Genomic DNA, 57146 nt, shown 5'->3' on the forward strand with positions numbered 1-57146 from the left:
GGCCCGCGCCGATGACCACCCCTTCACCACCGCCGAAGTACGCAACGCGATCGAGGTGCTGGCTTCGCGATCCTTGATCCGCCTGGTCACCGAGATCGACGACAACGGGGCGATACCCCCCAGGCGGCTGACCGGTACCCTCCCCGACCTCTCCTCGCACCAACTACGCCGCGCTACTGAGACAGCCCGCGCCCACGGTCTCGTCCGCGTTGCGCCCGGCACCGGCCTGGAACTCACCGAGCAGGGAACGGAGTTGGCCGACCTGTACGACGCCACTGCGCGCTGGGCCCGACGCCACGCCTACCCGGCACCGGCCTGCGAGTTCAGCAGTCGCATCCGCCACGTCCTCGACCTCCTGGCGCCCTCGCTCGCGACCGAACGCGCAGACGGCCACCCGCGGCCGTCCGCCGCGCGGCCGACCAGCGACGAGACCGAAGCTGACCTGGCCCGTCCCCGCACCCTCCTGATCCACTGGCTGGCCGGCAACCCCCAGATCACCCGGGTGTCCGAGCCCGAGCCGGCCGCGTGAGCCAAGCGGCTGCACCCCGGCACGCACGCCACAGCGCCGCTCTGATGCGCAGCATCTACCTGCCGCGCACGGCGGACGCCCTCGCGTTCGCGATGTGCACCTACGGCATCCCGCTGCTGGTCCTGGCCACCACGCGCTCCGCCGCGCTGACGGGCGCCGCGTTCGCCCTGGAGTGGATCCCGCGGCTGGCGGCGTTCGGGTGGGCCGGATCCCTCGTCGACCGGCGCGGGGCGGCAGTCGTCTTCCACCTCGCCTCCCTGGGACGCGCACTGGCCCTCGCCGCAGGCGCGGTCCTGCTCCACCTCGACCCGTCCGGCACCGTGGCAACCGCAACGGTGATGGTGCTTGCGGCGACGACCGGCGTGCTCACCGAGTTCAGCTACATCGCGGCCGAGACCGCGGGCGCTACCGCAGGCCGGCAGGCAGGAAAGCGGGCCCACCGCGTCCAGGCCGTCCTGCTCGGCATCGACCAGACCGCGACCCTGGCCGGTCCCGCCCTCGCCGGAGTGCTCCTGCTCGCCGGGCCGCCGCTCATGCTCGCGGTGATCACGGTGCTCTCGCTTCTCGCCGCGATGCTCGCCCTGCGCACACCCCCCTCGCCCGTTGCCCTGGCCGGCGCGCAGAGGGGACAGTCCGGCGCCGGACTCCTCACCGGGTGGCGCACCATCCGCACTCTTCCGGCTCTCGGCTGGCTTGTGACCGGGCTGGCCCTGTCCAACCTGGCCACCGGACTCCTCCAGGCGGCCGGCCCGGTGATCGTCGTCCAGCACTTCGGGCAGTCCACCACGGCCGTCGGCCTGGTCTGGTCCGCAGCCGCCGCAGCGACGCTCCTCAGCGTTACGCTCTGCCGGTTCGCGCTCGACCGCCTGGGCCTGTGGCCGGTCGGCGCCGCCTGCGCCGCCCTCGCCTCGCTCGCCTGCCTCGCCGCCGCTCAGGCCCCCGACTACTGGTCCTACCTGGTCCTGGTCGCGGTCCTCATGGCGGCCGACGGCGGCATGACGGTGGTCCTGCGCACCCTGCGCTCCCGCCTGATCCCCGCGGAGAAGTTCGGCAGCACCCTGTCGGCGACCATCCTCGTCCTCCTGCTGCCCTTCCCCGTCGCCGGCGTGCTCACCGCGCTCACCCCGCCCGACGCGCTGGGCCACGTCATCACCGTCTGCGCCGGTCTGCAGGCCCTCGGCCTGGTGTACGCGTTCGCCCGCCTGCGCACCGATCCCGCCCTGCGCGCCTGACCCTGCCGCGCCTTTCCCCAGCCTGTGGAGAACTTCATGCCCACCACGATCCTCGGGACGAACCGCGCGAGCGGTCGCACCATCACCGAACAGTTCCACGCCTTCGACGCACACAATCCGCACGTCTACCGCGCTCTGGAACGTATGGCCGCCCGCCGCCTGGCCGCCGGCGCCACACGGGTCAGTTTGAAGGACCTCTTCGAAGACCTGCGCCGCCAACTTCCGTACGGCGTCGCCGGGCTGAACAACAACTTCACCGCCCTCTACGCCCGCCGCCTGATCGACGACCACCCCCACTGGGCCGGCGTGTTCGAGCTGCGCCGACGCCGGGCCGCCTGAGACCGGCCTATCTCTTCCCTCGTCCTGCCGCCTACCGACTCGGAGAACCCCTTCTTGTCCGCTCGCCCCCTCGTACTCGTCGTCTCTCCGGGTGATGAGGCGGATCGCGGCTACTGCTTCGAGCAGGTAGCCGCCGCGTACGACATCGTCCTGCTGACCGGCACCGAGCCCTCGTGGGAGAAGCAGCACATCGTCGACCACGCCGTCGCCGATCTCAACGACACCACCGCGCTGCTCGCCGCCGGCCGAGCTCTGGCGGAACGACACGACCTTGACGGCGTCATCACCTGGGACGAATGGAACCTCGTCCCCACCGCCCGCCTCGCCCGCGCGCTCGGTCTGGCCGCGAACTCCGTCGAGGTGATGCGGGCCTGCCGCAACAAGGCCACCGCCCGCACGTTGTTCGCCCGCCACGGAGTGCCGTCGGCCGCCTCGGTGACCGCCCGGACCCTGCGGGAGGCTGAACGGGCGACGAGGACCTTCGGCTTCCCCGCCGTCATCAATCCCGCCGCAGCGGCCGGCAGCATCGGCGTGATCCGCATCGACCGGCCCGAAGAGCTGCACGCGGCCTTCGAGTTCGCCTCGGCCGGCGCAGACCGCAGCCGCGCCGACAGCGGCGTCCTGGTCGAGGAGTACCTCGACGGACCGGAGGTCTCCGTCGAATGCGTCACCCACCGAGGCACCACCACCGCCGTCGCCGTGACCCGCAAGCGTTTGGGTCCCGCACCCTACTTCGACGAGACCGGCCACACTGTCGACGCCGCCGACCCGCTCCTCGCGACGGTGGCGCCGACCGCCGCTGCTGCCATCGCGGCCCTGGGAATCACCGACGGCGTGCAGCACGTCGAGATGCGGCTGGTCGGCGGCCGGCCACGGCTGATCGAGGTCAACGCACGCCTGGGCGGCGACATGATCGGCCACCTCGTCCACCTGGCCACCGGCGTCGACCTCGCCCGTGCCGCCGCCGACATCGCCTGCGGACATACCCCCGACCTGACGTCCACCCGCCACCGGGGGGCGGCGATCCGTTTCGTCTACCCCGCCTACTCCGGCACCCTCACCGCCCGCCGCCTGAAGGCACACGTCGGGGGAGTGGAGCGCGTGCGGTTTCAGCGACAGGCCGGCGACCCGCTCGTACTGCCCCAGGACGGCGGCGATCTGTACACCGCCCGCATCGGACACCTGATCACCACCGGGCCGACCGCCGCTGTCGCCGAAGCCCGCGCCCAGGAGGCGTACCGCAACCTCGACGTCCAGGTCGCCCCGGTCCCGCAGTCGGCCCCGACTACCGGACAGGGCGCCGCGTGAGACAGACCGCAGTATCCGAGCTGGTACGCAGCCGACGCTTGCTGACCGGGTACTTCGCCGGACTGGGTGTGGTGATGGCCGTCTGGGGTGCGCGCATGCCGGCCATTCAGAACGCCGCTGAGGTGACTACCGGCGGGCTTGCCCTGGTCCTGCTGGCCGCCGCCCTCGGCATGGTCGCCGGACTCCAGGCAGGCGGACGCCTCGCCCGCCCGGCCCGACTGCCCGCGCTGCTGACCGGCGGTGGTATAGCTCTCGCCGCTTGTCTTGCCGTCCTCGGGCTCTGCTCCAGTCTGGCGAGCCTCCTGGCGGCGGCGTTCGTGTTCGGCGTCGCGCACGGAATTCTCGACGTGGCCGCCAATGCCGCGGCGGTCCGCTGCCAGGATGTCCACGGCCGCCCCATCATGGGCCGGCTGCACGCGAGTTACAGCCTCGGCGCCCTCCTCGGCGCCGCGCTGGCCGCAGCCACCGCTCACACCTCACACACCGTTCTGTTCACCACGGTGGCAGCTTGCGCCGCAGCGGCGACAGGCGCGACCGCGCGGCTCACCCGCACCGTCGCCAGCCCCGCACACGAGCCTGTCCACCACGGCGCTGCACCGGACTCGGACGAGCGGGAGGGGTTGTCCCGGCGCCGACTGTGGCTGCTGGGCGCCCTTGCCGCCGCCACGCTGCTGGGCGAAGGAACCGCTGCCGACTGGGCCGCGGTCCACCTGCACGGCCTCGGCGCGACAGCCGCAGTCGGCGCCGCGGCCTACGCCCTCTACAGCGCCGCCATGGCAACCGGTCGCCTCACCGCAGACCAGCTCATCGCCCGCTTCGGTGCTCCCACCGTCGTCCGCACCGGCGCCGTCCTGGCCGCGCTCGGCCTCACCCTCGGCATGGCCGGTTCGACCATCACTTTCGCCCTGCTGGGCTGGACGGCCTTCGGCCTGGGCCTGTCCGTCACCATCCCCAGTCTGATCACCGCCGCTGGTGCCGGAGGCCCCCGAGCGGTCGCCACCGTCGCGGTCACCGGATACGTCGGCCTCCTCGCCGGCCCCGCCCTCATCGGCGCCCTCGCCGCCGTCACCACCCTGTCCACCGCACTGCTGCTGCCAGCCCTGCTCGCAGCCGCCGTTGCCGTCCTCGCCCACCGAGCCCTGGAGAAACCCACCCCTTGAGCACCAGCCACACGACCACCGGTCCCGACGCCGTGATCCTCGACTACAACGGCGTCCTCGGCCGACAGCCCTCCTCAGACCAGTGGCACCGCCTCGCCCGGCTGGCCGGCTGGCCCGAGGACGACATCGCCTCGTTCCAGACCGCGTTCTGGAACGCCCGCGAACCGTACGACGCCGGCCGGCTCAGCGACCTTGCGTACTGGGCCAGGGTCCTCGGCTATCACCCCGGCTCGCGCCTGCTGCGCGAACTGCGTGACGTCGACACCGCGATGTGGACCACCACCGACGACCGCGTCCTCGCCGTCCTGGAGCGCGCCCACCACAACGGGCTGCCCCTGTTCCTGCTGTCGAACGCGCCCGCCCACCTCAGCGACATCCTCGACGCCACCGACTGGTGTCACCGACTCATGACCAGTGCCTTCTACTCGGCCCGCCTGCAGACGGTCAAGCCCGACCCGGCCGCGTACCGGCACGCCCTGGCCGCGACAGGAACTACCGACCCGCACCGGGTGCTGTTCGTCGACGATCGAGCCGACAACTGCCGGGCCGCCGAGAACCTGGGCCTGCGCACCCTGCACTACACCGGCCGGATCACCGACCTCGAAGCGGCCCTTGCCGTCACCACCGGCTGATCTCAGCCCCTCGAACTCCCTTACCTTTCAGGACTCTTGTGCGCTCGAACGACGACCTCTGGGTCAGCGGGGACGTCCACGTCTCGCCCCGCTACCTTGCCGGTCTACCCGGACACGCCGACCCCAGCTTCGCCCCCGTGGCCCACTGGCCCCATCACCACCTCGATGTCGGGCCGTGTCAGCTGGTCATCACTTCGCCGGATCACCGCATCCGTATCGGCTGGTTCGGTGACGACTACGACACGTGGCTGATCAGCGCTGCCGAGGACTCCGTCTCCGCTCCCCGCTGGACGGCGCGCATCAACCAGAACACCCCACCCGAGATCGTCGAAGGACTCACCCGCGCCCTCGCCGCCGAATGGGACGAGGACAGCGACTCCTTCCTCACCTCCCGGTCGGTGTACTGGACGGACGCGGTGCAGCCGTTGCTCGACGCGGGCTGGGAGCGGAAGCCTCTGTCGCGCGGCCTGGTGGAGATCGTGTCCCCGGACGGGCGGGCCGGAGCGAGCATCGACGTCGTCAGCGCCGGCTCGGACGCCGAGACGGTGACGTTGTGGGCCGGGCCGCCTGGTTGGGGGACCCGAGCCGAGGCGACCTTCACCGCACGCACTCCCAAGCACCTGATCGCCGCCACCGCCGCAGCCCTCGCCGACCCCACCCCCGTCCTGCGCTACAAGGGTGTTCTCGATGAGGATCTCGCGCGGTTGGCCCGGCTCACCCCGTCGTGCCGCCCCGGCCCGCCACGCCGACCCGCTGGATCTCCTGCGCGCCGCTGAGGCACGACGGCCCGCTGCTCTGCAGGCGAGCAGCGTGCGCCGATGGACCACCAGCACACGCCCACCCGCCCCGGCTGCCGGCTCGTGCTCCGCGCTGCGCCGCTGACCTCCACGACCGCCCACGCGACAGAAGTGTGACATGCCCCTGCACGCCGAGCAGTTCTTCACCCGGCAACTCGCCCTGACCGACGGCACCGTCGTCGCTGACACCTACTACGCCACCCCGCAGCCGGGCTCCCCCCTGCGCCTGCGGATCGGCTTCTCCCGCACCATCCGCCTCGACGAGTACGACGGTCTGCGGCTGCAGATCCTCCACACCGGCCAGGGCGGCGTCCTGGACACCGCGGTCCTCACCTTTGCCGACCACGACACCTTCCACAGCCGTGATACGGCCATCGGCCGCGCCCCCGGACACGACGGTTACGCCAGGATGCGCGACTGGCACCAGCGCGACGAGCCACCGTGGCAGGGAGCCGCGACCACGAAGCTACGCCGCGCCATCGACCAGTACACCCGCCTGTGGTTCCCCCAGCCGACGACGAGAGCCCGAACAAGCACGCCACCGGTGCAACGAACCCTGTCGGGCCGTCCACCGGCACCGGAACCGAATGGATTCTGGCTGACCGATCCCGACTTCCGCACCCGACTGCAGTCCGCCACACACCTGCTGCTCGACCTCCTCGCCGACTGCCTCGGCGATGGCATCAGCCTCCTCCCAGCCCTCGACGGCGCCCGCTACCACGGCAGTGAACTCCTCGGGATCCCAACTGAGTTCGGCGTACTGGTCGAAGCCGAGACCGCGGCCGAGATCGTCGGAATCGGGTCCGGATCTCCCCACGACCCGGCCGTCGCCCGGGGCCTGGTCCTGCTGGACCAGCGCCCGATCGAGGAACAGCAACGCGCCGTCCAGGCCGCCCTGCGCCGCAGCGCCGGCACCACAACCTCCCACCAACGGCACGCCCCCGCACCGGTGCCGCAGTCCCCAGCCCACCGCACCCGCTGACCCCAGCTCACGCCCTGCCCGTCGATCCCGACGCCCCTCGATGTCCGGCGCATTGCCTCTCGCCGCCCGGCCGCGCTCCCCGCCGCCCGGGTCCCGCGCTGGAGCACCACGAGCCGGCAAGTGCTGCCCGCCCCTCGCCGTCAACATCAGTTCGATCTCGACCGGAGCTCCTTCTTGTCGCTGCAGGCCCCCGAATTCTTCGCCGAACTGTGCCTCCCCTTCCACGACCACGCCGTCGTGGGCAACGCCTACTTCGCCGCCCCCGTCCCGGGCGCACCGCTACGGCTGCGGATCGACTTCACCGAAACCATCCACGCGGACACCTACGACGGCCTGCGTGTCGCCGTCGTCCACCCGGACCACGGCGAGATCGACGCGGTGGCGCTCAGCTTCGTGGACCACGGGACCTTCCACCGCCGCGACGAAGCCCACAACACCCGGGTGAACACCAAGCAGTACGGCACGTTCAGCACACACCACCGACCGGGCCGGCCGCCGTGGGAGGGCGCCGTCACCACCGCACTGCGTGACGCGGTCGAGCAGTACACCGCCGTGTGGTTCCCCGGTTCGTGGGCCGCGTCCACACCGAGCCGCCCTGCGGGCCGTACCGCTCACCCGGCGCCGGCCCGACCGAGCGCACGTGCCGGTGGTCGCGCCCGCTGAAGCTCAGTCACCTCGCCACACCGACGGTCAAACAGACTCCCGGACCTCCACCAGCTCGCCCGCCCCCTGCGAGCCGCGGCCGAAGCCGCGGACCTCGCCCATACACTGCCTGATCAAGGAGCCCACGTTTCTCGTGCACGCCCGTACCGTCCGCAGACTCCTCCTGCCGGCCGCCCTCGTCGGCGCCGTGACCGGCATCTTCGCCGGTGCCCCGGCCGCCTCCGCCCAGTCGGCCGAGCTGACCCCTGCCACGAAGACCACCTCGACCCCCGACGCTGTTGGCAGCGTCGCGATCACCAAGAAGGACTCGGCGGGCGACGTCATGCGCGGCGCCTCGTTCCTCCTGCTCGACGCCACCGGTCAGGAGGCCGGGCGCGGGAAGACCGACGCACAGGGGAAGGTGACCTTCCCCGACCTTGCTCCCGGCGTCTACCGACTTAAGGAGACAGCCTCCGGTAGCCCCCTGCACGACATCGCGGCCGACCAGGACGTCATCGTCACCCCCGGCGCCATCGCCCGGGTGATAGTCGTTGACCCATTCAAGCCCGCCCACGTCACCCTCAGGGCCAGGGACAACAAGACCGGCGAGCTGTTGCCCGGCGCCACGGTGAACATCGGCAGCGGCGACACGACCCTGCTCACCCTCACCACCGGCTCCAAGGGCACCGCGACCGGCGACCTCCCCGTGCCCAGCCGCCGGGCCGAATTCTGGGTCAAGCAGGTCACGGCTCCCGCGGGCTACGACCTCTACACACCGGCCAAGACCTTCACCGCCGAGCCCGGGTCTCCGGTCACCGTCACGGTCACCAACGCCAAAACCGCCATCAAGCCGCAGCCCACCGAGACCGAGCAGCCCACCGGCGACGACCCGACGGACACCTCCTCCACGCCCACGGACTCGCCGGCCCAGGACACCTCCGGCGAGCCGAAGCCCAAGACGACCGCCACCGGCACGTCGGACGGCGCGTCCTCGCCCACCCCGTCCAGGGACGGGGCGCAGTCAGCGTCGCCGTCGGCCCCGGACGGCTCCCTCGCCCGGACGGGAGCCGACGCCACACCGTGGCTGATCGGTGGCGCTGGCCTCCTGCTCATTGCCGGCATCGCCGCAGTCGTCGCCTCACGCCGCCGCACAGACTCTCAGCCTCAGCAGGACGAGAGCACCGACATCAACTGACCGGCGCTTCCCCTAACGCCAGGCCCCCGAGAAACGCCAGTCTCGGGGGCCTGGCGCTTATCCGGGCACCGGATCCTGCTCACAACGGGGACTGGTGAACGTCGCCTTCGCGGCATGGGGATGTGCAGGTGAAGCCTCGCAAGGCGGGGGTGGAGCTGCAGTGTTCAGCCGGCCCATCCCAGGTCGTACACGTCGATTCCGTCGCTGTACGCGGTGAACGCCACCCACGAACGGGCTGCGAACCGCACATCCCATCCGCCGACCGCGGGCCAGGACTCCCTCCTGACCAGGATTGCGGCGATCATGTCCAACACCTCGCGCCGTCCTTCCTCGGGAAGCTCGGCCAGCGCGTCCTCCACCCGGACCGCCAGATCCACCCTGTACATCATCGGCTGCCCCGTCCTCATGATCGGCTGGAGCAACACGGTAGAGATCCCCGCCTGCCTCCGCTGACGCCTGTGGATAACTCCTGACCGGGCCGGCTCAAGTCGCGCCTCCGGCGGCCGGTCCGTGGACCGGAGGTATGGCGCTGCGACCACCTCTAGAACGCAAGCTCCCAAGTGGGGCCGCTTCACGTTCCTGCGGTCAATCGCGTGGTCGCGATCGAGCAGGGACACAGCCATCCACTCGTACGCGTTGAGGAAATGCGGCGTGCCGCCTGGAGTCGTCCTGTATGACCTTCGCGTACGGGATCACGCATCACGCAGGGGGTGGAATGGTGTTGAGTCTGGGGCCGGTGGGGCCAGCGCAGAGCGAGTATTTGATCCACTTCACTGGAAGAAACGGGAGTCGACCCAACTGGGTGCCCGAGAACATACGGTGCATGACCCCGCAAGACCGTCTGGACCAGATCCTGAGAGAGGAGAGGTTCCGGGCCTTCGCGCCATTCGGAGCGGCAGACCCCGGTAGCTCCGGAACGCCATGCCTTTGCTTCTCCGAGTGCCCTCCTGGGCACCTAGACCACCTCATCACGATGCGTGGCTTCACGCCGTGGGGTCTGGTGACCATCCGAGAAGTGGTCAACAGCATCGGTGGAGGGGCCGTGGCTTATGTGCCACCGGACGTGCACAAGGCATTCCGGAAGGCCAGGCTGGGGCACTGGGCGGTACGCACCGCTGCGGGCTCAACGTGGCTGCATGAGCGCGAGTGGAGGGTCCCTCTTCCCGATGGGGAGATCGGCATCAAAGGTATGAAAGCTATCCTCATTGCCGACGCCCAATGGCGACCGACGACAGTACCCACAGGCCGGTGGGTTGAGGGAGACACAGGCATCGAAGTACCTGGCCCTGGAGCCCCGAACGCGGTCGAGTTTCACGACTACCCCCGCCTGTGGCGCGAGTCGAAGGTGTGGGTTTGGGATTGGAAGAAGCACGACTTTGCGAAGTACGAGGCGGGCGAACTCCGCTGAGGGCTGTCCCGGTTCTGTGTCTGCGCGGCCGGGTCACGGGTACGGCCGCGTGCCGCGCTGTACGAGCCAGAACTCTCTGCGTCGAGTTCGGGCGCCGCCGCGGTGTGGGAGTCACCAGCTGTCGTCCGTGCCCGCCCCCTTGGCTCCTCGGTCGAAATTGGCTTCGCCTGCTTGGCAGTCAGTCTGCGGTGTTCTTATGGCGCTTGGGGGTCTCATGCTTCGCTGTCTGGCTCGCGAGTATGCGACGGCCAAGGCCCGACAGGTCGTCCAAGGCAGGGTCGAGGGCCGTGACGTCCTCCGGGAACGTGCTCAGCCGTCGTGGCGCAGTGCACACGTTGAGGAGAAGGCCGGTGAAGCCTTTCCAGGCCCGTTCCCCGGGATGGCGGCTGATGGCCTCCGCTCGCCTCAGGTATTCGTCCGTGCGCTGATTTGAGGCCCGAGTTGCCTCAATGTGCAGTACGGCCGGATCTTCGACCCCCGTTCTCCTGGCCAAAGCCAGCGCAGGGGAGGCTTCTACGAGAAGCGCCAGCACGTCGCGGACCGCGCAGATCTCGCGATAGTCGACATGTTCCATCCTTTGGACCCGGTCCTGGAGCGAGGGCCAGCGAGAGCGGCGAGAAAATGGGTTCTCGCGGTGGCGTTCTGCCTCTTGGGCGGCCTTGCTCAATTGGGTGAAGACCTGTTCGCCGTACTCGTCAGGGAGTTCCGGCAGCGACTGACTGACTGCCTCCACGACGGCGTCGGTGCCGAAGTTCTCGAAGCCGAGCACCATGGCCACGGCGAAAGTCGCGAGACCGTCGGCGTCGGCGAGGCTGTCGGGCAAGGTCGTACCTGGAGGGTGTCTTCCTTGTTTCCCCTGGCGGTACAGCTTGGAGAAATAGCGGTGAGCCGACTCCAGGGCGGCGTCCATCGCCTTGTCGGGGCAGCCGTCTGCGGACTGGACGGCCTTCTCGATGGCGGCAAGCGGATGGGAGTCGTCCCGGGCCATGTACCAGACCAGGGCCCGTCGAACCGCACGTTCGGGTAGCGGGACCGACCGGGCCGCACGGACCTGATCGAACCGAGGGTGCGTGGTGAATACGTGGAGTACAGCCTGCTCCAGGGGCTTCTTCTTGGTGGTGGCCAAAGCCAGGGCCTCGGCGACCGCGAACGTCTCCGGGAGGAGATCCGAGGCGGACCCAGACCCACGTCCCAGGCCATGCCGTTTCTTCCAGGGGAGCGCACCGAACTCTCGCCATCGGCGGATCTTCGCCCAGCTCACTGACAGTCCGTGCGCTGCAAGCTGCTCACGCAGTCGTCGTTCGGCGTCACTGGGCTCTTTCCACACCACGGGATCAGTCTAGTTAGAACCCCGCGATTAGCAGGGGCCCTCACCGTGGGGCGGGTTGGCCTACTGAGTCATACGGCATACGCCTGACGCGCGGCGTGTGTACGGCAACCAGGTCAGAGGGGAAGATCAGATGACAAGCCGTTTCCGCAAGGGGCCTCGACACATGCTTCGGGCTGCGGGGTTCGCCATGATCCGAGGTGCTGCGTACGCAGCGGGCAGCGCCGTCGTGACGGGGGCGATCTGGTGGTTCCAGTCCCGGTAGCTCGCGTCAGCTCGTGCGCTCTCCGCAGCGAGGCGCCAGGTGTGGCCAGCTATGATGCTCAGACTGGCCATCATGCCGTCAACGACCGCGGCCCTTCCCACAGCAGCGGTGGCCGCAGCGAGGCGGCTGAGGCCCCGGCCCGAACGCTTGGTCCTAGGATCTGCAGAACGACGGTCGGTGACGTTGAGAGGGCGCTCATGGCAGAGCTTGTCCGGCAGCAGCACGTGGATGCCTATGTGGGGTTCCACGCGTTCGGACTGCAGGAGTCCGATGATGCTGACCTGCCGGTTCCCTTCCCCGACGACTTCGACTTCGGGGCCTTCCTCGGTACCCATCCCGGGCGGCTGGACATCACCAGCGGCGGTCACACCCATACCGCCACGGTCACCGTGGAAGTCTGGGACGCGGCTCCTGCCCGGCAGGATCCGGCCGACTGGGATGCACAGGCCGAGGCCGACTTCACATCCAGCAGCGGCGAGGTCGCCGTGTGGTCCATGCACACGGGCCGCGCCGACGACGTCATCATGCTGTCTGATTCCGGTGGATCGTGGCGCGTGAGGGTCCACTGCGCGGGCCGGGCCGCGGCTGCGGCTCTGGCGGAGGGCGAGGGCACCGGGCACGGTGTCGAGCGCTACCTGGTGCAGTTCTGGCCCGCACCGTCCTGAACGCCGGTGGCGGCGGGCCGGTGTGAGCGTCCCGCCGCCGTAGGACCGGTCCGGGTCAGCCGGTGATCTTCACGATGAAGCCGTCGTCCAGTCCGTCGATGATTCGGTTCTTGGCGTAGAAGCTCTTCAGGATCAGGCCGCCGGCCTGGTTGTCCTCCTTCGGGATCGGCTTCGCGGAGAAGTTGAACTTCGTCACCTCGGGGTCGTAGTAGTTCTCCGCGGCCCCCTCGTAGGTGCTTGCGAAGGGGTACTCGTCGCACTCCTTCGTCCCGCCGTTGGTGTAGTTGGCGCCCCAGTACCGCTTGCACTGCTTGACCGCCGCGCCGCGATTCTTGTCGATACGGGCGGCGCTCACCGTCCGGTGCAGCGGGTCCTTGACCGTCTGCCCGGGCACGTTCTTCGCCGACATGTACGGCTTGGTGTCTCCCGGTACGAGGAACGCCTGTCTGATGTGCTGGGCCTCGGCACGCTCATCAGCCCCGGCCTTGGCGCTCAGGGTGAGGGTCGGCACGTAGCTGAAGGTGGCTGCGCCCTTCTTGGCCGGGTTGCCGCCGCCGGTGGAGTTGGCCAGGTACGAGGCGGCCTCCCAGCGTGGGGCGAGCATGAACAGCTTGCCGCCCCGGCTGCCGCTCAGTGTCCACCCCGCGGGCGGGGTGTAGCTGATGGCCGGCTCGTACACGGCGAACAGCAGGTCGGCGCTCTTCTTGCCCTGCCCGGGCTTGGCGTTCACCGTCTCGTGGAACGTCCGCAGCGCCTTCAGCTGGGTGAACGTCTGCGTGCCCGGCTTGTCGCCGCCGCGCGTGTAGCGCGCTCCGGCCGGCCAGCTCTGCGGGAGATTGCCCTTCGTGGTGATCGGCATCGCGGCAGCCCCGGTTGTGCCGGTCGTGACGAAGTCGGTGAAGTAGTACCGGAAGTCGATCGTGCGGCTGTTTTTGGCGATCGTGCCGACCACGCGGACGTTGAACATGCTCTCGCCGACCGGCTGGTTGTTGCGCACCCAGGTCTGCAGGAACGACGCCCCGTTGCACACAGCGAACCGCGACTTCACATAGAACGCCTTGCTGCTGCCCAGGCCCTTCTTGCACTCCTCGAACGTCATCGTCCGCGCAGGCTCCGGAGCCGTCGTTGCCATCGGCCCCACCGACGGCCTCTCCTGCTCCAACCGCGGCTGCGCGGGCACTCCGGAGGCCCGGTTCGACAGCGGGACGAGCGAGGCCGCCGGCCCCACCGTCTCCGCGGCCAGCCCTGTCCCCGGCTCCGCCTGCCGGACCAACTCCCGCAGCCGCTCCATCCCCCGGCCGCTGCGCAGTTCCTCCAACGACGGCTTCGCGGCCCCGACCGGAAGCACGTACGAATCCACCCGCAGATCATCCGGGCTGTTGTCCGCCGCCCGCGCGGTGGTCAGACTGCTGCCGAGCACCGACACAGCGACGGCGCCCGCACACAGCACTTCTCGCATTCTCATGTCATATCCCCGTGTTTGCCGCATGGCCAGAAACAGCGCGGGACACCACGAGCTGGCGTGTCCACGCCGAACTGATCCGATCAAAACACGAGGCACTGACAACGAGCCCCTCAATAACGCAGCGATGGGATGTGCCTGTCCTCCGCTTGTCCGCGTGTGCACGGTCGAGGACGCCACCGTGGGCTCGATGACGTTCTACCTCCTCGGTGGACCAACCGGCGATCAGTCAACTGAGTGTGGGCTCGGGGAGTTTCCAGAAGCCGTCCGGTTCCTTCAGCCAGGTCGGGCGGCTGAGCAAGGCCGGTTCGAGAGCGTCGATCTCCTCGTGAGCCACAGCGGGGACGAGGGGACACCCTCTGCGCGCATCGGACGCCAACCCGTGTGGATGTCAGGGGAGTTGGCTATACTCGCCGAGGTTGAAGACCCGTGAAGGTGAGAGGCGTCGGTGCAGATGACCGAGCACTACAGCGCGGCGGCAGAACGCCTATAGGGGCGCCTGGCCGGCGCTCTCCTATGGCGACGCCCTTTGGGCGGCGACGTCGTATTACTGACCAGTGGTGGGTGAACCCTGCCCTGGCTCAGAACGCGACGCTCTGGCAAAGCATGGGAGGGCCTTCCTTGTCCGTAACCACTTCAACCTGCGACCACCGCATGTACCACGTAGTCGTAGTTGCCCTGACTTCTGTGGTCATCGGTCTCGCTGTCGGGATCGGCTTCGTCGCTCTCGGGCAGACGCCGTTCACCGCTGTTGCCTCCGGTGCCGCTGTGGTGGGCTTCATCTTCACGGCTGGCATGGCTGCGGTCGCCTACGTGAAGCGGCAGGCGTAGTCGGCAATCGCGGGGCGGTCCTGACGGCCGCCCCGCGCCGCTCATTTCGGCAAGCCCGAGATCCTTCTTGTAGTCGGCGACGGCGAGGACTGTCGCGGACTGCTCCTCGGCTTGGGCTCGGGCTCGTGCAGCTCGATGCTCACACGGTGCCGGTCGCCCTCGGCGACTCGGTCTACCGGGTGAGCAGGTCCCAGCTTCCTGGTGATCTCTCCGCCCTGCGTCTGCGCATCTCCTGTGACGACGAGCTCTTCGTACAGGCCCGGCAGCGTCAGGTCGGTCACGCCACGTCAACGCCTAGCTCGGTGTCGGGCCGGCAGAACTGGCACGGTTCGATACTGGGATCAGTCAGTGCCGCGCGTGCCTCGTCCGCTCTGATCCGATGCGGAGTGCCTTCGACCATGGTGCAGTCATTCAAGTGGATCACGGCGGGCTCGGGCCCTGTCGGAGTGCGATTCTGCTGTACGACGAAGCCCACTTCCCTCGCCGACGGCGGGGCGAGGGCGGGGAGGCGGCCCCCGCCCTTCGGTCGGCGCGCCGGCCGCTGCGGAGGACGGACCTCGGAGTCTGCGAGCGCGGCCAGCACAGCGTCCCGCTGGAGCCGCAGATAGACGGCCACAGTCTGGTTCTCCGCTATCTGGCGGTCGACATGGGCAAGGATTGCCCGGAGCCGGAGCGGATCAGGTGGCAGCTGGGACATGACGTGCACCGGTTCTGTGCGGGACGGTCCGCATAGTCAGTTTCCTGTGCCCCTCCCCGCGTACATCGCCGACCGTGCGGCGGTCGTCTGGCGGCCCTGCCAGTAGGGGTGGAACAGCCCCGTCGTCGAGAGCCGGATGAGCTGTCGTCGCAGCGAAGTGCACGGCCGGGCGGCGAGCCGGCGGTAGGCGGTCTGCCGCGCTTCAAGGCAATGGGTGAGATCGGCTAGCATGGATCGCATTCTCAAATTCAATCACGTGTTCGAATTCGGTCGCCAGTTGTCCCGTGCCGTCGAACCTTGATCGTGTGTCAGTGAAGGCTGAGCGGCGCACCCCCGGTCTGGTCGGCGCGGCCCAGTACTGGGGCTGTGCCCGCTTCGGCCCGTGCGCCGGGCCGGGAGGACCGCGCTGCCCGTGAGAAGCGCAGAGTGCGTCCCGGCCGGAGCGAGTGGTCGGGCGGTCTGCGGTTGCCCGGTTTGTCGACCGTGGGTGGCCACCCCGCTCTGTCCTGCCGGAGTGGCCACCCCTCACCCGTGCGGCGTTCACGGGGCTGTCCCCTGATGTCCGGCCCCGGCGTGTGTCACCTGTCTTTCTGGGGCCGGGGGTGTGTGTTGGGTGTCAGAGTTCGAGCAGGGCGATGCGGATGCTGCGCTCGACGAGGTTTGCGGTGTTGGTGTGGCCTGCGTTGTTGGGGTGGAAGAACGTCTGTCGTTGTCCGGGGCTGAGCTGGGCGCAGTCTCCGGCCGGCCAGGTGCTGTCGGGGTCGACGGTGCCGCAGAGGCCTTCGATCCACTTCTCGCCGTCGGGCTGGCAGACGTCGTGGTCCTCGCTGGAGGCGTAGGTGTCGATGTAGCGGTCGCCGAAGAAGTCGGTGACCGTCTTGATGGTCTGGTTCAGGCGCTCCTCCGCCTTGCGCAGCCAGGGGAGGTCCCCGCGAGCGATGGTGAAGGTTTCAGTGGGGTCGCCGTAGCCGCAGGTGTCGGTGTCCTCGGGCAGGAGGGCCGGGTAGCCGACGGTGATCACCTTGGCGTTCGGGGCCTTGCCGTGGACGTTGACGAGCATGGTGATGTACTCGTCCTGGATCCTGGCGAGGCGTTCGTCGAGGCTTTCCACGCCGTCGGGCGGGCTCTCGAAGTAGTCCTGGCAGGGATTGCCACCCGGGGTCTCGGCCCCGAGGGCGAGACAGCGCAGGAGGACCTCGCCCAGCGGCAGGCTGTTGCCGCCGATACCGATCGTGATGACGTCGGTCTCCTCGCCGACCCCGGCCCGTTCGGTCTGAGCGGGCACGGCCGCCCACCCGTCGGGCGGCTGCGCCGGGTCGGCCACTCCGGGTCCCCAGCCGATGGGCTTCTGCGATTCGCCTTGCGATGTGCGGGATCGCGGCATTGCCGCAGCTCACGTTGGCCAGTCGGACGGGCAGGCCCGGGGGGAACTCCGCGAGCTCCCGGTCGACCAGGTCCGGATACGCGTTCGGGGTCCGTTCGCACCCGTCCGGGCTGTCGGACCGGCTCCCGGTGAACATTCCGGCCGTGTAGGAGTCGCCCAGCGCGGCCCACTCGTAGTGGTCGGCTGCCGGTGCCGCCACTGAGGTGGGTGCGGCCAGGGCCAGTGCGGCGACGGGCGCCACGACAGCCAGCCAGAATCTCTTGAGACGCATGAAGGTGCCCTTCCAGTCAGGCGTAGCAGGGGCTGGCACGCGGACCCGCCCCATGCTGAGGATCAGCTTCCGAATCGATTACCCTAAGTGAATATTCAGATTCGATGCGTAACTATCCGTGTGTGAGGGGCGCGCAAACGGCTCGCTTGACGGCTTGGGAAGCACAGGGCGCATCTTGCGCGCCGCACTGGCCGGACAGTGGGGACCACCATTTCCCGCGTCAACGCTGAAAAGCCTTCCGTGCTCCCCCGTCCTAGGGTGGAAGGGCAACGATCTCTCCTGGGAGCACACCGAGTGACAGCGTCGATGGAGCGGCTCTGCGACTGGGTCGTCAACAAGGACAGGGTCTGGGTCCATGGTGACCGGCTCACCGACGGCCACGTCGCTCTCGACATGCGCCTCACTCCAGGGCTCGACCCTGCCGAGGTCGGCCGGGACGGGCAGTGGGTCCTCCGCAAGGCGCAGCCCTCACGCTGGGTGGCTGAGCACCACCCCGACCTCTCGGACGTCATTCCGGACGCGGCCGACGGCGCGGACTGGACCGAGGTCGTCTGGTCGGCCTGGGTGACCGGCGGCTTGCGTATCGGAGCGCTTCAGGGCGTGGCGGTGGCGGTGGACCACGGGTGGCTCTCCCGTCTCCAGCCCGGCTACCGGATCGAGGGGGCGCCCGGACACGGGATCCTGCGGATCGTGACCAGGAAACCCGAGCCCTCGCTGCTGTCCGGCGGCGCGGTGCACCGAACGGTGGTCGGTGTCGTGATGCCCGCCTCGATCGACGCTTCGCCTGCGGTCCTGGAGGCCATCGTGCAGGACCTGGACGTCTAGGCTCCCCCGGTGAGCAAGCGGCCCCAGCTTCCAGGTGACCCCTCCGACCTGTACCTGCGGATCTCCTACGACGACGCACTCCGGGACACCCCGCAGGCCGACACGCTGGAGCGATGGAATGTGTCCGTCCTCCACCGACGGCGTGTGCACGACGCAGGCCAGGGGCCGGCGGCAACGAGCAGTTGCGTCGCCCTGGGGTGCCCCTCGTGTACGGTCGATGACGCCACCGTGGGGTCGATGACGTCCTACCGGGTGCACCTCGACCGCGGCCGGAACGCTTTCTTTATCCCGCCATCTCGTGCGAGGGAGATGCTCGCTCTGGCGGCGTAAATGTGCTGCTCAAGCCGTACTTACTGAGTAGTGAAGCAGTAACAGGTGTGTTGAGTCGGGCCTCCGTTGTCGGCGTTGCAGGCCAACCGCATGCCGTCGTTGTTGGTGCATCGGAGTTGGGCGCCGGGGTGCGGGCACTGCTTGCAAACGATCAGCCGTATCCCCCTGGGCCCAGCTCTTCAGACGGTCTCCGTCGAGATCGGCCACACGGGCGTCGCGGATCCTGCCGCCGGGTTCGAACGATTGGCGTCCAGACCAGGGCAGGAATCTTCAAGAGGGTGGGAGGCGTGCGGGGACGCTGGATGGGCTGGGCGCTGAGGAGGAGTACCGGGACGTGTAGGCCCCTGAAGCCCCCTGCGTCCTCGACTCGTCCGCCCAAACCTTCCTCGGTTCGGGCTCTTTGGCCGCGTCAATGTCAGGGGTTCGACTCCCCTAGGCTCCACCTGTGATAGCCCCTCTGACGTGCGGAAACGCGGGTCAGAGGGGCTATTTTCGTGCTGACGTGTCAGCACGGCAGTGCTGGCGGGAGCTTTTAGAGGGCGGTTCGTGAGTTGATGTCTGTTTCCGCGTGAAGCTGGGGCAGGGCTGACCCGATGCGGATAGCTGCCGCCGCGCACCTCGCCCAGCGGCTCAGGGGGGAGCCACCGCGCGAGGCCGTCACATGGCTGAGCCGAACCGATCCCTACGAGGCATTTTTCCCGGTGGACCTGCGGTTACAGCGGATCACCGGTCGCCGTATGAGTGTCAAGCACATGGCCTTCGGCGCCTGGAACCATGCCACTGCCCACCTACACGCCGCATTCACCGCCGAGCTGCTGATCCCGCCGTTCGGCCCGCTCCCCGACCGGACTCGCAGCCTGATCCCCGGCTACCCCCTCAACGATCCCGCGGCTCTGCAGGCGTGGCTCCGCGGCTATGGCTCTGCCTGATCGCGGCAGTCCGACCCGTGCCGGGGCGATACCGGGATCCGTGTACGGATTGCTCGCGGCAGACGTCTTGTATCGCGCAACGGTCGGGACCGGAGGCCGGGAGCTCCATTGCGGGGTCGCGAAAAAGCACGTAAAAGAAGCCGGACAGACCAGTGGCCGCCCGTGCCCGAATCCGCAGCCCAACCTCGGACCGCCAACGAACCAACTGAAGCGATCACTCCGAAATCAAGCTGGCGGATCCGGGCTCACCATCCCGGTGAGGCCGAGCGGGATAGAACTGTTTGGCCCAGCGCCGATATGCCATGATCGGGCCGTCACCATCAGCTATCCGGGGGGCTGGCTGATGTTGCTTTGTATGCCAGATGGGACTGTCAGCACCAAGCGTGAGGCCGGTGATTGTGCTGCGAAGCCCGAAGCTGCACAGCACTCCGGACACAGTTCGGGCGATATGTCGGCCTAGCCGAGAAGGCAGCCAACGTGGGGGGGATATGCGGATGCATGCAGCGAAGCGCAATTGGATCCGCCAGGGCCCGACCACGGTGGGCATGAGCCAGGCATGCATCATGAGTCCGAGACCCTGCACGGTTACGGTCCCGGTCGCGCAACCCAGGCCGCGAAGTTCGCCATCGTAGCTGGTGGTCATGTGCCACCACGGCAGGTAAGGGATTGGCATGCGAGTCTTGAGGTGAATAGCAGCCACAGGACTCCCGGGATTCAACGGAAGGGTGAATTCTCGCACTTGGCTGTTGTGCATGACAGGAAAATGCCCTAGGTCCACAGCATTTTCGGTGATCTCCTGCGGATGGGAGGGCAGTTCCACTGTGATATGAATTAGGCGAGAGTACCCTTTGAGGTCTGCGCTCTCGATCTCCCATTCAGGACCGTTGCCCGCTTCGCAATTGTGCCAAGCGAAGATGATGCCGTTCGTCTCCCGGATCTCCAGATGGCGAACGCGCGCTTTTGGTGGCTGCTTTCCGTATCCGGATCGCACGCATGCACCGTCGGGCCCGAAACCGAATCCATGGAACGGGCAGACCAGATCCTCTCCCTCTACCTTTCCCCCGACGCCGAGATGAGCGCCCAGGTGTGGGCAGTATGGCTCGACCGCGCGCAGCAGTCCGGCCCGGGTGCGATATAGGACGACATCCTGATCCACCAACCTGCTGGTGACCACTTTCCCTGGACGGACTTCGTCTGAGAACCCGATGCAGAACCAGCCCTTCGGGCTGGGTAGCGCCGGAGGGAATGCCTCGTCGGCCGGTGTTGGGCCATGAGAGGGCACCTTGTACCATTTCGTGTCCCTGCTGCCAAACATTTCAACTCCTCTCCGAAGTCATGCCTGCGCTAGATTAGGGATAGAAATTCTCCGGCCGTGGCCGGCGCCTGCCTCCGCATACCGAGAGGTTTCTTGCTTCCATTCGCGATAGCCCGTCAGCACGGGAGTGTGTTCTACCTGCAGAGGAAGCGCTCGTCTGCGGGATCGCAGGTGATGGTCTGGGACGTGAACTCGCCGCTGAAATCCCTCCCGTGGTAACGAGGGGAGGTCAAGTGGTACCTGAGGCTGCCAGCCATCTCAAGTTCGAACCCGGTGAAGACTTCACGTACGGCTGTCGATGCACCCTCGGCGATCCATTGATCACGGATCTCCGTGTACTCGCGCTCTGCCGCATACACCAGGTTGACCAGCCTGTCGATTGCCTCCTGCCATTCCAGTCCGTCCCCCAGGACCATGACCGTGACGGAGTGAAGCAAAGACGGGATATTTTGACTGTGCTGCAGGTATTCCTTATGGAACGAATACAGATCGTTGACCAGCAAGACGTGGCGGTTGGCGAGCCAGGCGAGACGTGCTCGACGGGGGTCGTTCCATTCCTCTTCGGTCGGGTGCGCACCCATGATATGCGGAACGCCGATAATGTAGGGCCACATTCCGGTGTCGTCATCTCGGAATGAAAGGTACTGATCCAGGGACAACTCCATAACAACGGGCATGCTCGCGCGGTGCTCGTTGCGGTAGATGTTGCTGTGGAAATAATCCCGGATCACAGTCAGGAATGCATCGCGCTCGGCGTCGGGCATAGTGTCGCTGATCTGATCGACCAGTTGAGTGATCCCGTGCACCAGTGGTGACGAAATGCAGGATTTGGGATGGGGCGGCGTACTCCTTGACCGCATGGATTCCGCGTTCTCGGTGAGCTGTTCCCAGGGCGTCAAAGCGCTGCCCCCATCCCTGGAAACTGAGGCCTCCCAATCTCGTTCATGTGCATCGTCCAGCACCGTGGCGGCGCCGGTGTATTTGCTCCACAGTTCGTATTCTTTCCGAGGGAGGCGCGGGAGCACATGGGCCACCCATAGGTACAGCCTGCACATATGCGTGTACTTTCGATAAGCGATGACACGCGAGTTGTCGGAGAACAGGGAGAGAACCCAGTCGTCCGTATTTTCTTGGAATTCTTCGTCGTAGTTCTTGTTCTTTTCCCAAGGGAAGGAGCAGGTGATCGCGGGAAGGAAATAGCTGATACGGCCGGCTGGGATCATGTTCATCTGTTCCTCCTGCAAGGCGGTAGGTCAGCGTGCTGGTGGAGTTTCGTCAATTGTTCGGAGGTGCGTGACAGGAGCGTTGTCGGCGGTATCCGGGAACTGGGTCAGCGGAAAGTCAGCGATCAAGTTCGGCATGTGGACGGCTTCCCAAGCCACCCGCCATACGGCGCTGTGGGCCAACTGCTGGAGTACGGGCAGGGTTCCTGGGGCGAAGGAAGCCCTGTCCGGAGCGGACAGGGTTAGGGCCTGTCCGGAGTCCGATTGTCAGGACGATGGTCGCGAGCTTCCTCTCGGCGGCCTCCTCGTGCACGTTCGGGGCCACGCCGTGCGCCGAGAGCATGACGGCGGAGCTCTCGGGGATCTCCTCCGTCTGCTCGACGAAGATCGCGCCCTTCTTCTCCGGGGTCTGCGCGACGTACTTGTTGTGGACGATCTCGCGGCAGACACAGACCTGTGCCCCCGTGCACCTCGAGGGCTTGCTCGACGGCCTGGATGGCGCGTACGACACCGGCGCAGTAGTCGCGCGGAGTGGCCGTAGTACGCGGCGGCGGTCGGATGTCGGGGGGCTCATGTGGTCCTCGCGGTGGCGGCTTGGCCGAACTGGTGCAGGGCGGTGGTCGCGGCGGGCGGGAAGGGCGCGGTCTCCAGCACGCGCAGGGCCTGTGCCCGGAGCGTGCCGATCATGTCCTCCACCACGTCCCGGGCGCCGGTGGCCGTGAGCAGCTCACGGACGCGGTCGGCCCCCGCCTCGTCGAGACGGGGAGCACCGAGCAGGGAGCACAGGACGCGCCGTTGGCCGGTGTCGGCGCGCTCGAGGGCGAGGGCCACCAGGACGGTGTGCTTGCCCTCGCGCAGATCGTCCAGCGACGGCTTCCCGGTCACCTCAGGAGTCCCGAAGACGCCGAGGAGGTCATCACGCAACTGGAAAGCCTCGCCGACGGGCAAGGCATAGGCACTCAGCGCCTCGTGCACCGCAGGCGGGGCACCCGCAAGGGCAGCGCCGATGTGCAAGGGGCGCTCCACGGTGTACTTGGCGGTCTTGTACCGCACGATGCGCAGCGCCTGCTCCACATCCGCGGCGGGGCGGCCGGCGGCGGTGACGTCCAGGTACTGGCCGTACATCACCTCACTGCGCATCTCATTGATTAGCGGTCGCACCGCGTCGAGTTGGCGGGGAGTAAGACCGGCCACGTGCAGAAGCTCATCCGACCAGGCCAGTGCCAGATCACCGATGAGGATCGCGCCGCTGACTCCCACCTGCCTGGCGGCGAGGACAGTGCGGCCGCCAGCGTGGTGCTGCGCGAGGCGGCGGTGGATGGTGGGGACGCCTCGGCGGCTGCCGCTGTTGTCCATGATGTCGTCGTGGATGAGGCAGAAGGCGTGGAACATCTCCAGCGACGCCGCCGTTTTGATCAACGTCTCGGGGGTGCCGTGACCGCCGGCGGCCTGCCAGCCGCTCACGCACAGCAGAGGTCGCAGCCGTTTCCCTCCGGCGGCCAGGAGATCACGCAGACACTCGGTCACCTCGGCGGGCATCCGCAGCTTCGCGGCGGTACCGGCCTTGTGCTCCAAGAAGCCGTCGAGCACGCGGGTGACCCGTCTGCGCAAGGCAGCCGCGCCCGGCAGCTCGGCAACACCCGCGATCAACTCGCCTCCCCCAGCGCAGTGGCCGGGGCTCTCCGGGCGGGATACAAGGTCTCCTCCACCAGGAACGCACGGGGCTCCTCGGCGCACGCCGACACGCCCCCAGGCGTCGGAGCAAGTACCGGGCCCGGACACCACGGCATCCTCGCTCGCCCGGTCACGACCGCGGCTCCCTGCAGAACGGTCACCGCCACGCTCTGCTCTTGAACGTCGGGCGCCCGATACGACATGTCACGCGTTGTCCTGTGGACGGGAGCAGGCTCTGCACGCAGCCCGGTACGCGGCCATAGAGGTTTTGGCACACGTCCAGCAAAGGCGACTACCAGCACGCTGAACAGGTGTACCCAACGGGCGCATAAGAGCACTACTGGGGCGCTCGCCACGTTTAGCGTACGTAAGCGGCTTGCCCAATTGAGCGAGAAAGATCTTGAAGGTCGTGGCAGTGCGCCCGCAAGCACCCCGTGACGTGCCGCAACTCCGCTACAGCGCTGGTGCGTCCAGGGTGGTTTCTGGCCCTGAATGCAGGTGCGAGATATCCCTTGCAGTGCGGTTGTACGGAGTCCCGGGCTTCGGGGCGATCGGCGCCGTAGGGTCTTCACCGTCAGCCCGTTGACCGTGCTGGGTCCGCCGCGACATCTCCTGTCGGAGCCGGGAGTCTCGGTATTCGGCGCCCCGGGTGGTGCTCCGGGTCCTGGTCGCCTCCGCTCGGAGATACCAGGCGACCTGGTTGTCCTTCTCCTGGGCACGACGGCGAGAGCGTGAAGCCGCTCGTGCAGGGCTTCCTTTCGCGGGTGATCTCGGCGTGGTGCTGGTGAAGGGTTTCGCGTTCGGCATCCACTCGGACGCGGTCATCGCCACGCAGGGTGGGCCGTCCGAACCGGCCGGTGGCGTTCAGCTGCTGTTCGAGCTCGTGCAGCCGCCCGACCAGGTCTCGTTGTGCATCCTTGTGCTGGGCGACGGCAACCGTGAGAGCGCGGACTTCGTGGATCGCGTCGACACGTGCCGACAAGTCCTGGCGCTGGCGACTGAGGGCGCGGGCCGTGAGTTGATGTCTGCTTCCGCGTGAAGCTGGGGCAGGGCTGCTGGTCGCGGGGTGGCTATTGCTTCCTGGTGAAGCTGCCGGCGTCGACTTCGGTGAGGACATCGAGCTTGACGAGGCGTTTCAGCTTGGCGCGGGTGCCTTCGATGTTCTTCGGCAGCAGTTCGTGGTCGAGGGCGTCGCAGACGTCACGGGCCCGGAGGGGGCCGGTGGCCTCGTTGAAGACGGCAAGGATGCGGGGGTAGTCCGGGTGCTCGGGCAGGCCGGGCGAGACTGGGTGGGCGGGGAGCCGTTCGCTGAGGGCGGTGACGGTCTTCCGGGTGATCGCCAGGTGCTCGAGGTGGGTCTCGGCTTCCCGCAGCCGTCCCTGCAGTTCAGCGATCTGTGCCCGGAGGTCGTCGGCCAGGGCCCGGGCGGCGTCTTCCTGGACGTGGAGCGCGTCGAGCAGGGGCTGGATGTTCACGCGGTCACCGGCTTCGGGTCGCGCCAGGTGGGAGTGTTCGTGCCAGTGAGCCGGCGGGCCATGACCTGGGTCATCGCCCAGTAGACGCGGGAGGCGGAGGAGGCCGGGCGGTGTTCGTAGTCGCGGACCAGGCGCCGGTGCAGTATCAGGATCCCGTAGGTCTGCTCGACCCTCCACCGCTTCGGCTGCGGGACGAACCCCGTGTCCTGCGGGTTACGTTCGACGGTCTCAACGTCGATGCCCAGGAGGGTGCCGTGGGCGGCAACCTGGTTCTTGAAGCCCTGGTCGACGAGGGCTTTCTCGACGGTGCCGCCAGCGTGCTCGGCGACCTGGTCCAGCAGGGCGATGCCCACGGCGTTGTCGTGCGTGCTCGCGGCGAGGACAGTGACGGCGATGACCAGGCCCAGCACGTCCACGGCCAGTCCCCGCTTGCGGCCAGGCACCCGTTTCGCCGGGTCCCGGCCGGTCGTGGAGGCGGGGACCCCGGCAGCCGCGTGGACACTCTGGGTGTCCAGCACCACCAGGGTCGGGTCCTCTAATCGGCGGGCCTTCTCACGGACCTGGCAGCGCAGGAGTTCATGAATGACCTGGTCAGTCCCGTCGTCTCGCCACGTGGCGAAGTAGTAGTACGTCGCGCTCTTGGGCGGCAGGTCGTTGGGAAGGTAGGCCCACTGGCAGCCGGTCCGGCCCTGGTAGAGGATCGCGTTCACGATTTCCCGCATCGCGTAGGCGCCCTGATGGCCACTGACCGAGCGGTGCCGGTCCTTCCACGCCGTGATCACCGGCTCGATCAACGACCACTGCTCGTCCGTCAAGTCGCTTGGGTACGGCTTGCGTTCACTCACCCCGCCACCCCAACAGACCACCGCCCGTGGACCAGCGGACTCCGCCCGCGCCCACACCATCAGGCGACGACAGAAACACTCAAAGACTCACGAACCGCCCTCTTAGAGCCCCGATTGATCGGGGTTTGCAGCCGGTCTGTCTCCCCTGGGGTTCCCCTGGGCTCGCGTGGCGTGAGGGCGTCGGGATAGAGCCCTCGGTGCACCGCCTCCGCCGGGGCTGGGTGTGGTCGCTGGAGCGTGGTCCCCACACAAATTCCGCCAGACCGTTGAGCTCGCGGATACCGGAGACGTCGGGCGGCAGCCAGGTCAGATGCCGTGCGAAGGCTGGATCGGAGCTCCACACGATGGGAGGCAGCCAGGGCCCGGTGAGGGTGAAGGTGTCTCAGTAGCGGCGGCGGCAGGTCCTCGTGAAGCTGTCCGTGGCCAACGCCATGGACAGTGTTGGGTACCCGGGGCCAGCGGCAGCTCGTTCGCTGCGTCACGGTGTCCGCCATGAGACGCATGGCTCTTTCTCTCAGGCGTGTACTACGCCATGTGGTGTACGGGTCACAACGAAGTTCTGCTCGGAGGCATGCCTCAGGCGACTTCCACGGGAGGAGTGGTCAGTATCCGAAGGGAATGTCGCCGTTGGTGGCGCGATGATGGGTCGTGCTGTGGGCCTGTACCCAGTCGGTGATGTAGCGCAGGGCCTTCTTCGCGGCAGAGTCGTCCTTCCCGCATCCCTCTGGAGCGGGAACACCGTCGGGATAGCAACTGGTTGAGTGCCCGTAGATCAAGCCGTCTGCGCCAGAGCCGCGGGAGCCGAGATAGGCATCTACCTGCCGTGCGGCGCCTGTGTGGCCCTCTGAACCGTTGATGGTCCACCCAAAGACGCTGGCGAGTTCGCCGCGCTCGCGTGCCTGAGCCCCGAGACGGAGCTGCCGGCCGATCGACGCGAAGTTCAGACGGGGGTCGAACAGGCCGTTGGTCATGACGCGCTGGCTGCGCGGGATGTTGGTGCCGAGTCTGTCGAAGGCCGTCCGCACGTCGTCGTAGTTGCCGGTGATGGCAACGCCTTCCTTGGCTTTCAGCCCGTCGTGCACGGCCTGCCAGCCGACACCTCCCACGCTCGACGTGGAGAACCCGTACAAGACGCGAACCCCTCGGTTCTCAAGTTTCCTGCGTGCCAGGTCCCGTAGACCCGCCACCGAACAGTGGGTCCGTAGCGGGGAACTGCCGCCGCAGGAGTCGGGGTTCTTGATGTCCAGCCACACGAAATTGATGCGTACGCCCCGGGCGCGCTCTGTCGTGACCTGGTCGAATACCTCTTCCAGCGTGTCGCCGCGGCTGGTGATGGTCCCGTCGTGATCGGCGTACCAGCCGCCGTCGGTCCACGCGGTTGCGTCCACTTCGAGAGCGTTCGCACCGTGCGCCAGCGCGTTGACCACCCCTTCTGAGGTGAGCACGCGGTGGGCGACGGCGTATACCGGCCGGCTTCCACTGTCGTACGACGGCGCGTCCGCGCTCGCACTTGGTGCCTGGAACACGCCCGACAGTGCGGCGGTGATCGCTGTGCATGCGCCGATCACGGCCGCCGCCTTCCTGCGCCGAAGGCTGACCACGTTGCCAACTCCTATGAGAAATGGGTCGCGGAACAACTCAGGGGTATCCCCGGATGTCAGGCGGCCAGGATGCGCATGATCACGTGCCGTGCGGCAAGGGCATCTACGGCGGATCACCTTGAAGAGGTAAACCGTCGATCATGTTGTCGGCCTGCCCGTGGTTCTGCTGCCGAATGTGCTGTGCAGCCCCAGTGACGTGGCAATCGCGCAGTCGGTGGGCAGCGGGTGACGATGATCAGTAGATCGGTGCACCCGGCCGGACCAGATCTGGGGCTGCGTATCGAAGATGTGCACAAGGCATACGGGCGACGGCAGATCCTGCGGGGGGCCTCGCTCGACGAACCGCTCGGTGCCCTGGTGTGCGTGGTGGGAGAGAACGGCACACTGGCAAGAGACGCTGCAGCGCATCATCTGCGGGCAACTCGCGCACGACAGCGGCAAGGTGACGCGGTACGGGCGTGTGGGGTACTGCCCGCAGCGTGTGGTGCTCGACGAAGCCGCGTCCACACATCGGGCTGTGGCCCGTCCGACGGACTCCAGGGCCGGTGCGGCTCCGCGTGATCTCTCTGCCCGTGCTCGCTGTGCTCAGTTTGCCGCGTACCGCGCCACCCAGCTCGGCGTCCATGACTCGTTCCTCGCCCCCCCGCGAGAGCATCCCCGGACCTGCCTCAGATGTTCTGCTCTGCTCGGCCACCCGCTGTCAGTAGGTAGGACCGGAACAGGACTCCGACTCCTGCGTCAGGTACTCGCACCGGACACCGGAACCGGAAACGCCGCTCATGCTTCGGCAACATTGTTCGATCAGAGCCCAGAGCTCGTCGCTGACCTTCCACGGCTTCCATGGTCATGTTGGTGGAACCCTGCCTGCCGATCATGTGATTTGCCGCCCGGGAGGGTGAGTCCACGGTCAAACCCGTACGGACGGAGACGGTGCCCGATACGAAGATCGCCGACTTGTCCGTGATCTACGAGAGGAATCCCGCTCGTGTGTCTCCCCCGCGCCGTTGGCGATGCGGCCGTTTTGATCACTCCGATTGCCGCTCGTTCCGCCCCCGGAAGCACGACCGATCTGTCTGTTTCCGCGAATGACCTTGTGTGCGGTGCGGGGGGACTCCTGTGACCTTGAGTTCTGGGTGTGATGACCGTGCTGCCAGCGGGCCGCGGGACGGTTGTGCGCCGAGTCGCAGTGGAGCGGTGCCGGGCGGACCGGAGGCGGGCGTGGGTGCCGGCGGGGGCGGATTGCTGGGTTGGCTGGCCTGTCGCAGTGTCAGGGCCCCGATGCGCACGCTGTGGGCGGCGGTGCTGTGCGCTGTGGCTGTGGTGTGTGTGGCGGCGCTTGGCGTCACGGCTGCCCTGTCTACGGGGGGATTCAACTCCGTGGGAACGGAGTCCGCGCATGCTGAAGGTCTGTTGCGGAAGTTCAGGGGGGCTGACCCGGGGCTGGTACTGCGGGTGCGGTCGGAGGGGTCGGTCGACTCGGCGCGGGCGCGCTCGGACGGGGCGGCGCTGGCACGGCGGGTTGCTGCTGAACCGGGAGTGGCCGCGGTGGAGGCGTACTGGACGTCGCGTTCGCCCGCCTTGCGAGCGCACGACGGACGGTCGGCGCTGATCGGTGTCGCACTGAAGGGCGATGAAGCGGCGCAGAGGCAAGCCGCGTCGCGGATCGTGCCGCAGGTCACGGGTCGGCAGGGCTTGCTGCGGGTGTCGCCCGGCGGCCGGGTCTGGGGCGGTATCCAGGCCGCCGAGCAGGGCGAACGGGACTTGGTGCGGGCGGAATTGGTGGTCGCCCCGGTGGTCTTCGTGTGCCTGGTGTTCGCGTTCGGGTCGTGGCTTGCGGCGCTGTTTCCGCTGTTGGTGGGGGCATTGGCGGTGGCGGGGGCGTGGGCGTTCCTGCGTCTGCTGGGCGGTGTGATGGAGGTGTCGGCGATCTCGCTGAACATCGCGACTGCTCTGGGCTTCGGGCTGGCCGTGGACTATGCGCTGCTGGTGGTGACTCGCTTCCGCGAGGAAGGGGCTCGGGGGCTGGCGGTGCCGGATGCCGCGGTGGAGGCGGCCAGGACTGCGGGGCGCAGCGTGCTGGTGTCTGCCGGCGTGGTGGCACTGGCGTTCTCGGCGCTGTGGGTGTTCCCGTTCCCGTGGCTGCGGTCGATGGCCGTGGCGGGGATCGCGGTGGTGCTGCTGGCGGCGACGGCGAGTGTCGTCCTGCTGCCGGCGCTGCTGGCGATGCTGGGTTCCCGGATCGGGCACAGCGGGGCGGCGTCGAGTCCGGCCTGGCGGCGGCTCGCCCGGTGGGTGACCCGGGCGCCGTGGTCGTGGGCAGCCTGTTGTGCGGTGCTGATGGCCGTGCTGGTGTGGCCGTTCGGTCAGGCCCAGTGGGGGTTCGCCGACGAACGTGCGCTGCCCGCCGGTTCGCAGGCCCGGGAGTTCACTGAACGCCTCCGCACCGATTTCCCGGCGCAGCCCGATCGCGATCTCATCGTCGTGCTGACCCCGGCACCCGGCGATCGCGAGGTCGACCGGTACGCGCGGCGTATCAGTGCGCTGCCCGGCGTCGTCCAGGTCACCGCCCCGACGGGCCGCTACCGCACCGAGGCGGCCCAGACAGGACCGAATAGTACGAAGTCCATGTGGCTGAAGGCTTCGACGGGGCTGGATCCACAGTCTGCGGCGGCCGCACGCCTGGTGGAGCGGGTGCGGGAACTTCCCGCACCCGGACCGCGCTGGGTAGGTGGTTCACCCGCCAGGCATGTTGACGCAAAGACGGCGCTGGCCGATCGGGTGCCCTATGCCGTGCTGCTCATGGCGGCCACGACACTCGTCGCGCTGCTGCTGTACACCAGGTCGGTGCTGATTCCGCTGAAGGCCGTGGCCATGGCCGCGCTGAGCCTGACGGCCAGTCTGGGCAGCATGATCTATATCTTCCAGGAGGGCCATCTGCGGTGGCTGGTCGGCGACTTCACGACCACGGGCTTCTTGGACATGACGATTCCGCCGCTGCTGTGTGCGATCGCGTTCGCGCTGTCGCTGGACTACGAGGTCTTTTTGCTGGCCCGGGTCAAGGAGCACTACGACGCCTGGGGTGATCACCGGGAGGCGATCGTAGAGGGCATCGCCCGCACGGGCCGGCTCATCACCGTGGCCGCCGGGGTCTTCGCCATCAGCATGGCCGGACTGGCGAGTTCGGGCATCACGACACTGAAGATGATGGGCGTGGGACTGGGGGTGGCGGTCCTGATCGATGCCACCCTCGTGCGAGGCATCCTGGTGCCGGCCTTCATGCAGCTGACCGGGCGGGCCAACTGGTGGGCCCCGGTGTGGGTCAAACGACCTTCCGCGCAGGCAGCGAAGGAATCGCGGCACGGGCAGGACATGGTGGCTGAGAGTTCCGCAGAGGCTCCTGCGGCTCACTGACCACCGGGGGCGGCAGCGGTCAGTTGCTGTCGCGGTGGGTGAGCCGGCTGGTGAGGGCGAGGGCCAGTCCGGCGGTCGCCATTCCCGCGGCGGCGTCGAGGACGTAGTGGTAGCGGCAGTACACCACGGCCACGGTGAGCAGCGCGGTGGCTGCGATCATCAGCCGCTTCGCGGGGTGCGGTACGGGGGCTGCCCGTACGGAGAGTGCCGCTGCCCAGGCGCCTGCGACGTGGGAGGAGGGGAAGCAGGTGCCGGGCGGGTCGGCACTCGCCATCAGCTGCGCCTGAAGGGGCTGGGCGAGGTAGCCGTGCAACTGGTCGGGGGTGAAGGCCGGGGCGAGCGCGGTGATGGGGCCGGCGAGGGGCAGCAGCATGAAGCCGAGGAAGCACAGGTAGAGGGCTAGGCACAGGGCGAGGACGTAGCGGTGCAGGGCCTGGTGCATGCCCTTGGCGAGGAAGTAGGCCGGGGGCAGCACGAAGTACAGGTAGTAGGAGCTGTAGCTGAGGCTGAGCACCTCGGTGAGGGGGCGGGAGGCGAGGGCGCCGAGCAGGAGGTTGGGGTAGGCGCCGAACAGGTGCTGTTCCCAGGCCAGCATGACGTCGTCGAGCAGGCGTCCGTGCAGGGCGAGCGACTGGGGGCCGGACGCGGAGAACAGCAGCGGTGCGCAGGCCAGCGGGTACAGCGCGCGCACGTTTGCCAGCGCTGGCGACGCCCAGTAGCGGTGTGCCGCGGCGCAGGCGAGGACGAGGCCGGCCAGGGCTGCGTAGGCCCCGGTCAGCCACGCGGCGTGCGGTACGTCCTCGCGGCCCAGGACCACTGCCGTGGCAGAGAGGAGGAGGTACCCGAGGGTCACTTTCTCCACGGCCCTCAGCAGGGGCCTGGCTGCCGGGTGGGTGTGGGATCGGTGGGCGATCTGCGGCGTGGTCCGAATGGGTGATAGCTGCGCGGGGAGAGAGGGCCTTTCGAGCAGGGGGCGAGCAGCTGCCGGCGCGGGGTCGGGCCCTCGATGCTGGGAAGGTTTCCGCTGGTCGGATGTGGTCAAGGGACCTCGTATGTCCTTGCGTTGAGTGTCAGATCTCCGGATAGGAGACACTCACAATTACAGCTTGTCGTCACATGACTCCAATGGGCTACGGTTGCCGCGATCTTGGAGTGCACGCTGTGACAGGGCAGGTAAGCGATGTCAGATGTGAGTGGAGCGGCGGCTTCTTGGGCCGCCGTCAACAGGGCTCGGGATACCGGCGGTTATCCGTTCTTCCGCCGGATCACCGGGCAGCCGGCTCCGGGAGAAGTCTTCGTCGAGGGCATGCGGGCGATCAATGCGGCCTCCGGTGACTATCTGGGCCTGGCGTTGGATCCGCGGGTACGCGAGGCGGCGGCGGGCGCAGCGCGCGACCTGGGCGCCTCCTGCTCCGGTTCACCATTGGCGACCGGCACGTGGTCGGTGCACGCGGAACTGGCGGAAGAACTCGCCGACTTCCTGCACAGGCCGGCGGTGCTGCTGGCCACGACGGGATTCCAGGCCAATCTCGCCCTGGCCTGTCTCTTCGGCGAGGACCGTGTGGTCATCGCCGACCGTCACATCCACGCCTCTCTCGTCGATGCGTTGCGGCTGGGATCCGCCAAGAACCGCCGGTTCCGGCACAACACGCCCGGCCACCTGGCGCGGCTGCTGGAGGAAGCCCAGGGACAGCGTCTGTCGCCGGTGGTCCTGACCGAGGGAGCGTTCTCGCTGGGCGGGGAACTGGCCGTACTGCCGGAGATCGCCGATCTTGCCGGACGTCATGCGGCCATGCTCATCGTCGACGGGGCTCACGACATCGGTGTCCTGGGCTCAGCGGGGCGTGGAGCCGGTGAACATCTCGGCTGCGAGCAGAAGATCGACGTACTGACCGGGACCTTCTCCAAGGCGTTCGGTGCCGGCGGCGGATTCATCGCCGGAAGTACCGAACTCATCGAATACTGCCGTGTGTTCGGGCATGCTGCCGTCTACTCGGCGTCCATGCCGCCACCGACCGCCGCGGCGGCGCTCACCGCGCTGCGCATCATCCGCGACGAGCCCGAACAGCGCGCCGTACTGGCACGACTGGCGGACCGTCTGCACGACGGACTGGCCGAGCTGGGATACGTCCGTCCCAACTGGTCCAGCCCCATCGTCGCGCTCCCGGCCGGCGACGCCGACCAGTGCCTGCACACATGGCGGGCGATGCTGGAGGCCGGTGTGTTTGTCACGCCGTTCCTCCCGCCGGGCGTCCCGCCGGGACAGTCCCGGCTGCGCCTGTCCATCACCGCCGCCCACACCGAAGCGCACATCGACCACATCCTGGAGGTCGTGGGCCAACTCCTGCCGTCCGGCGATGCGACTGGTGTGGCAGCGGAACCGATCCCGTGTCCCGCCTGATGAGCTCTCCCCGGCCCCCGCAAGGCCCTGTAGACGTCGTGATGGTCCGCAGCCGCGCCGACATGGATGACTTCATCAGGCTGCCCTACCGGCTGTACAGGGCCCACCCGCACTGGGTGGCCCCGCTCGAAGTGGAGCGGCGTCGGTTCCTCAACCCGCGCCGCAACCCCTACCTGCGCCAGAGCGACGTCGGCCTTTTCGTGGCCCGCCGCGGCCGGGTGCCGGTGGGCCGGGTCGCGGCCATCATCGGCCCTGAAGGCACAGCCAGCCAGTGCCAGGGCCACGTGGGCTTCTTCGAGTGCATCGAAGACCCTGCCGTGGCGCGCTCCCTGTTGGAGCAGGCAGTGGCCTGGCTGCGGGAGCGGGACGCGCACACCGCGATCGGGCCGATGAACCCGAACATGCACCACGAGTGCGGACTGCTCGTCGAGGGCTTCGACGACACCCCCCTCATCGGCATGCCCTACAACCCTCCCTACTACGCGGACCTGTTCACCGCGGGCGGCTTCTCCCCGGTCAAGGACCTGCTGTCGTGGCGGCTGTCCCCGACCAGCCGCAAGCTCACGGCGTGGGCCGGTTACGGCGGCATGCTGCGGCGCAAGCGCGGCCTGACGGTGCGGGCAGTGGACTGGCGCCGTTTCCGCAGTGAGTCCGATCTCGTGCGGGAGCTGTATCACGCGGGCTGGCAGGACAACTGGGGCTTCGCGCCGGCGACCGACGCGGAGTTCACTTACCTGGCTCGGCAGATCCGGCTGCTCGCCCCCACCGGCGTCCGCATCATCGAGCACGAGGGAAGACCCGTCGGCTTCAGCGTCCTGCTGCCGGACTTCAACCAGGCCCTGGCGCCCGCTCAGGGGCACCTGACCCGCTACGGCTGGCCGATCGGGGCCTGGCGCGTGTGGCGGGGCCGCCGCGCTATCACCCGCGGCCGCGTGATGGCCCTGGGAGTCCCTCAAGGCAGCCGTGCCCAAGGAACCACGCTCGCCCTGATTGCCGACGCCGTGGACAGCGCCCTCATGCGTGGCTGGAACGACCTGGACGTCTCCTGGGTTCTGGAGGACAACGAGGCCGCCAACAAGCTGCTGGCCGCCCTCGGCGCCACGGTCCACAAACGCCACCGCCTGTACGCGCGCTGCGTGCGACACAGCGAGCCGTGCTCATGTCTGACGGCTCTTACCCATACTGCACAGGAGGCTGTCCATGCCGCTCACGTATGACACCGTGGTCTCGATCCTCGCCGGAGTCACCGGGGTGGACGAGAAACAAATCACTCCGCAGAGCACGCTGCTGGACATCGAAATGGACTCACTGCTCCTCGTCGAATTCGCCGTCGTTCTCGCCGAGCGCCACGGAGTCGACCTGGCGGACGACCTGGACCTCGCACAGGGCTCCACCATCGCCGACTTGGTGCAAGCACTGGCCGAGCAGTCCTCGAACGCTGCGGTCGCCCCGTCCACTACGGCGGCGCAGTGACCCGCGATGTCGCCGTCACGGGCATCGGAATGATCACACCGGCCGGCGTCGGCGCCAACGCGACCTGGCAGGGCCTGTGTTCAGGACAGTCCTTCAGCTCCGCCCACGATCCGCTCCTGACGGGGCTGCCGGTGGACCTCTCCTGCCCCGTTCGTGAATTCGACGCCTGCGATCACCTACCGCGGCGGACGGTGCGGCGTACCGATGCCTTCACGCACTTCGCGCTGACCGCCGCCCAAGAGGCCGCCGCAGATGCCGGCCTCACACCAGCGGCGGCAGACCCCACCCGCATCGGCGTCGTCCTGGGGGTCGCCTCCGACAGTTTCACTGGCGTGGACAAAGTCTGCGACCGTCTCCGGAGCGGGGAACACCACTTGGTGTCCCCGTTGTTCCTGCCACGGATCCTGCCCAGCATGGCCGCCGGAGAGATTGCCGCTCACCTTGACTACCGCGGCCCCAATTTCACTGTCACCAGTGCCTGCGCCTCTGGCGGTCACGCCATCGGCGTTGCCCGTGACCTCATCCGCGCAGGTACCTGCGATGTCGTGCTGGCCGGCGGTGCGGAATCCGGCCGCTCCCCTGTCACCGCCATCAGCTTTGCCCGCATGGGGGCGCTGTCCACCCGCCTGCACGATCCAGCTGGGGCCTCCCGCCCCTTCGACCGTGACCGCGACGGCTTCGTCCTGGGCGAAGGTGCCGCCGTCCTGGTGCTGGAGAACCTCGACCATGCCCGCGCCCGCGGTGCCGCCTTCCATGGCACCGTCGCCGGCTACGGCGCCTCTGCTGACGCCCATCATCCTGTCAACCCGCACTCCGACGGTCGTGGCCTGCAACAGGCCGTCATGACAGCCCTGTCCGATGCGTGCATGACGCCTGCCGACATCGATCACGCCAGTGCCCACGCGACCTCGACTCAGGCCGGAGACATCGCCGAAGCACGCGCCCTGAACCGCATCTTCTCCGCCGCACCTCCGCCCGTCACAGCCCTCAAAGGCTCGATCGGACACGCCCTGGGGGCGGCAGCCGCCATCCAGGCCGCCAGCGCCCTGCTGACCCTCAAGCATCAGGCCATCCCACCCACAGCCAACCTCGACCATCAAGACGACGCCATCGACCTCGACATCGTCCGCAAGGCCCCGAGGTCCGCGCGCCTGCGCACCGTGCTGACCACGGCGAGCGGATTCGGCGGAGCCAACGCCGCACTCATCCTGCGGGCCGCTGACTAGCGACCGCAGTCTGGTACGTGCCAGAGGGGAATAATCGTTGTGGGGCCGCCCCGGTCAGCGGGGCGGCCCCACAACGTGTTTCAGGCGGCGGTGCCGCCGAGGTATGTGCGGACGATGAACGGCTTCTCCCGCACAAAGTAGAAGACGTAGATCAGTACCTGGAACACGGCCACGCACACCAGCCCCGCCACCGACCGGTAGCACAGCGCCACGCCGTAGCCGTGCAGGTTGCCCACCCCGTACATCGGGTTACGCAGCCAGCGGTAGGGCCCGCGGACGACGTAGCCGTCCGTCGCAGTGGCCCGGCCCAGGAACATGTCCCGGCAGTAGTAGGTGTTCAGGCCGGTCAGCCAGGTCGCCCACAGCTTCGTGCCGAAGCCCACGATGCCCAGCACCACGCCCAGCACCACCCACAGACCTTCGACGCCCACTTCGGGCAACTGGCCGGGGAAGGCCGCCATCAGCAACCCCTGGCACAAGCCTTGCTGCAGAAACAGCAGCCCCAGCACGAAGTCGAACCCTTCGACCGCCCGCGCCTCACCGACGGCATGGGTGAAGCGGCGGGCAACCGTCGTGTCCAGCACAGCAATCAGGCCGCCGTAGTACAGAACCGCGATCACCACCGCGTACGCGACCGCTGCCCATCGCACCGCGCCGCTGCCCGCAGCGGCGCGGAACTGCTGCTCCGCCGCGAAACCGGCAGCCACCACGCACGCCCAGACCAAGGCGCGCAGCACACGGCGTTCGGGCTGGTCCAGGCGCAGCCCGGACATACCGATGACCGCGACCGCCAGCTGCCCCAGCCCCTTCCGTGCCGCGTGGAGCGACGGCGCGCCCGCAGGTGCCGGCGCCAGCTCGGTGGTCTCAGCCATGAAGCATCTCCTTGAAAGCCTCTCGCAGTCCGTCCTCAAGCCCCACCCGGGCCTGGAACCCGAAATCCCTGTACGCATGGTCCGAACTGGCAGTCCACGAGCCGGCCACCGCCTCGCGCGCCTTGTCCCGGTTGAACACCGGCACCTCGCCCCGCAACCGTCCGACCGCCTCACTCACCACACCGGCCGCCCGCACCACGGCCGACGGCACAGGCAGCACCAGCGGCCTGCCGCAGCCCAGCACCGCACCAGCCGTCCGCACCAGGTCAGCCAGGGTGTACTCAACGCCGTCGCACAGGTGATAGACGCCGCTGTGGAGCTCATCCGGACCGGCGGTACGCCCCTGCAAGCCCGCGGCGATCAGCCCGTCGCACAGATCGTCCACGTACAGCACCGAGTAGACGCGGGCCGCCGGGCCTGGCCGCAGCGCCACCCGCGACCGGGCCGTCGCAGCCAGATGCGGTACGAACGCCACATCACCCGGCCCGTACACGATCGGCGGACGCACGATGACGGTCGGCACTCGCTCCGCGAAGCGCCGCGCCTCCCGCTCCCCGGCCAACTTGCTGGCCCCGTACGACGACACCGGGCAGGGCGGGTCCTCCGCACGCCGCGCCCGCCGCTGCCCGAGGACCGGACCAGCAGCCGCCAGCGACGAGCACACGACCAGCCGCGGCGGCGCTCCCGACGTCGCCAGCACGCCTGCCAGTACCCCCGTCGCCACCGTGTTGGCCACTCTGAAGCCGGCACGCGATCCGGCTCGTACCGCGGCCGCCAGGTGCATCACCACATCCGCGCCCGAGACCGCCTCCGCGACCCCCGAGCCTGTGACCAGGTCCACCACGGCAACATCGACCGGACAGCCGTCCAGCACCCGCCGATCGGACTGCGGCCGCACCAGTGCTGTCACTCGGCCACCGCACTCGACGATCCGGCGGCACAGGTGTCGGCCCACGAACCCCGTGGCCCCAGTGACCGCCACGCATATTCCGCTCATGTCCGGCCGCACAAATGGCCGCTCTGCCTCGCAAGATGGGTTGATCGAGATCGTCACGCATGCACGCTAGAGGGCACATCCCCCATTCAGCGCAATAAAGGCCGCTTATAGCGCAATCTCCACCCAGACGAATGACCACCATCCCTGGGTCCTGACCAGTCAGGATCACCGAGGCAGAAGCAGTACACGACACCGGCCAACAGATGCCGTCACGCGTTACGTCGGTGCGGGTCTGGTGCCTGTTCGAGGGTAGTCGGCGCACGCGCTGCCGGGGCGCCGACAACAACCTTGCTGAACGCGCTGCTAAACCACCGGAGTTCGGCTATCAGCGCGCGCCTCATCCGCGGCCGCCCTGCGATCCTCCATGCGGCGGACGGTGCGATCCAAAAACGTCATCATCGAGGCGATGCGTTCTCTGGCCTGCTCGGCAGACGAGCTGAGGTTCGGGCGGTCCATGACGCCGAGCGATCGCAGGAGGGGCTTGAGAACGTCGTCCCGGTAAATCTTCAGGTCGTACCAGCCTGCGGCAGCCACCTCGTTGGACAGCCTCGTAACCTCCGGAAGATCCCGAGCCGGCATGGCAAAGTGCCGCACAGTGCGGGACAGGGCGTTCATCGCGGCGTCTGGTCTGAAGTCGAGCAGGGCGCGGAACAGGTCGCGATAGAACAGCATATGGAGGTTCTCGTCCTGGGCGACCCGGGTGAAAAGACGCTCGCAGACGGGCTCGCCGCAGTTGGCCGCTGTGGAACGGTGGGCTACCCGGGTGGCCAGTTCTTGCACCATCACATAGGCCAGCCCCTCCTCCTGTGTCGGACGCTCCGGTGCCACCGTCGCCATGTGCTGCATGCGCAGACGCTCCAGGGCTACCGGGTCGAGCGCCCGGGTGGCGTGGGCGTACGCGCGCATTACCGTGGCGTGCCGATCCTCCTCCGCAGCCCACCGGTGCGCCCATTCACGCCAGGCCGGAGCGTGCCCGATCGACTCCAGGCTTTGGAAATAGGACGGAAGATTATCCTCGGTGAGGATGCTGAGCATCAGCACCGACCGCGCGGTGGGCGCCAGTGCCGACTGGGCTTCCTGCCAGGGGATGCCATCAAGCGGGCCGTCGAAGTCACGCCCTTGGCCCCACGGCACGTATTGATGCGGGAACCACTCCCGCGAAGTACGCAGGTGCCGGTCGAGCAGTTGCTCAACAACGGGTTCCAAGTCCATGAGCCAGCCAGGCTCATGGCCGCTCGCCACTGGGGCGGTGTCAGTCACAGTGATCTCCTGAGGGTTGTTAAGCGTCGTCATGGGCTGATCGCAGAGCCGGTCTTGGCTCCATGAGAGGGACTGGGCCTAGTCGACCGCAGGGAAGGGCTGGATCCGCCTCCCTGTGACCGGGGCGTCGGGGCGACGGGCTGCCCCGTCAAACCTGCGGCGTCGTACGGACATGGTGTGTCAGGTATTGGTGCCGTCCGGGGGCACGGACGACCGCTCCGCCTCACGAGGTGGGTTGATCGAAGTCGTCACGCATGCACGCTAGAGGGCGCGTCCCCCATTTAGCGCAACGAAAGCCGCTCAGGACCCAATCACCACCCAGACGAATGACCATTACCCCCGAGGCCCTCACCAGCGGGAAACGCAGTATGCGACTGCCGGGTGTGGCTGTGATCGCGGGCCCACAACCCGCCGCGCCGTGTCTTCTGCCGTGGCTCTCTACATTCGTACGGCCGACGATCTACGCTGCTGAGGCAGGTGCGGACGCAGGGTACGGGCCGCTGACTTCCATTACTTTGTTTTGCTGTAGCGAATCGCTTGAGGAAAGTGGTCAACCTGCCCTACCGCAGAGGGAGCGGTTATGCGGGATAGGAAGTCATTCCGTACCGCAAACGATCGTCGGGGTGTGCTGACACGTCAGGCAGCCCAGGACCATCCGACGCCGGCGCAGAAACTGGGACCGATCGATACGGGATACCGCCGCGTCGGACCGCTCAACGCCACCTGGACCGCGACTGATAGACGCCGGCATGTGCTTCCCATGACTCGTTCGGGTGATCTCTAGGGATGCGGTTGTGATCGCCGCAGATCACGGTAGGTGGGGCGAGGGGCGAGGCAGGGCGCGGACGTTCGTGGTTTCCGCACCTTGTCCGGAAAGCGCGGCGTTCTCATGGGCGAGCAAGTTGAGGACGGTCGCGTAAGTGTGGAGGCGGGTTTCCAGGAATCGGCAGTGTGCCTGGAGCTCTGCGTGCTTCTTCTGGAGTTCGGTGAGGGCGTCCGTGGCCTGGGAGTCTGCCGCCCTCTGCGTTTCTGCCTGGGTGACGTGGGCTTGGAAGAGGTCCCTAAGATCGAGGTGTTGATGGGTCAGGTGCCATCGTTTGACGTTGGCCTCGATGGCGAGTTGGGAGACATTGAGTCGGCCGCTGGATCGTTGGGGCTTGCCGGCGAAGAGCCGGTTCATCGCGGTGATGATCGCTCGCCGGACCGGGTCGGTCTCGTTCTCGATCGAGAACTTGGTCATCGCTGTCCGCGTTCCTTCTCGTGAGCGTCGATGATCTTCTTGAGGCGGGTCAGTTCGTGCCGCTCACGGGCGTGGCGAATCGGCGGGGCCAGCGGATCGTCCACGATCTCGGCGAGGTCTCGCGCGTGCTGTTTCACGTGTTCGATGTCGCGGTCGGTACGGGCGAGGTTGACGCACTTGGGCTGGCAGTCGTCGGTGTCTGGGGTGACCATCGGGGCGTCGGCCGTTCCGCGGAGTTGGCAGGCCGCGGTCTGCGGGTTGAGGACGCAGGTCATTCCCATGCCGTGATGGATCTGCAGGAGTTGGTTGCCCAGGAGGTCGCGGGCCTGGCGGTCGCTGGTCAGGACGCGGCCGGCGAACTCGCGGCTGGCTGCGGTGACTCGGTAGCGGTAGGCGTCGGCGGCAGGTCCGCTGACGTGCTCGCCGTGGCTGAGGGCCTGCTCGTCTTCGGCCAGGCCCTCCAGTCGGTAGAGCCAGTCCTCGAAGGCGTACTCGTCAAGGAACCCGGACTCGTAGCTGCCTAATGGTGCAGTCGGGTATTGGAACTGTCCGAATGCATGCCTGATCACGCGTTGCGTTCCTCGGATGTTCCGAAGCGTGCCAGGCAGTGCCACACTTTCTTGAGCGCCTGTTGGTCATGGCGTCCGGTGCGTGCGGCGTCACCGATGATCCGGGGATTGAGGTAGCCGTCGACGGCAATCTCCGTGCCCAGGTCGACGTACTCCTGGCCGCGGTAGTCCGGGTGGCGTGCGAGTTCTTCGACGGTGAGTCGTAGTCCCGGGTGCCAGTCGAGCCGACATGGCAGGCGGCAGGCGGCCCTTTCCACATCCGTTCCCCGATAGCTCGGGTCTAGGACGAGTGCCTCGACGTCGCGGGCCAGTATGAGTGGGCCGTGCACCTGTGCCTCGATGTAGTCGTCGAGTGCGTCCTGGCCGTCGTTCTCAGCCAGCTCCACGAGGGAAAAGCTGGCCGCAACTCCGAAGGCCGTTGGTCCGAAGAAGCTGTCCGGGTAGCAGAACGTGGCTCGGGTGAGGGTCTCGGCAGTCAGCCGAAGGTGCGCGGAGCCGAACCGAGGCGCCCCGCCGAGCGGCTTGCGCCGGAAGTTCAACGCGCCGTAGACAGGTCGCTCGTGTGCGGGTGTGTGGTCATAGGCGCCTCCGAAGATCCGGCTCTCCCAACGCCATCGGTCACCGCCGGGGTGCGGCGTCAGGCCGCCGTTGCTGGTGCCTGTGACGAACTGCGAGTGATAGGTGCCGTCCTCGGCCAACGCGAGCAGGATCGGCCGACCGCGCACTGTGCGGTCGGGGTGAAAGTTCAGGGTTACCCGCAGCGTGGGGTCGACCGGGGCCCCGGACGACAGCGAGGCGACGTGGCGGATGGCCTGTTCCTGCGGGGAGGCGGCGGGATCAGCGTTCATCAGCGCAGTGTGCCCGAGTCTGATCAACGTGTGCGTCTGCGTTGGCTGACGTCGGCAGCGTAGGCGGCCCAGTCCCCACCTGATGCTTGCTGCCACTGGACGGCGACTTTGATGTGGACGCCGAGCATGCGGGCGAGGATCGCTGCGGGGACTTCGGTGGCGAGGGTGAACAGCGCGGTGGATCGGTCCTGTTTGGGCCGGACTCCGATGCGGTGAAGGCGCTTGCCGATCTGGCTGTCGGTGAGAGGGCGCCCCGGATGGCCACCCGGAAACAGCCAGGGGACGTCGTCGGGCGTGCCGATCTTGGCCTTGCCGCGGCGGGTCGCGACGAGATCGCGGACCAGGCTGGCCAGCGGTGCGGGGAGAACGACCGGCGATGTGCCGAACGCGATCGCGACGGTGTCGCCGTCGATGTTCACGTCCCTGACGGTGAGTTGGCTGATGGTGGCGACCTTCTGCGCGTAGAGGATCAGCAGCAGTCCCGCGACGCGGTCCGGGGTCGGCAGTGTGTCGTCGCTGAGCAGGCGGCGGGCGTCGGCCCAGCGTTTCTCGCTGTCGATGGTGCTGAGCGGGCCGGTCCAGCGGACGGTGCCGTAGGTCAGGTCGCGGGCATGTCGGTGCTGTACCGACCAGCGCACGAAGTGGCCTGTCTCGTCGCGATAGCTGACCGTGGCATCGGCCATCCACCGTTCCAGATCCGGCTGGGTGCAGGTTCCCAGCGTGAGCCCTTCACCCGTGAGCCAGGTGAGGAAGTTGCCGGCCGCGGCGACGTGGCAGCGGACGTTCAGATCCTGGAGACGAGTCGTGTGGTTCTCACCCAGGCGTCGTCGGAGCCGGCGCATGTGGTGCCAGACCGCGTAGCCGTGAAGGATCCGGCGCTCGGCGAGATCGGTGCGGGCCTGCACGGTCTCAGTGATCCATTTCTCCAAGGCGAGGAGCCGTTCGTCGCGAGGCGGGAGGGCACCGGTCGCGACCAGGACACTGCGCAGGTGGGCCAGCACTTTGCCCGGAGGTAGTTCGTCGAGGACCTCGTGGGTGACGGGCCGCTCGTCGCGTCCTATGTGTTCCAGGAGATCCCGGGCCTTCGAGCGGGTGATCCAGGCGATAGCGACGTCCGGGCGCTCAGCGCTCGTCAACGCTTTGTGGAACGGGGCGAGTTCGGGCCGAATGGCGCCGGTGGCGTCGCCGAGGAGGTCGCGTACTTGCCGGTCGAGAACACATCGCTGACAGGGGCGGGGGCTGAGTTGCCAGGTCGTGGTGCAGACCGGGCAGCGGCCCCAGAAGTCCGGGTCGGGGTTGGTGCACTTCGCGCACAAGGGCGCCTCCCAGGTGCCGCCGCGGGCCTGGGCGACGGTGCCGCAGCCGTTGCAGGTCACCCATCGGTGCTGGCATCGCTCGCACCACGGCTGGCCAGTGGCCCGAGAAAGGTCGCAGAGCGTCGTCCTCCCGCAGATGCCGCACTCCGCGGTCATCCTCGGGCGGCAGTTGTTGCAGCGCGGGCCGTCGGGCAGCCGGTTTGCGACAGGCATACGTCGGCCGCAGCCGACGCACTCCTCCAGATTCGCGGGCTGTCTGATCATGCAGTTCGGACACAACGGTCGGCCTTCGGAGTCGCGGGTGGCGGGCTCACGAACGGCTCCGCAGCCGAAGCAGGGGACAGCCGCGTGGTGGGAGAAGCAGGCCCGGCAGATCCGCTTGCCCTCCAGCAGTTTGGACAGCGCTTTCACCTCGTGGCAGCGCGGGCAGGCAGGCCGGACGACCTTGGTCGCCCCGGCCTCGACGAGCTCGTCGATGAACCGCAGGGCCGCCGGGGCGGGAGCTTCGTAACCGGCGCCGGTCAGCAGCTCGGGGCGGGCGACGACGGCCCAGGCCAGGCGACGCTGTCCGGCGGGCCGGACGGTGGCTCGTCCGAGCGCGGCCAGAATCGCGTTGGTGTCCAGGGCAGGGTCAAGGCGTGTGATGAGCTTGGTGAGTTCCTGGAGCGGGTCGCCGTCGGCGTCGGGGCAGTTCGCGCAACGGGGCTCGCCATTGCGGTCCCGGCTGGTGACGCGTCGTTCTTCGTGGCAGCCCGCGCAGACGGCGGGCTTGTCGAAGCAGGGTGAGCATCCCCACCGTCCTCCGGTGCTGCTGCCGACGTAGTGGCATGCGCGGCCGCACTCGCCGCAGCGGGGCAGTGCGACGTCCTGAGCTCCGGCGTCGCGCAGGGCCATCAGTAGTTTCGCGACGCAGTAGGGCGCTGGCGGCTGCCCGGTCCGCAGAAGTGACGGGTCGTCGTGCAGGGCTTGGGCGAGGTTGCGGCGGCCGGCTCGTCCGCGTACGACTGTGCAGACGATGTCGCGGATGCGGTCGGCGCCCAGGTGCCTATCGACGTTCCCGACCAGCCGCACGATCAGGCCGACCGGATCCGCGATGACCTCCTCGGCAAGGCCAGTCACCGGTCGACTCCGCTGATGCGGGCCCGTCGAGGCCGCAGCTCACCGAGCCCTTCGGAGACCGAAGTCCCGCCCGCCGCAACCTTCTTCGGCTTCGGCGCGGAGCTGGCCGCGGAGATGGGCTCGATGAGGTCGTCCATGGTGCAGTCGAGGATGTCGAGCAGGGCCATGAGGATCTTCAGGCTGAGTCGCTCCGGTCGCTCGACGACGAGCCGGTAGACCTGGCTCGACGAGAGTGTGATGCCGCGTTCCTTCAGCTGCGGGAGGAGGTCGGTGGTGGAGAACATCCCGCGGTCCGCCATCACCTTGCGCAGGTGCCAGTGGTAGTCGAGCTTGGCGGCCATCATCGGGTCCTTCCTCGTCAGGCGCCGGCGAACGCCGGGGCCAGGGCCTTGCTCAGGGCAGTGTTCATGAAGTCGTCGCTGACGTGCGTGTAGATGGCCGTGGAGCTGTCGCACTCGTGACCGACCTGCTGCTGGATGAAGCGCCGGTCCACTCCGTCTTCGGTCAGATGCGTGACGTAAGAATGACGAATTGAGTGCGGAACTAGGTCTTTCGGGAGCTTTAGGGCATCGCGGTATGCCTCGAACCGGTCGTTGATGGAGCCGGGCTGCAGACGCCCTCCGCGTTCAGTGATCCACAGTGCTGGGTGGTCGGGGAATCCGAAGCGCGGCCGGACGTTCTCGACGTAGTCGGCGACCGCCTCGACGGCCCAGTCCATCACCGACAGCACGTTCCGTCGTCGCGGCGGCTGGCCCTTCTTTGCCTTGCCGTAGCGGACGTTAAGCGTGCCGAACCGGCCGAACTGCCGAGCCTGCGGATTGCGCCCGAAGTCGACGACATCCAGCTTGGAGGTCTCCGTCCGGCGAAGGCCCCAGCCGTAGATGACCTTGAAGAGGGTGGCGTCGCGGTAGGCGGCAAGGGCGCCCTTGCGCTTGGACTTCACGGCGCGGGTGACCTGGTCGTCGGCGTAGTCGAGGAATCGCTGCAGTTCCTCGCGAGTGAAGGGCCTGGCCTCCGGGTCGCCCTCGTAATCCTGGAGGTGGGGAAGGGTGTTCCACTCGTGAGCGATGGCCACCGGATGGGTGCCGAAGGCTTCTTCGCAAGCCGTCCCCCACCCGTAGCGGCCGTCGATGAGGAACTCGCTGAACAGTCGAACGTCGCCCTGGTAGCTGCGGATCGTGGACGGCGCCAGATGCTTCTCGCTCGCCAAGGAGGCCGACCACTCGTCCATGTGGGGCGTCCATTGCCACGGGTAGTCGTTCGCGAACTCGAGGAACCGGCGGACCAGGCGTTCCCGCGGGTCGATCGTCTCATCCTTCAGCCCGCGCGACTTCTGCTGAGCCCTCCAGCCCCGCAGCATCGCGTCGAACATCGCGTCCTCGGGACGCAGTTGAACGACCCCGGACACGAGCTCCAGTTGAGCTGCCCCGGCAAGGGCCACCTTCTGCTGATGCACCACTCCAGACCATCCCTTCTGGAGGGCAAATCATGCATTAGACGGGCTCTTCTTGGCAACATGCCTGTTCAGAAGGTCAGTTCGTAGTAGCGTTGGAGTCCTTCAGGCCGTCGCGCTGAACTTGCGACCTGCGACTTCTCGCCCGTCTGATGCAATTCCCGAGGGTCCGCGTAGCCCTCGGTGGTGACCACGGAAATGTGCTTGAGATGGATCTTGGCGGCCAGCAGACCACCGGGCCGGTGCGCCATTTCCACTGCGAGGGTTCTCCGTAGCATCCGCAGACTGACCGGCACCTCGGGAATCGGCGCCAGCCCAAGGCGACGGCCCTCTGGGCCATTGACCCAGGTCAGGAACCATTCGTACGGGGTGTAGAAAGAGAGTGACTTGAACAGATGGCCGCTGTTCTTCACAGGGTCGGCGAGCGAGGCTGCGACACCGGCAGTGTCGTACGCCTGCTTGATGGTCACCCACTGATCGTGCTCACCACCCAGCTTCCGGCCCTTGATGACCTTGCCTTTCAAGCGATAGCGGACGCGGCCCTCGCCGAGCTGTTCGGGAGGCAGGCGGCAGTCGTGGGTCAGCTCAGCCAGTTCGCTCTTCCGCATTCCGGTCAGTGCGGCGAGCGCGATGAGGCAGGCTGTGCGGGCCCGGGAGAGCTGCAGCCGGGCCTCGGTGGTGTTCATCGGCAGGGTCCAAGGGACACTGCCCCGTCCGTCCGCACGCTCTACCAGAGCAGCCGCCCGGCCCCAGCGTTTGGACAGGCCGACTTCCCCGACGGCCTCCTCCAGGCGACCGCGCAGGGTGGGCAGCCACGTGTAGTGGAAGGCGCGCCGTCCGGTCTCGTGGGCCAGGGAGATCAGGTTCACCCGCAGCAGCGGATCGTCCGGATCCCAGCCGTCCGCCAGCCGCTCGGCTACGACGTGATCGAGGGCGACATCGAACGGATCAGCCTCCTGTACGTGGCGGTCAATGGCCTGCACGACCTCGACCCTCCAGTCCGGACGCTCACGGTTGTTGCGGCCCGGCCGGTTCGGCGCCATCTCCTGCAACTGTTGCTGCAGCTCCATGACGTGCGGCGCCAGCACCTCCACCACGTACAGGGCCGCCGCGACGAGCGGTTGGAAGACATCGTTGCTCAGCGGCGGTGTCGTGTTGCCCGTCCGACGGACCATCCCGGCGACGGAGTACGCGGTGCGTCGCCCCCACGGACGGAAGGCCGACACGTAGCCGTCGGCTGAGAACAATTCCTTGTAGTAGCCCAGCTCCTGGATTGCCGCCACTACATCCATGCGGTAGCCGGGGCTGCTGTCGCGGATCACGACGCCGTGCTTGTCCCGTACCTTCTTGCGAAGTTCCAGGTAGGCATCACAGTGCTGCTGGGTTACCTCTCCGAGATTGTCCACGCCCTGTTCCGTGAGCCAGTTGAGCCAGCCGGTCAGCACGGTCAGCCGCCCGTGCACCGTGGCAATCAGCACCGGCGTTCGATAGGCGTGGGCAAGTTCCCGCACAGCGGGGTGGTCCGGTGCGAGCCGGGCGAAGATGAACTCCTTTGCGAGTTCCCTCCACTGAGGATTGAGGATCTCGACGAAGGACAAGATCCGCGCGTAGCGCGCAAGGTACCGCGGCAGCCCGATGACACCGGTGAAGTCCCAGATTGCGTCGTCGAAGTGAGGATGCGGGCCCGCGCCGTGGACCGGCAGACAGGCCGCAGCGCACACGTCTTCACCTCGAAAGACGGAACGAGAAAAGGCAGCCGCGAGGCCCGTGGGCCGGTGCAGGGTGGTCATACGGTCTGCTCCTCAGGTCGCAGGGGAAGCTCGACATCGGAGTCGGTGACCTCGGCAGCGGCTGCCCGTAGCGCGTGCTCGGAGAAGTACCGGCCGGGGGTCAGGATCTCGTCGAGACGGTGGGCGTACGGGCCGAAGACGGGGATGAACTCGGCGGTGGTCATCTGCTGCCACTGGCGGGAGAAGAACGCCCGTAGTCGCAGCAGGTTCGGCAGATGGCGGGGCGCGAACAAGGCCAGCGGACACAGCAGGCACACCCACGGGCGTGCCGGACAGGGCTTGCCCTTCGGCCCGTGCAGCCCCGACAACTGGTCTCCACACGCCGCGGTGAATACGTCGCGTTCCCCGGACAGCAGCTGCGCCAAGGCGTTGTCATCCAGGCCGAGCCGCTTCATGTGCTCGGGATAGTTCTCCACCAGATCGGCCATCTCAGCGGTGGCCAGCACCAAGGGCGGCAGCGCCCGGCGCACGAGGTCCTCCTGCGCCTGGGCAATGATGTCTTCCACCGCCTCGCGCTGAGCCGGCGTCGTGTTCGTCAGGTAGTGGTCCCCCTCGACGCCGGGAGACCGGTTCGGATCCAGCGTGGACCGGCGGCTGCCGCGCCAGTGTGACCGGTCCTTCAGCGCGTCGTGGGTAGTGCGGATGCGGTGCCGGTGAAGGAACAGGGGCAGACCGTCGTCACCAGTCATCTGCGTGGGGCGCCCGTCCTCGTCGACAGCTTGGCGCCGCTCCACCCAGGCGAGTATGGACAGGCGCGTGGCCGGCTTGGCCAGCCACCGCTCACCCGCCCATGTGCCACTCGGCGTGAAACGCACCCAGAGCTCGGGGCGCAGTTCCTCGGGCGCGAAGCGGCGGGCCACCGCGGAGTGATCGAGCCACTGTTCCAGCAGGCGAGTGGCCTGACGTGACAGAGCAAGGCTCTCTGCCGCCGTGCGGCCCTTGACGTAGCTGAGGAGGATCTTCTCGTCACCCGCCCACTCGATGTCGTCGAGTCCCAGGTCCGCGATCCCGTCCGGAACGACCCCGGTGTAGGCGCCGAACAGCAGCTGATAGGCGATGATCACATCCAGGGTCGGGATCAGCGGATCCAGCACCGCGCGAAGACCGACCCCGTATCTCTGCCGGAAGGGGAACGAGCCGCGGTCTGCCATCTCGTTGACGAGAGGGTCGGGCCCGTTGTGAAGCACCAGCCAGTGATGGGCAGTGCGCCGACGGAGAGAAGCCCCTGGACCGTCAGCTGACGAAGCGTGCTCACGGGCCGCGCGGAACGCGCGGAAGGCGCCATCGACCTCGTCCCGGCAGGTTCGGATGAGCCGAGCCCATTCGGCCTCGCTGTACGGCTGGTGCGAGCCGTACCTCTCGCCCGTGTTGAACAGCCGGCCATCGACGAACGCGCGCACATCCGGCGCCAGAATCTGATCCTGGTCATCCGCGCAGCGCAACATCGCCCGCAGCGCGCTCTCCTGGGAGGATCGCACCCCCTGCCGCCAGTACCGGGCAAGGAGCGCGCGCGTCAGGTCGGATGCCCCGCCGGAGAACCCGAACTCGACCAGCCAGTCGGTGAAGCCGCGGACGGCCGTGAGGTAGAGCTCGAAGCCTCCCGCGCTGTCGACCTGCCCGTGCGGATGGACAAGATCCGTAGCGCCTTCCAGCAGCGTGCGTGCCAGCCCCGGGAGCTCCACTGGCCGCCGCACGCGTAGGCGACGGCGGTACTCCGACCCGTCGCTGAAGATGCAGTGCACACCCAGCGGATCATGGGTGATGGTGGCCGGCATCAGACCACCGCCGGTACGTCGTCGAACTCAGTCTCGAGCTCCAGCTCGACGTCCTCGTCCAGGAGCCCGTACTCCTTGCCGACCCGCCGATACAGGGACGTGAACAGGCGGAGTACGTCCACACGGTGGAGGTACGCTTCCGTGGTCAGTGAACTGGTATGTCCGAGCAGATCGCGCAGAATCAGCAGCGGTTCTTGGGTCCGCAGGTAGTGCGCCAGGGCGGCATCGTCGTCGGTGTCGCAGACCTGTCGAGCAGCCTGCTCGTACCAGCCACGCATCAGCCGCGCCATGGTCGCCATGGCCATGGTGTGACGCAGCCGGTGCGGATTTACGTGCGGGAAGCGCGGCTCGTAACGCTCGCGGATGCGGTCGGAGGTCCTGGCGAAGACCGTGGACCATCCGGTGAACGGGCGTCCCTGACCCCACACTGACAGCAGCATCGAACCCCCCTCCGGGGCGACCAGACGCCGCCGCTCGTCAGGGACGAGAGAACTCCACTGCACACGAACCCCGTTGACACGACCGCCCCGCTGGTCGGCATCCGTCACGAACAGCGGCTCTCCCCACCGGGCCGGCGGACTCCACGACGATCCGAACGTCGCCGCTGCCCGGTCGAGAGCGATGTAGGAGTGCAGCTCAGCCAGAGAGTCGTAGTCGATCCACGACTCCCGGTACTTGCTTCCCTTGGTGATCCCGGAAGGGACCGGGAACGACACCGGCACTGCGGTCCGTCGCGAGGGAAGCACGGGCACCTCGCAAACCAGCAGGTACGTGTACTCCTGGCTGCGTAGCCCGCTGGAGACGATCATTCGGCCGACCGCCGAGTTCCGGGCCAACTCCCGCCCTCCGTAGCGCAGATCTCGCTCCCCGTCGGGGCTCAGGCCCGCCAACCCCTTCAGGAACATGTCCGAGAAGTCGTCGTCGAGATACTTGATCGTCACATGAGGCTTTGCCTGGCGCCGCCGTGACTGGTTGACCCGCCCGCGACGGACTTGCCCCTTGAAGGCCCAGACCGCCTGCCGGTACGTGAACGGCTCAGAGTCTGCGTACTCCTCTTCCTTCGCCCACTTGTAGAACCCCGCCAGAATCCCCATGTTCTGGTTCCACGTGGACGCCTCGAAGCGATGCTTGATGGGCCCCTGGGCTCGATAGACGGAGTACGCGCCCAACGCCGCCTTCAGACGACGCCGCGTGTCGAACAGGGCGACCCCGTGCCCGGATATGAACTCCAGCCACTCCCGCACCGTACGCACGTAGTAGGGCCACGAATTCGGCGATGGACATCCATTCGCCGGCAGCTCGCAAGCCCAGCAGTTGATCACGGTGGTCGGACGGACGCCGTTGCTGTCCTCGAAGAGGAGGTCGTCGTCGAACAGCAACGGCATCCCCTCCGGGATTGCCGGCCTGAACGCAAGTCCCCAGGACTCCCAGCCTGCTGATGAGTACGTCGATTGGTGCATGGCCGATGAGTATCAATGCAACCCGACTGAGTGCAACAAGCAAACGAGCAGGTCAGGCGTGGTATCAGACGGTAAGCAACACCGTCGTTAAGCGGGAACAAGCAGGTATAGCGACCACAGGGCGCTGCTGGCGGCCAGGACGAAGGAGGTGGCCGTATTCGACAGCACGATCGAGCGCACGACGGGGGTGTGAAGGGTGTAGGTGAGGCCCTCGCGGATTTCCGCCCAGTGGCTCGTGCCCGCCCGGCGGGCGGGAGGCGGGTCTTCCCGGTGCTTGATACGCCACAGGAGCAGGGCGCTGGCCAGGTAGGAGGCGGCATCGACGGTGACGGCGGGGGCCGCACCGAGTGCGGTGACGAGGACACCGCCGGAGTTAGTGCCGATCAGGTCGGCCAGGGAGTTGTTGGCGCCCATCTTGGAGTTGCCGTCCTTGATCCGGCCTGGGCCGAGGAGGGAAGGCAGGTAGCTGATGGACGCGTTACTGCCGACCACCTGCAGGGCAGCCACCGTGAAGGCGACCGCGTACAGGTGGATCAGGGTGATGCGGGCGAGGAGTTGCGCGGTGGGGAGGGTGAGCAGGACGGCGGCACAGAGCAGATCGCAGGTGATGATCACGGGTCGTTTGCGGCGACGGTCTGCCAGGACGCCAGCGTGGAGGGACAACAGCAAGGGTGGGAGTTTGGAGGCAAAGGCGATCAGCGCGACGTTGAAGGTGGAAGCGTGCAGTTCGACGACGGCCAGGACGGACAGCGCGATCGTGGTCACGCCGCTTCCGGTAACGCTGATGCCCTGGGCGAAGGCATAGTTCCGGAATTCTCTGTCTCGCCACAGGCTTCCTTCGGCGTCGGGTTCGGATCGGCGCGGCACGTCGGTGAACTCCTCTCGTAAGTCAGGCTGTTACGGCCCGTCGCTCGGTGTCGCCTCCCGTGGTGGGCTCCCACTGCCGACCAGGGCCGCACGCGGTCAGCGCGGCAGGAGTCGTTCGACTCCTTCGCCATGCAGCAGCTGGGTGATGTTCTCCACGAGGCCGCCGAGGTCGTCGGCCGGTCCGGTGGCTGCGACGTGGATCGCGTCGCAGCCGGAGGGGTGGAAGACGGCGGCGTCGACTCTGATCCGGCCGGGTTTGTCGGTGTAGTGCGCGTGGACGGAGCAGGCGGTCTGGCAGTTGCCTTTGAGCTGGGCGAGGACGCCACGCTCGACGGCCAGCAGCCGTGCCGTGGCGGGGTCGTTGATGGCGTCGAGGAGGTGGGCGGCGATGGTGTCGCCGCTGCGCTGCTCGACGACGAGCATGCCCGCACCGGTGGCCGGGGCCAGCACCAAGGCCGGGATGAGCTGTGTGGCACGGTCCGCCTGGGACACCCGGCGCAGTCCGGCATAGGAGACCACGAGGGCGTCGAGTGGGTTGTCGCTTTCGCCGGCGTCGAGGCGGGCGAGGCGGGGAACCAGGTTGCCGCGCACCGGTTGGATGGTGAGGTGGGGGTAGCGGGTGCGGAGTTGGGCGATGCGGCGCGGCGCGCTGGTGCCGAGGACGCTTCCGGCGGGGAGGTCGTCCAGGGTGGCGACGGGCTGCCCGGCAGGGAGGACAAGGGCGTCCCGGGCATCTTCGCGGGGCAGGACGGCGCCGACGATGGTGTCGGTGCCGCGCTCGTGAGGCCCTGGGAGGTCTTTGGCGCACGAGACGGTGACATCCACACGAGCGGCGGCCAGCGCCCGGTCCAGCTCGCGTACCCAGGCGGCCTTGCCGCCGATCTGCGCGAGAGGTCCCTGGTGCAGGTCGCCGGCGGCTTTCATCGGGGCGACGTGGACGGCGACTTGGGGGGAAGGCGTGTTCGAGTAGTCCGGCGACGTGGGCTGCTTGGACGAGGGCCAGGTCGGAGTCGCGGGTTCCGAGCACGAGTCGGGGCGGGAGGTGGGTCACGGACGGATCCTGGGGTCGGGGAAGTGGGAGATCAGGAGGGTGACGATCGTGGTGATGGCGAGGCCGGCCGCGATCACGCCGAGGCAGCCCAGCAGGTCGCGCAGCGTGCTCCACAGCGGGTCGGCGGCCCACTTGCTGGGCCGCCGCGCACCGGGCCGGGTGGTGCGCGGCGGGTGGTGGGTGTCAGTCGAGGGTGCTGGCGGCATGTGATTCGCCGTTGGCCGAGGGAGTCGGCAGCACCAACGGTGCGGCGGCGCCGCCGTACTGGTTGGCCTGCATGAGGTACATGCGCCGGTACTGGGAATCGGGCCGCGCCATGAGCTCCTGGTGGGAACCGCTCTCGACGAGGTGTCCCTCGTCCAGGACGTAGATGATGTCGGCGTGCTGGACACCGGCCATGCGGTGGCTGACCAGCACGACGGTCTTGCCTTCGTCGGCCAGGCGGCGGATGCGTTCGAAGGATTCGATCTCGGCCTCGGGGTCGAGGGCGGAGGTGGGCTCATCGGCGATGACGAGGCTCGCCTGCCGATGGCGCAGCCGGGCTTGCCCGACCGTCTGCCACTGCCCACCGGACAGTTCCTGGCCTCCGCGGAACTGCCGGGCCAGCAGGGTGCCCAGACCGCGGGGAAGAGTGTCGGCGAGCTTGTCGGCGCCCGAGTAGGCGGCAGCGCGGGCGATGTCGTCGTCCGCGTTGCGTTCCGGCTGGCCGATCTGGATGTTGGTTCGCAGGGTGAAGGGCCAGCGCTGGAAGCCCTGATCGAGAGCGGCCACGTGCCGGAAGATGTCCACCCGGTCGGCCTCGACGAGATCGGTCTGCCCCCACAGGACGCGGCCGGCCGTGGGCCGGTGCAGCCCAGCGAGGAGCTTCACCGCGGTGGACTTGCCGCTGCCGTTCGCGCCGACCAAGGCGATGACGGCCCCGCGCGGGAAGGTCAGGGTCACCTCCTGCAGAGCGGGAGTGTCGCGGTCGGGGTAGGTGAACGACACGTTCTCGAAGGTGACCTGGTCGGGAAAGTCGGTCACGGGCCGGCCACCTGTGGGGATGGCCCGGCGTTCGGCTTCGTCGCGGAAGTGGTCGAGGTCGCGGACGTAGAGGGACTCCTCGTGCAGCCGCAGGATGTTGTCGACGAGGGCGCCGAGGCTTGCTGAGCCGGTGCGGATCGCGAGCGCGGCCGTGGCCACCGTGGCGGCGCTCATGTGGCCGGTCAGCCACAGAGCGCCCAGGCCGGCAAACGTGGTCGCCGACGCGAGGCCGGCCATGGCCGCGGCGATCAGTTCGGTGACCGCGCGGCCGTCGGCGAGGCGGGTCTGTTCGGCCTCTGCGGTCTGGCCCATCTCGTGGAAGTGATCGAGCAGGAAGGGGCCAACCTGGTGAACGCGGATCTCAGTGGCAGATTCCCGGGCGGTGATGAGGTTGTTGACCAAGCGCTTGGCCCGCTCGTGCTCGATCCACTGCATCCGGGAGGCGTAACGACGCCGGGCCACATGCATGGCGCCCCAGCCACGCGGCAGCGCGATGAGCAGCAGCAGAGGCAGCAGTACGGGGCTGAGGACCGTGACCACGCCAGCCGCGGCGACGAGGGAGAACAATCCGTTCACCACGGCCACGCAGACACCGATCATGGTGCGGGATGACTGGGCGCCGAAGTACGCCGAGTCCAGGAGCGTGCGGAACTCGCCGTCTTCGATGGCCTCGAGTTCCGCGCGGGCGGCGCCCTCCAGGAACTGTTCGGTGGCCAGCCTCTCGACTTTCGGTTCCAGCCGCCCAGTGCCCGCCGTCGAAAGGCAGGCCAGGACGGTGCCGACCACGGCGATGATGCAGCCGGCGATCAGGGCCGGCAGTGCGGCGTGTAGCCGGGAGACGTTGTCCCCGTCCTTGAGCAGGGCTTGGATCACCTGGTTGGTGACCAGCAGCCCGGCGGCTTGGGTGATGCTCTGGCCCACCTCGGCGATCCCGATGGTCGCCAGGGCACGGCGGTCCGCCTGCCAGGCCAGGCGCAGGGTGCTGCCCACCAGCGCCGGCACCATCCGGGCGGCCTGCCCGAATTTGGTGTCCAATCGCGCGTACTCGTGGCGCACCCATCCGAAGTCGTAGCGCAGCGCCCCGCCGAAGAGCACGACCTCAGACTCGGAGACGGTCTGTTCCGTCTTCCAGACCCGTTTCAGGAGCCGTTTCATCGCGCCTCCGATACGGCCGAGCTGGACAGGACGTGGGACTTGCCGTCGATCAGAACGGCCGGCACACCGGCAAGGAGTGCGGCGTGCGCCGCCTGGATGCGGCGGGCAAGTCGGTGCGGCAGCCGCGCGAGGGCCTCCTCGATGGGGAGGAACTCGGCGGCGCCGATCTCCCCGTCCGCGAAGCACAGGGACTGTGTCTGCTGGTCGGTGAGGGGACCCACGTGGAACACGGTCACGACCATGGCCCGCCCATATCGGGCAGCGGGGACCTGGTCCAGGACGAGGAACCGGCCGATCGGCACTCCGGTGAGGTCGAATTCCTCGGCCAGTTCACGTTCCAGGCCCTCGATCTGCGTTTCGCCAGCCTCCACCATGCCGCCGGGCATGTCGAAGCCGTCCTTGTAGGTCGGGTCGACCACGAGAATCCGGCCGTCGGCATCGGTGATCAGGGCAGTGCAAGAGGCCATGGGCGCCTCGACCTGGGCCCAGTACGCCCGTTGCTCGTCGGTGACCACGCGGTCAGGGCCGCCGACAGCCTGCTCGGTGGTGTCAGGTTCGCCGGACATGAGAGTCCTCCTCCAGGGCCAGAAAGGCGGTGCAGGGCGTCGCGCCGGCAGGACTCCGGCACGAAGGTGCGCGTCACGTGCGGACGTCAAGGCAGGAGGGCCGCCATGCCCGTATGGGGGATCTCGATCGCGGCCTGCGGCGGGCTCAGCGGAATTCCCCAGCGGGCTGCCGCCGTTCGGGCCGCGTACTCGGCCTGTTCGGCTCCGGCGCGTCCGAGGCCGAGCAGCTCGCTCGCCTGCGCCGGGCTGACCAGCAGCCGACTGTAGGTGATGCCGGTCGCGACATCCGGTGCCGTCGGCCCCAGGCAGTCGATGCGTGCGATGTACCGTGCCCGGGCGTTCGCCCCGGTGCCTGGGCCGTAGACCGCACCGTCCGGATCGAGGAGGTAGCCGAGGTAGGCGGCATCGTGCAGGCGCAGAGCCGCCTCTTCGGCGGCTTCACGCAGTGCTGCCGCCTTCGGCCCGTCGTCGTCCGTTTCGACCGTTCCGCCTGGCAAGACGACATGGCCGTCGCGCGGATCCACGAGGACGATGACCCGGCCGAGCGGGTCGAAAGCCCACACCCACGCTTGCTTCACGGGAAGGCCGGCAGCGGGCTCCATGGCCGGGTGCCAGGCAATGTCCTGGTAGCCGATCGCAATACGCGGGACGACGTCCAATCGCTGCAGTGCCTGTCCGAGCCCGATGGTCTCACCGTCCTCCAGCACGGCGGGTCCGGCACGGTCGATCCGGGCACGCAAGGCAGCGAGCATCCGTCGCCTCTCGATCGGGCGCATCCGGCGTGCGGCCTGCGCCGGCGGAAGGAAGTGGAACGAAGTGATCTCGTTCTCGGGCAAGCGAATCCGGGCGATGTCGCTCTCCTCCAGGACGTCACCGTCCCAGATGGAGACCGTTTCACCAGGAAAGCCATATACCGTTGCGTACTCCGGATTGGCCTTGCTGACCCAGTCGACTGCCAACAGTTGGTGTACGCGGACGGACAGCCCAAGCTCCTCGGCCACTTCTCTCACCGCGGCGTCCGAGGGCCGCTCCGGCTGGTCCACACCTCCGCCGGGCAAAAGGAGCTTGCCCGGCCGGTACGCCGGATCGAGGACCAGGACCTTGCCCTCCGTATCGGTGAACAGCACCGCGGCGCCACCCCAGAAGGCCGCGCGTGAGCGCGCATAGTCCCGCGGCGCCATCAGTCCTGCAGGTTCGCGCCCGTCGTCAGCAGGCATCGGGCCACCCCACCGTGCTCGCGCTCTGACCCCGCTGAATGCAGACCAGGGCCTGGCGGGTGTAACGCACCAGCTTCTCCGGCAGAGCCGAGAGCGACCACCATCGCAGCTCCGCACATTTGTCCGGTTCCGCGACGTAAGGCCGCCCGGCGTACTGCGTGGCGGTGAAGAAAATTTGGAGACGGCTCTCGCGCGTCTTGGGGTCGTGGTCATGGACAGTGTGCGCGAGCACCAAGTCTTCCTCGGCGAGGGCGATGCCCAGTTCCTCGCGAGCCTCACGCACCATGCCCGTGAGGAAGGATTCCCCCTCTTCGAGATGACCCGCGTGGACGTGCCACCAGCCGTCGCACCAGGCGGTGCCGGCACGAAGGCCGAGCAGCACCCGGTCCTCCTGGACCAACACCAAGTGAAGCCCGATCACGGAGCGATACGGCAACAGATTCTCCGTGCCGGCATGTCGCAACGGGCGGAGGAGGGCTGACAGTGCCGGAAGCGAAGAGACGGCTTCCCAGAGGCGGGACCGCTGAAGAGCATGCGCCTCCGTCGCGAGCCAGGCGGCCGGTTTGGTGGGCACAGGAACGGAGAGGGTTCCGTCGCGCGGACGAAGCGCAGAAGCGGACGCAAACGGCATTACAGAGCCTCCCGGGGCATGAAGAATCCACTCCACCTGCCGCCTGTGACCGCAGCGACCCGGGTGCCCGTTGCCGGACTCCG

Annotated in this window: 52 protein-coding genes and 3 pseudogenes (1 of these 55 only partly in view); 22 read left to right on the forward strand and 33 right to left on the reverse strand. The window is 68.0% G+C overall.

Going from position 1 to position 57146, the window contains the following annotated elements:
* The 11 genes and pseudogenes from E4N62_RS12560 to E4N62_RS12610 all read left to right on the forward strand — a co-directional run.
* Positions 1-15: pseudogene (locus E4N62_RS12560) on the forward strand (winged helix-turn-helix transcriptional regulator) (it extends 827 nt beyond the left edge of the window).
* A gap of 34 nt (positions 16-49) precedes the next feature.
* Entirely contained in the window at positions 50-529 is a 480-nt protein-coding gene (locus E4N62_RS12565) for a regulator (protein ID WP_230214110.1), read from the forward strand.
* 44 nt (positions 530-573) lie between these two features.
* On the forward strand, positions 574-1761 hold the full coding sequence (locus tag E4N62_RS12570; RefSeq protein ID WP_268269166.1) for an MFS transporter: 1188 nt from the start codon (positions 574-576) through the stop codon (positions 1759-1761).
* A 36-nt stretch (positions 1762-1797) separates the two neighbouring features.
* On the forward strand, positions 1798-2100 hold the full coding sequence (locus E4N62_RS12575; protein ID WP_037729836.1) for a hypothetical protein: 303 nt from the start codon (positions 1798-1800) through the stop codon (positions 2098-2100).
* A gap of 54 nt (positions 2101-2154) precedes the next feature.
* Positions 2155-3408, forward strand: a complete 1254-nt coding sequence (locus tag E4N62_RS12580) for an ATP-grasp domain-containing protein (RefSeq protein ID WP_230213949.1) — start codon at positions 2155-2157, stop codon at positions 3406-3408.
* Positions 3405-4568 carry an MFS transporter gene (locus tag E4N62_RS12585; protein WP_230213950.1) on the forward strand — a complete coding sequence of 388 codons (1164 nt, stop codon included), beginning with the start codon at positions 3405-3407 and terminating at the stop codon, positions 4566-4568. The genes E4N62_RS12580 and E4N62_RS12585 overlap by 4 nt, the downstream gene beginning before the upstream one ends.
* Positions 4565-5200, forward strand: coding sequence for an HAD family phosphatase (locus E4N62_RS12590; RefSeq protein WP_230213951.1), 636 nt, complete (start codon positions 4565-4567; stop codon positions 5198-5200). The genes E4N62_RS12585 and E4N62_RS12590 overlap by 4 nt, the downstream gene beginning before the upstream one ends.
* A 38-nt stretch (positions 5201-5238) precedes the next feature.
* On the forward strand, positions 5239-5976 hold the full coding sequence (locus E4N62_RS12595) for a DUF317 domain-containing protein (RefSeq protein ID WP_230213952.1): 738 nt from the start codon (positions 5239-5241) through the stop codon (positions 5974-5976).
* 139 nt (positions 5977-6115) lie between these two features.
* Positions 6116-6979 (forward strand): hypothetical protein, encoded by an 864-nt coding sequence (locus E4N62_RS12600; protein WP_230213953.1) that lies wholly within the window; start codon positions 6116-6118, stop codon positions 6977-6979.
* A gap of 174 nt (positions 6980-7153) precedes the next feature.
* Positions 7154-7642: a hypothetical protein gene (locus E4N62_RS12605; RefSeq protein ID WP_230213954.1), complete on the forward strand. Its 489-nt coding sequence runs from the start codon at positions 7154-7156 to the stop codon at positions 7640-7642.
* Positions 7643-7775: 133 nt separating this feature from the next.
* Positions 7776-8816 carry a SpaA isopeptide-forming pilin-related protein gene (locus E4N62_RS12610; protein WP_230213955.1) on the forward strand — a complete coding sequence of 347 codons (1041 nt, stop codon included), beginning with the start codon at positions 7776-7778 and terminating at the stop codon, positions 8814-8816.
* A gap of 164 nt (positions 8817-8980) precedes the next feature.
* Here E4N62_RS12610 and E4N62_RS12615 read toward each other — a convergent pair whose 3' ends face one another.
* Positions 8981-9205: a hypothetical protein gene (locus tag E4N62_RS12615; RefSeq protein WP_230213956.1), complete on the reverse strand. Its 225-nt coding sequence runs from the start codon at positions 9203-9205 to the stop codon at positions 8981-8983.
* 434 nt (positions 9206-9639) lie between these two features.
* Between E4N62_RS12615 and E4N62_RS12620 the strand changes: the two genes are divergently transcribed.
* Positions 9640-10224, forward strand: a complete 585-nt coding sequence (locus tag E4N62_RS12620; protein ID WP_230213957.1) for a hypothetical protein — start codon at positions 9640-9642, stop codon at positions 10222-10224.
* Positions 10225-10402: 178 nt separating this feature from the next.
* Here E4N62_RS12620 and E4N62_RS12625 read toward each other — a convergent pair whose 3' ends face one another.
* On the reverse strand, positions 10403-11554 hold the full coding sequence (locus E4N62_RS12625) for a hypothetical protein (RefSeq protein ID WP_230213958.1): 1152 nt from the start codon (positions 11552-11554) through the stop codon (positions 10403-10405).
* Positions 11555-12013: 459 nt separating this feature from the next.
* Between E4N62_RS12625 and E4N62_RS12630 the strand changes: the two genes are divergently transcribed.
* Complete coding sequence (locus E4N62_RS12630) at positions 12014-12481, forward strand: hypothetical protein (protein WP_230213959.1); 468 nt, start codon at positions 12014-12016, stop codon at positions 12479-12481.
* 55 nt (positions 12482-12536) lie between these two features.
* Here E4N62_RS12630 and E4N62_RS12635 read toward each other — a convergent pair whose 3' ends face one another.
* Positions 12537-13940 (reverse strand): NucA/NucB deoxyribonuclease domain-containing protein, encoded by a 1404-nt coding sequence (locus tag E4N62_RS12635; RefSeq protein ID WP_230213960.1) that lies wholly within the window; start codon positions 13938-13940, stop codon positions 12537-12539.
* A 690-nt stretch (positions 13941-14630) separates the two neighbouring features.
* Between E4N62_RS12635 and E4N62_RS12640 the strand changes: the two genes are divergently transcribed.
* Positions 14631-14774, forward strand: coding sequence for a hypothetical protein (locus E4N62_RS12640; RefSeq protein ID WP_230213961.1), 144 nt, complete (start codon positions 14631-14633; stop codon positions 14772-14774).
* Positions 14775-15051: 277 nt separating this feature from the next.
* Here E4N62_RS12640 and E4N62_RS12645 read toward each other — a convergent pair whose 3' ends face one another.
* The 3 genes from E4N62_RS12645 to E4N62_RS12655 form a co-directional block, all read right to left on the reverse strand.
* Positions 15052-15471, reverse strand: coding sequence for a DUF6233 domain-containing protein (locus E4N62_RS12645; RefSeq protein ID WP_230213962.1), 420 nt, complete (start codon positions 15469-15471; stop codon positions 15052-15054).
* A 36-nt stretch (positions 15472-15507) separates the two neighbouring features.
* Positions 15508-15702, reverse strand: a complete 195-nt coding sequence (locus tag E4N62_RS12650) for a hypothetical protein (RefSeq protein ID WP_230213963.1) — start codon at positions 15700-15702, stop codon at positions 15508-15510.
* A 385-nt stretch (positions 15703-16087) separates the two neighbouring features.
* Positions 16088-16756 carry a GDSL-type esterase/lipase family protein gene (locus tag E4N62_RS12655; protein ID WP_230213964.1) on the reverse strand — a complete coding sequence of 223 codons (669 nt, stop codon included), beginning with the start codon at positions 16754-16756 and terminating at the stop codon, positions 16088-16090.
* A gap of 664 nt (positions 16757-17420) precedes the next feature.
* Here E4N62_RS12655 and E4N62_RS12660 point away from each other — a divergent pair.
* Positions 17421-17951, forward strand: coding sequence for a hypothetical protein (locus tag E4N62_RS12660; RefSeq protein ID WP_230213965.1), 531 nt, complete (start codon positions 17421-17423; stop codon positions 17949-17951).
* A 923-nt stretch (positions 17952-18874) separates the two neighbouring features.
* Positions 18875-19210 (forward strand): hypothetical protein, encoded by a 336-nt coding sequence (locus tag E4N62_RS12665; RefSeq protein ID WP_230213966.1) that lies wholly within the window; start codon positions 18875-18877, stop codon positions 19208-19210.
* 214 nt (positions 19211-19424) lie between these two features.
* Here the strand turns inward: E4N62_RS12665 and E4N62_RS49355 are convergent, their stop codons facing one another.
* The 4 genes and pseudogenes from E4N62_RS49355 to E4N62_RS12680 all read right to left on the reverse strand — a co-directional run bounded on the left by E4N62_RS49355 (position 19425) and on the right by E4N62_RS12680 (position 23398).
* Positions 19425-20525, reverse strand: coding sequence for a Rieske 2Fe-2S domain-containing protein (locus E4N62_RS49355; RefSeq protein WP_374116972.1), 1101 nt, complete (start codon positions 20523-20525; stop codon positions 19425-19427).
* 134 nt (positions 20526-20659) lie between these two features.
* On the reverse strand, positions 20660-21754 hold the full coding sequence (locus E4N62_RS12670) for a terpene synthase family protein (RefSeq protein ID WP_230213967.1): 1095 nt from the start codon (positions 21752-21754) through the stop codon (positions 20660-20662).
* A gap of 244 nt (positions 21755-21998) precedes the next feature.
* Positions 21999-22245: pseudogene (locus E4N62_RS12675) on the reverse strand (4-hydroxy-3-methylbut-2-enyl diphosphate reductase); the annotation flags it as partial.
* A 73-nt stretch (positions 22246-22318) separates the two neighbouring features.
* On the reverse strand, positions 22319-23398 hold the full coding sequence (locus E4N62_RS12680; RefSeq protein WP_268269168.1) for a polyprenyl synthetase family protein: 1080 nt from the start codon (positions 23396-23398) through the stop codon (positions 22319-22321).
* Positions 23399-24197: 799 nt separating this feature from the next.
* Here E4N62_RS12680 and E4N62_RS12685 point away from each other — a divergent pair.
* Positions 24198-24461, forward strand: coding sequence for a hypothetical protein (locus tag E4N62_RS12685; RefSeq protein ID WP_230213968.1), 264 nt, complete (start codon positions 24198-24200; stop codon positions 24459-24461).
* Positions 24462-24492: 31 nt separating this feature from the next.
* Here E4N62_RS12685 and E4N62_RS12690 read toward each other — a convergent pair whose 3' ends face one another.
* The 3 genes from E4N62_RS12690 to E4N62_RS12700 all read right to left on the reverse strand — a co-directional run bounded on the left by E4N62_RS12690 (position 24493) and on the right by E4N62_RS12700 (position 27343).
* Positions 24493-24897 (reverse strand): hypothetical protein, encoded by a 405-nt coding sequence (locus E4N62_RS12690; protein ID WP_230213969.1) that lies wholly within the window; start codon positions 24895-24897, stop codon positions 24493-24495.
* Positions 24894-25742 (reverse strand): IS5 family transposase, encoded by an 849-nt coding sequence (locus E4N62_RS12695; protein WP_230213970.1) that lies wholly within the window; start codon positions 25740-25742, stop codon positions 24894-24896. Before E4N62_RS12695 ends, E4N62_RS12690 begins: the two co-directional genes overlap by 4 nt.
* Before the next feature lie 602 nt (positions 25743-26344).
* Entirely contained in the window at positions 26345-27343 is a 999-nt protein-coding gene (locus E4N62_RS12700; RefSeq protein WP_230213971.1) for a phospholipase, read from the reverse strand.
* A gap of 1278 nt (positions 27344-28621) precedes the next feature.
* Here E4N62_RS12700 and E4N62_RS12705 point away from each other — a divergent pair.
* Positions 28622-30754, forward strand: coding sequence for an efflux RND transporter permease subunit (locus tag E4N62_RS12705; protein ID WP_230213972.1), 2133 nt, complete (start codon positions 28622-28624; stop codon positions 30752-30754).
* A gap of 19 nt (positions 30755-30773) precedes the next feature.
* Here E4N62_RS12705 and E4N62_RS12710 read toward each other — a convergent pair whose 3' ends face one another.
* Positions 30774-31616, reverse strand: coding sequence for a phosphatase PAP2 family protein (locus tag E4N62_RS12710; RefSeq protein WP_230213973.1), 843 nt, complete (start codon positions 31614-31616; stop codon positions 30774-30776).
* A gap of 318 nt (positions 31617-31934) precedes the next feature.
* Between E4N62_RS12710 and E4N62_RS12715 the strand changes: the two genes are divergently transcribed.
* From E4N62_RS12715 to E4N62_RS12730, 4 genes are all read left to right on the forward strand, one after another.
* Entirely contained in the window at positions 31935-33155 is a 1221-nt protein-coding gene (locus E4N62_RS12715) for an aminotransferase class I/II-fold pyridoxal phosphate-dependent enzyme (RefSeq protein WP_230213974.1), read from the forward strand.
* 62 nt (positions 33156-33217) lie between these two features.
* Positions 33218-34372 (forward strand): hypothetical protein, encoded by a 1155-nt coding sequence (locus E4N62_RS12720; RefSeq protein WP_230213975.1) that lies wholly within the window; start codon positions 33218-33220, stop codon positions 34370-34372.
* Entirely contained in the window at positions 34356-34628 is a 273-nt protein-coding gene (locus E4N62_RS12725; RefSeq protein WP_230213976.1) for an acyl carrier protein, read from the forward strand. Before E4N62_RS12720 ends, E4N62_RS12725 begins: the two co-directional genes overlap by 17 nt.
* Positions 34625-35854: a beta-ketoacyl synthase gene (locus E4N62_RS12730; RefSeq protein WP_230213977.1), complete on the forward strand. Its 1230-nt coding sequence runs from the start codon at positions 34625-34627 to the stop codon at positions 35852-35854. Before E4N62_RS12725 ends, E4N62_RS12730 begins: the two co-directional genes overlap by 4 nt.
* 80 nt (positions 35855-35934) lie before the next feature.
* Here the strand turns inward: E4N62_RS12730 and E4N62_RS12735 are convergent, their stop codons facing one another.
* The 19 genes and pseudogenes from E4N62_RS12735 to E4N62_RS12825 form a co-directional block, all read right to left on the reverse strand.
* Positions 35935-36726, reverse strand: coding sequence for a phosphatidylethanolamine N-methyltransferase family protein (locus E4N62_RS12735; RefSeq protein ID WP_230213978.1), 792 nt, complete (start codon positions 36724-36726; stop codon positions 35935-35937).
* On the reverse strand, positions 36719-37780 hold the full coding sequence (locus E4N62_RS12740) for an NAD-dependent epimerase/dehydratase family protein (protein WP_230213979.1): 1062 nt from the start codon (positions 37778-37780) through the stop codon (positions 36719-36721). The genes E4N62_RS12735 and E4N62_RS12740 overlap by 8 nt, the downstream gene beginning before the upstream one ends.
* 246 nt (positions 37781-38026) lie before the next feature.
* On the reverse strand, positions 38027-39016 hold the full coding sequence (locus tag E4N62_RS12745; protein ID WP_230213980.1) for an acyl-ACP desaturase: 990 nt from the start codon (positions 39014-39016) through the stop codon (positions 38027-38029).
* 775 nt (positions 39017-39791) lie between these two features.
* Complete coding sequence (locus E4N62_RS12750; RefSeq protein WP_230213981.1) at positions 39792-40223, reverse strand: hypothetical protein; 432 nt, start codon at positions 40221-40223, stop codon at positions 39792-39794.
* A complete protein-coding gene (locus E4N62_RS12755) occupies positions 40220-40792 on the reverse strand; it encodes a hypothetical protein (RefSeq protein ID WP_230213982.1) in 573 nt (190 codons plus the stop codon). The genes E4N62_RS12750 and E4N62_RS12755 overlap by 4 nt, the downstream gene beginning before the upstream one ends.
* Entirely contained in the window at positions 40789-41640 is an 852-nt protein-coding gene (locus tag E4N62_RS12760) for a DUF3626 domain-containing protein (RefSeq protein WP_230213983.1), read from the reverse strand. The genes E4N62_RS12755 and E4N62_RS12760 overlap by 4 nt, the downstream gene beginning before the upstream one ends.
* A gap of 23 nt (positions 41641-41663) precedes the next feature.
* Positions 41664-44075: a site-specific integrase gene (locus tag E4N62_RS12765; RefSeq protein WP_230213984.1), complete on the reverse strand. Its 2412-nt coding sequence runs from the start codon at positions 44073-44075 to the stop codon at positions 41664-41666.
* Positions 44072-44419: a helix-turn-helix domain-containing protein gene (locus tag E4N62_RS12770; RefSeq protein WP_374116973.1), complete on the reverse strand. Its 348-nt coding sequence runs from the start codon at positions 44417-44419 to the stop codon at positions 44072-44074. The genes E4N62_RS12765 and E4N62_RS12770 overlap by 4 nt, the downstream gene beginning before the upstream one ends.
* A gap of 14 nt (positions 44420-44433) precedes the next feature.
* Complete coding sequence (locus E4N62_RS12775) at positions 44434-45534, reverse strand: tyrosine-type recombinase/integrase (RefSeq protein ID WP_230213985.1); 1101 nt, start codon at positions 45532-45534, stop codon at positions 44434-44436.
* Positions 45535-45599: 65 nt separating this feature from the next.
* On the reverse strand, positions 45600-47318 hold the full coding sequence (locus E4N62_RS12780) for a site-specific integrase (RefSeq protein ID WP_230213986.1): 1719 nt from the start codon (positions 47316-47318) through the stop codon (positions 45600-45602).
* Positions 47315-49093: a hypothetical protein gene (locus tag E4N62_RS12785; RefSeq protein ID WP_230213987.1), complete on the reverse strand. Its 1779-nt coding sequence runs from the start codon at positions 49091-49093 to the stop codon at positions 47315-47317. Before E4N62_RS12785 ends, E4N62_RS12780 begins: the two co-directional genes overlap by 4 nt.
* Complete coding sequence (locus E4N62_RS12790; protein WP_230213988.1) at positions 49093-50478, reverse strand: site-specific integrase; 1386 nt, start codon at positions 50476-50478, stop codon at positions 49093-49095. The genes E4N62_RS12785 and E4N62_RS12790 overlap by 1 nt, the downstream gene beginning before the upstream one ends.
* Before the next feature lie 162 nt (positions 50479-50640).
* Complete coding sequence (locus tag E4N62_RS12795) at positions 50641-51420, reverse strand: MFS transporter (RefSeq protein ID WP_308184927.1); 780 nt, start codon at positions 51418-51420, stop codon at positions 50641-50643.
* A 96-nt stretch (positions 51421-51516) separates the two neighbouring features.
* Positions 51517-52359 (reverse strand): annotated as a pseudogene (hemC, locus tag E4N62_RS12800) (hydroxymethylbilane synthase); the annotation flags it as partial.
* A gap of 108 nt (positions 52360-52467) precedes the next feature.
* Positions 52468-52677 carry a hypothetical protein gene (locus E4N62_RS12805; protein ID WP_230213991.1) on the reverse strand — a complete coding sequence of 70 codons (210 nt, stop codon included), beginning with the start codon at positions 52675-52677 and terminating at the stop codon, positions 52468-52470.
* Positions 52655-54649, reverse strand: a complete 1995-nt coding sequence (locus E4N62_RS12810; RefSeq protein ID WP_230213992.1) for an ABC transporter ATP-binding protein — start codon at positions 54647-54649, stop codon at positions 52655-52657. Before E4N62_RS12810 ends, E4N62_RS12805 begins: the two co-directional genes overlap by 23 nt.
* The gene (locus E4N62_RS12815; protein WP_230213993.1) at positions 54646-55215 is read right to left on the reverse strand and encodes an NUDIX hydrolase; all 570 of its coding nucleotides are present in this window, start codon (positions 55213-55215) and stop codon (positions 54646-54648) included. Before E4N62_RS12815 ends, E4N62_RS12810 begins: the two co-directional genes overlap by 4 nt.
* A gap of 86 nt (positions 55216-55301) precedes the next feature.
* On the reverse strand, positions 55302-56432 hold the full coding sequence (locus E4N62_RS12820) for an NUDIX hydrolase (RefSeq protein WP_230213994.1): 1131 nt from the start codon (positions 56430-56432) through the stop codon (positions 55302-55304).
* Positions 56422-57006, reverse strand: a complete 585-nt coding sequence (locus E4N62_RS12825) for an NUDIX domain-containing protein (protein ID WP_230213995.1) — start codon at positions 57004-57006, stop codon at positions 56422-56424. Before E4N62_RS12825 ends, E4N62_RS12820 begins: the two co-directional genes overlap by 11 nt.
* Positions 57007-57146: the final 140 nt, after the last annotated feature.

Origin of the sequence: Streptomyces sp. MNU76 (genome assembly GCF_020982545.1) — a bacterium.
Lineage (GTDB): Bacteria > Actinomycetota > Actinomycetes > Streptomycetales > Streptomycetaceae > Streptomyces.

What these genes read in the sequence shown, in the direction of transcription:
- E4N62_RS12570 (WP_268269166.1), top strand. Translation starts at nt 574, where the DNA reads ATGCGCAGCATCTACCTGCCGCGCACGGCGGACGCCCTCGCGTTCGCG.
- E4N62_RS12575 (WP_037729836.1), top strand. Translation starts at nt 1,798, where the DNA reads ATGCCCACCACGATCCTCGGGACGAACCGCGCGAGCGGTCGCACCATC.
- E4N62_RS12600 (WP_230213953.1), top strand. Translation starts at nt 6,116, where the DNA reads ATGCCCCTGCACGCCGAGCAGTTCTTCACCCGGCAACTCGCCCTGACC.
- E4N62_RS12615 (WP_230213956.1), bottom strand. Translation starts at nt 9,205, where the DNA reads ATGATGTACAGGGTGGATCTGGCGGTCCGGGTGGAGGACGCGCTGGCC.
- E4N62_RS12620 (WP_230213957.1), top strand. Translation starts at nt 9,640, where the DNA reads ATGACCCCGCAAGACCGTCTGGACCAGATCCTGAGAGAGGAGAGGTTC.
- E4N62_RS12630 (WP_230213959.1), top strand. Translation starts at nt 12,014, where the DNA reads ATGGCAGAGCTTGTCCGGCAGCAGCACGTGGATGCCTATGTGGGGTTC.
- E4N62_RS12635 (WP_230213960.1), bottom strand. Translation starts at nt 13,940, where the DNA reads ATGCGAGAAGTGCTGTGTGCGGGCGCCGTCGCTGTGTCGGTGCTCGGC.
- E4N62_RS12645 (WP_230213962.1), bottom strand. Translation starts at nt 15,471, where the DNA reads ATGTCCCAGCTGCCACCTGATCCGCTCCGGCTCCGGGCAATCCTTGCC.
- E4N62_RS12650 (WP_230213963.1), bottom strand. Translation starts at nt 15,702, where the DNA reads ATGCTAGCCGATCTCACCCATTGCCTTGAAGCGCGGCAGACCGCCTAC.
- E4N62_RS12665 (WP_230213966.1), top strand. Translation starts at nt 18,875, where the DNA reads ATGCGGATAGCTGCCGCCGCGCACCTCGCCCAGCGGCTCAGGGGGGAG.
- E4N62_RS49355 (WP_374116972.1), bottom strand. Translation starts at nt 20,525, where the DNA reads ATGTTTGGCAGCAGGGACACGAAATGGTACAAGGTGCCCTCTCATGGC.
- E4N62_RS12670 (WP_230213967.1), bottom strand. Translation starts at nt 21,754, where the DNA reads ATGAACATGATCCCAGCCGGCCGTATCAGCTATTTCCTTCCCGCGATC.
- E4N62_RS12705 (WP_230213972.1), top strand. Translation starts at nt 28,622, where the DNA reads ATGCGCACGCTGTGGGCGGCGGTGCTGTGCGCTGTGGCTGTGGTGTGT.
- E4N62_RS12715 (WP_230213974.1), top strand. Translation starts at nt 31,935, where the DNA reads ATGTCAGATGTGAGTGGAGCGGCGGCTTCTTGGGCCGCCGTCAACAGG.
- E4N62_RS12720 (WP_230213975.1), top strand. Translation starts at nt 33,218, where the DNA reads ATGGATGACTTCATCAGGCTGCCCTACCGGCTGTACAGGGCCCACCCG.
- E4N62_RS12725 (WP_230213976.1), top strand. Translation starts at nt 34,356, where the DNA reads ATGCCGCTCACGTATGACACCGTGGTCTCGATCCTCGCCGGAGTCACC.
- E4N62_RS12735 (WP_230213978.1), bottom strand. Translation starts at nt 36,726, where the DNA reads ATGGCTGAGACCACCGAGCTGGCGCCGGCACCTGCGGGCGCGCCGTCG.
- E4N62_RS12745 (WP_230213980.1), bottom strand. Translation starts at nt 39,016, where the DNA reads ATGACGACGCTTAACAACCCTCAGGAGATCACTGTGACTGACACCGCC.
- E4N62_RS12750 (WP_230213981.1), bottom strand. Translation starts at nt 40,223, where the DNA reads ATGACCAAGTTCTCGATCGAGAACGAGACCGACCCGGTCCGGCGAGCG.
- E4N62_RS12760 (WP_230213983.1), bottom strand. Translation starts at nt 41,640, where the DNA reads ATGAACGCTGATCCCGCCGCCTCCCCGCAGGAACAGGCCATCCGCCAC.
- E4N62_RS12770 (WP_374116973.1), bottom strand. Translation starts at nt 44,419, where the DNA reads ATGATGGCCGCCAAGCTCGACTACCACTGGCACCTGCGCAAGGTGATG.
- E4N62_RS12780 (WP_230213986.1), bottom strand. Translation starts at nt 47,318, where the DNA reads ATGACCACCCTGCACCGGCCCACGGGCCTCGCGGCTGCCTTTTCTCGT.
- E4N62_RS12785 (WP_230213987.1), bottom strand. Translation starts at nt 49,093, where the DNA reads ATGCCGGCCACCATCACCCATGATCCGCTGGGTGTGCACTGCATCTTC.
- E4N62_RS12790 (WP_230213988.1), bottom strand. Translation starts at nt 50,478, where the DNA reads ATGCCGTTGCTGTTCGACGACGACCTCCTCTTCGAGGACAGCAACGGC.
- E4N62_RS12805 (WP_230213991.1), bottom strand. Translation starts at nt 52,677, where the DNA reads ATGCCGCCAGCACCCTCGACTGACACCCACCACCCGCCGCGCACCACC.
- E4N62_RS12810 (WP_230213992.1), bottom strand. Translation starts at nt 54,649, where the DNA reads ATGAAACGGCTCCTGAAACGGGTCTGGAAGACGGAACAGACCGTCTCC.
- E4N62_RS12815 (WP_230213993.1), bottom strand. Translation starts at nt 55,215, where the DNA reads ATGTCCGGCGAACCTGACACCACCGAGCAGGCTGTCGGCGGCCCTGAC.
- E4N62_RS12820 (WP_230213994.1), bottom strand. Translation starts at nt 56,432, where the DNA reads ATGCCTGCTGACGACGGGCGCGAACCTGCAGGACTGATGGCGCCGCGG.